This window comes from Nocardioides sp. NPDC054178 (genome assembly GCF_055585005.1).
In genome coordinates this window covers 333,254-388,506 of sequence record NZ_JBVJKY010000002.1, presented here as the reverse complement: position 1 = coordinate 388,506, position 55,253 = coordinate 333,254, and the positions used below count along the sequence as shown (strand labels likewise).

Genomic DNA, 55,253 nt, shown 5'->3' with positions numbered 1-55,253 from the left:
ATGGATGTTCTCCAGGAGCAGCGCCTTCATGGCTCAAGGGTAGGCCGTCGGCGGATCTGCCCGGAATCGCCGCCGCAGTCCGGACAGCCCGGGCCGGCCGGGTCTGAAACATCCGTTGCAGCCTTGAAACAGACGTGCAATCCACGCGACGGAGCCCCGAAACCGATGACAGCCATCCTGATGGTTCCCCCACGAGCCGGTGCCGGCGCCGGCAGCCCCAAGGAGGCGGCATGTCCCTCATCGACACGTTCCGGACCGGCAGGAAGGGAACGCATCCGGTCGATGACGTACCGCCGCTGGCGTAGCTGGTGCCGCTCGGCCTCCAGCACGTGCTGGCGATGTACGCCGGTGCGGTGGCCGTGCCGCTGATCGTCGGTGGTGCGATGGTCGGTGCCGGCCAGCTCGAGCGGGGCGACATCGTCCACCTGATCATGGCCGACCTCCTCGTCGCCGGCATCGCGACGATCCTGCAGGCCGTCGGGGTGGGCCCCTTCGGCGTACGCCTGCCGTTGATGCAGGGCGTGACCTTCGCCGCGGTGGGGCCGATGATCTCGATCGGGACCGCGCACGGGATCACCGCGATCTACGGCTCGGTGATCGCCTCCGGCGTCTTCATGATCCTGGCCGCACCGTTCTTCGGGCGCCTGATCCGGTTCTTCCCGCCGCTGGTCACCGGCACGATCATCCTCATCATCGGGGTCTCGCTGATGCGGGTCGCGGCCGGCTGGTTCGGCGGTGGCACCGCGCTCGGGCCCGACTTCGGCGCGCCCAGGGCGGTCGCGATGGCGTTCGGGACGCTGCTGATCGTGGTGCTGCTGGAGCGGTTCGCGCCGCCGGCGATCCGACGGATCTCGGTGCTGTGCGCGCTGTTCCTCGGCACCCTGGTCGCCATCCCGCTCGGGATGACCGACTGGTCCGGCGTCGCCTCGGCCGACTGGGTCGGGGTGGTCACGCCGTTCCAGTTCGGGATGCCCACCTTCGAGATCTCCGCGGTGATCGCGATGATCATCGTCGCCATCGTGGTGATGACCGAGACCACCGGGGACATGATCGCGGTCGGCGAGATCGTGGACCGGCCGGTGACCCCGCGTGGCCTCGCCGACGGGCTCCGGGCCGACGGCGCCGGCACGCTCCTGGGCGGCATCATGAACACCTTCCCCTACACCGCCTTCGCGCAGAACGTCGGCCTCGTCGCGATGACCGGCGTGCGCTCTCGTCACGTCGCCACCTGTGCCGGAGTGATCCTCGTCGGCCTGGGCCTGGTGCCGAAGCTCGCCGCGGTCGTCGAGGGCGTACCTCAGCCGGTGCTCGGCGGCGCCGGGATCGCGCTGTTCGGCATGGTCGCGGCCACCGGCATCCGCACCCTGTCGAAGGCGCGGCTCGACAACGCGAACATCCTCGTGGTCGCGATCTCCCTCGGGGTCGCGATGCTCACCGAGGCGAAGATCTCCTACACGGCCGACGGCACCAACGTCGTCCTCGACCTCTACGCCCGCTTCCCCGACTGGTTCCAGACGATCTTCCACTCGGGCATCTCCGCCGGTGCGATCACCGCGATCGCGCTGAACCTGCTCCTCAACGGGCGGCGGGCGCCGCGGTCGACGGAGCAGGCTGCGGAGGAGCCTCAGGACCAGTAGACGACGACCCTGTCGCCGATGCCGACCTGGTCGTAGAGCGAGGTGATGGCGCCGTAGTCGCGCACGTTCACACAGCCGTGGGAGGCGCCGTTGTAGCCGTTGGCGGCGAAGTCGGGGGAGTAGTGCACCGCCTGGCCGCCGGAGAAGAACATCGCGAACGGCATCGGGGTCTTGTAGATCGAGGAGACGTGGTCGCGGCTCTTGGCGAAGACCGAGAACTGGCCCTCGCGGGTGGGCAGCTCCTGCGAGCCGAACCGCACCTCGACGCTCATCTGCACGGCGCCGCCGATGACCCAGCGCAGCACCGAGGTGGACTTGTCGATGCACAGCACCCGGCCGCTCAGGCAGCGCGGGTCGAGCTTGCCCGCCGCGACCGGGGGCGGGGCGTCGGTCAGCTCGGCCTCGGTCGGCTCGCGGGTCATCGCACGGAGCCGGTCGAGCGTGGTCTGGTCCACGAAGCCGGTGACCGCGATGCCGCGCTTGGCCTGGAAACCGGAGACGGCCTCGGTGGTGACGTTGCCGTAGAACCCGGTCACACCCGCGTCGAACCAGCCGATCTGCTTCAGGCGCGCCTGCAGGTCGCGTACGTCGTCACCGCTGTCACCCTTGCCGAAGAGCCGCGGGCCCGAGGTCGGGGACGGCTTCGGCTCGGGCTTCGGCTTCGCGCTGGGTGTCGGCGTCGGCGTGGCGCTCGGCGATGCCGAGGGGCTGGTGGAGGAGCCCGCGGCCGGTGACGCGGTCGCTTCGGGCGCAGGCGCGGCGGCCGGCTCCACGGCGCAGGCCGCGAACGTCGTTGCCAGGAGGGCGGCGAGCGCCCCGGCGATCAATCCCCGCATGACCATCTTCATCGCCTCGCTTCGGACCAGGTGCCCTCAAGGTGCTGTTACTTCACGTAACGCGGGCTTGACGACATAGTGATGTCCGAACCGGGCCCTCCGGTTGCAATTCTGCGGGAAGTGTCCCGGATGGTGGGACGATCTCTCAACGAAGGGGGCGCCGGACGCCGCTGAACCAGCGGCGCACGGTCCGCTTCAGCCGGTGACGCGAGGTGTTGCACTCCACCAGCGGCAAGGTGAGACCGACCCGGTCGGCGTCGGCCAGCTCGCGCAGCAGGATCTCCGCGGCCACCCGGGTGTCGTCGCCCGCGTCGTGGGCCTTCAGCTGCTCGACCGCGTAGTAGGCCGCGATGGTGGCCAGCGACTTGTCCGGCACCTCCAGCGCGAGCGCCTTCGCGAACCGCATCGTGCACAGCCACTCCAGCACATCGAGGCGTACGCCGGCACGGTCGGACTCCACGGCCACGAACGTCCAGTCGAACGGGGCGTTGTGGGCCACGAAGACCCGGCCGGCGAGCCGCTGGGCGATCGTGGCGGCGACCTCTCGGAAGGGCGGCGCGCCGGCGAGGTCGGCGCTGGTCAGGCCGTGGACCTCGACCGGCCCCGGGTCGACGCCGGCACCGGGATTGACCAGCGTCTCCCACTCCGACTCGGGGGTGCCGTCGACGGCGATCTGGCGGATCGCTACCTGGATCACGCGGTCGCGGTAGGGGTCGAGCCCGGTCGTCTCGACGTCGAGGACCGCGTAGCCCTCTCGGTGGCGCCGGGCTTCGCTTCGGCCGCGTGATTCGGTGGTGGTCACAAGGCTGACGGTATCGGTGAGCACCGACAGTCCGGGCCCGCGTCCCTGCGGGCGGAGCTAGCCCGACGCCACGCCCAGGGCCACGATGCCGACGATGACGAGCACCACGACGGCCATCAAGAGGACGAAGCCGAGGACTCCCGGCTTGCGCTGCTTCTCGTGCCCGATCGCGCCCTTGCTGAATCCGGTCAGCGGCGAGGCGTAGAAGACCGGGACGGTATGGCCCTCGGCGACGTCGAAGCTCAGCGAGGCCTTGCCGAACCGCCAGGTCCACTGGGTGTACATGTCGACGTTCCAGCGCCCCGGTGGCACCGGGAAGACGGTCCGGCCGTACTGCGTCGGCATCTGGTGGCCGTTGAGCAGCACCGTCGGCACGATCAGGTTCGAGGTCATGTGGCTGCCCTGGATGGTCAGGTCGATCCACCCCACGGGCGGCTGTCCGGGCACTGGCTGGCCCGACTGCTCCGGCATCGTCATGGGCGAATCATGCCCGACCGGTCAGCGCCGCCGTCGCTCAGACGTCGACGCTCCCGCCGTCGCGCCAGTAGTAGCCGCCCTCGCGCATCATGAACCCCTCCTCGAAGAGGTAGCGGCGCAGCGCGGCGACGTCCTCGTGGAACCGCCCCAGGATCTCGTTGACCTCACGTTCGGGGTAGACCTTCCCGAGCTCGAAGGACTGCGCGAGCTGGTTGAGCACGACCAGCTTCTTGACGTGCTTCGAGGGGATCGTCAGCAGTCGCCCGTCCTTGCCGAAGAACCGTCTCAGGGTCTCGGCGTCGTCGGGTCGGGGCTGCCAGGTCGCGCGGGTCACCTCTTCATCGTGGCCGATCCGGTGGGCTGATGCGACCGGTTTGCGGGCCCTCCCCGGCGCCGCGCCCGGGTGACGAGATCGCGAGCGGCGGAGGACCACCCGGCGTACTCGAACTCGAAGCCGGACTCCAGCAGCCGTCCCGGGACGACGCGACGGCTCTTGAGGAGCAGCTCGGTGTCCGTACGCAGCACCCAGGCCCCGATCTCCGCCATCCAGCGGGTGGCGGGCAGCCCGACCGGCATGCCGGCCTCCGTGCGCAGCGTACGCATCAGGTCGCGCTGGGGCAGCGGCGCCGGTGCGGCCAGATTCACCGGTCCGGCGATGTCGGCGCGCTCGATGAGCAGGTCGCAGGCGCGTACGAAGTCGGCCTCGTGGATCCAGGAGACGAACTGGTCGCCGCCGGCGACGGGGCCACCGAGGCCGAGGCGCGCCATGGTCAGGAGTACGTCGAGGACACCGCCCTTGCCCGGGCTCATCACCATCGCCGAGCGGAGTGCCACCCTGCGGGTGTGCGGTGTCGCCGCTGCCGCCTGCTCGGCCTCCCAGCGCTTGGCGATCCTCGTGGAGAACTCCCAGTAGGCGGGGGTGTCCGGCTCGCTGCCGCCGATGATGCCGGTCGCCTCGTCGTTGGGAGCGTCGAAGCGGTGGGCGTAGATCGTCGCGGTGCTCATCTGCAGCCACGTGCGTGGAGGAGCCGAGGCCGTCGCGATCGCCTCGCCGACGACCCTGGTCGACTCGACGCGCGAGTCCATCATCTGCTTCAGGTTGGCCTCGGTGTAGCGGCAGCTGACCGACCGGCCCGCGAGGTTCACCACCACATCCGCGCCGTCGATCTCCTCGGCCCACGGACCGAGCGTCGTGCCGTCCCAGTGGCGATGGCGTACGCCTTCCTCCAGCTCTTCAGGGTGGCGGGAGAGCACCACGACCTCGTGTCCGCGCGTGCTCCAGGCACGCCGCAGGATGCCTCCGACCTGGCCGGTCCCGCCGGGGATGACGATCTTCATGGGTGTGACCATACGGTGTATTTGAGCGATCGCTCAAGAGGTGCGCTACCGTGAGTTTGAGCAATTGCTCAAGTGGGTTCGAGGAGGCGTCGTGGCAGATCGGGTGTGGTCCGTCGTCTGGGCGTTCTGCCGTTGGTGGTCCTTCGGGGTGGTGCTCGGAGTCATCGTCGGAGGATGTGTGGGGAGCGCAGCGATCCCGGTCTTCGGGGTGCTCGCCGGAGCCTGGTACGGCTGCATCGTCGGTGCCGTCGTCGGGCTGGTAGAGGCGCCACTGGTCGCACCCGCGGTGCTGTTCCCTTCGTCGAGGGTCATCGACCGCATGTGGCCCGGCCTGGTGGGCTTTGCGGTGACCGCTGCGCTGGGCTACGTGATCTTGGGCCGAGCGGCCGAGGCCGACTTGGAGGACATCGCGCCGCTGCTGGGCATCGCGGGGGCGTCCGGAACGGTGGCGTCCTGGTTCGGAGTGGCAGTGACACGGCGTGTACGGATCCCGCTGCCGATCGTGGCGCTCTCGGCTCCTGCGCTAGGCCTGATCTGCGCTGTTGGTGGCGTCTTGTCCTGCCTCTTGCACGAGGGGGCGTCGGAGCCGGACCTCATCGCCATGTCCGTGCTGTCGGGACTCGCCTGTGGGGGCATACTCGGCGCAGTGCTGATCGCCTTCAACCAACTGATTGCCGAGGAGCCCCCAGCGAGATGAACCCCACCAAGGCCAAGCTGATGCTGGCGGTGACCGACCTGCTCAAGCAGGAGGGGATCGCCGGCATCTCGGCGCGGGCGGTCGCCGACCGGGCGGGGGTCAACCAGGCGCTGGTCTTCTACCACTTCGGAACCGTCATGGATCTCGTCGACCAGGCGTGCCGGGCGGCGACGGACGAGGCGGCGGCGTCCTACCGGGACGAGCTCGCGGAGGTGACCTCGCTGAGCGAGCTGCTGGCGCTCGGGCGGGGGCTTCACGAGCGGGAGCGAGCCGCGGGCAACATCACGGTGATGGCTCAGCTCCTGGCCGGCGCGCAGCGGGACACGACGCTGGCCGAGACAGGGCGCTACGCGATGGGCCGGTGGAACGAGGAGATCGAGGCCGCGGTCGCGCGTGCTCTGCAGGGGAGCCCCGTCGAGGGCGTGGTGGACGCACCGGGTCTGTCGCGCGCGATCAGCTCGGCGTTCATCGGCCTCCTCATGTACGACGGTGTCGACCGCCCCGGCGCGGAGTCGGCCTTCGCCTCCCTCGAGCAGCTCGGCACGCTCGTCGAGGTCATCGAGGATCTCGGACCCGCGGCCCGGCTCGTCCTTCGCTCCCGGCTCAAAGGCCTCGGCTAGCGCCGACCCCTCTCAGCCCGCCAGGGCAGCCCGCGCCATCACCAGCCGGTCGGCGCAGCGTACGGGCATCGTCTTGCGGTAGTACGGAAACGTCATCACCGCGATGAACAGCGCCCACGCGCGAGTGCGCAGCCAGGTGTCGTCGTCGATGCCGAGGGCGCTGCGGAACTCCTCGCGGCCGCGGCCGTCCAGGAGCTCCCAGGCACAGACCAGGTCGACGGTCGGGTCGCCGACGGAGAGGGCGCCGAAGTCGAGCACGGCGGTGAGACGGCCGTCGCGGGCGAGGAGGTTCTCGGCGAGCAGGTCACCGTGGAGCCAGCGCGGCTCGGGCTCGACCACCGGCAGCGCCATCGCCTCCTTCCACACGCCTGCGACCGCGTCCAGGTCCAGATCGAGGTCGGTGAGCTCACGGCACTGCTGCAGCCAGGACTGGAAGTCGGCGTCGAAGCCGGCGATCGACGTGCCGCGGTACCACCGCAGCTCGGGGTCGTCGAGCGCCTCCGGAGGCACCGCGGTCCGGCCTAGCCCGGTCACGACCTCGACCAGGTCGGCGGGGGTCACGTCCCCGGCTCCGGGGCGCGGCTTCTCGCCGTCGAGCCAGCGCACCACGCTCCAGCGCTCGGGATAGCCGAAGCCCGGCTCGCCGACTGTCAGCACCTCGGGCGCCGCCACCGAGAGGTTGGCCGCGAGCTCGGGAAGCCAGCGTGCCTCCTGCGTGATCTCGGCGGACCCGTTCGGCTGGCGGGGGAGACGTACGAGCCACTCCTGGCCCAGCCGGAAGAGCCGGTTGGTCGACCCGGTCGAGTCCAGCGGGCGGAGAGGAAGCTCTGCGTACGCGGCGACGTCGCGCCTCAGCAGGGACCGAACCAGGTCCTCGTCGATCATCAGCTCGTCATCGTGCATCGCGGCGTTCATCGTGGCCGAGCCAACCATGTCCGCCCCTGGAGGCGCGCATGGTTTTCCACGAAGATCCGGGCGTCGGTCTCGTCCTTCCACGGCCACAGCTCGGCCTCGAACTCCCAGGTCTCCACCCGCCCATCTTCTCCCGAACCGCCTCCGGAAAGCAGTACGTCGCCGGCTCGGTCGGCGACTAGGGTGCGGGCCATGGCTGCCCCTCGCTCCCTCGCCCAGAGACTCGCTGACACCCGCGCCCGTCTGGAGAACGACGTCGACCTGTGGATCGCCTCCGCGCACGACGACCAGCCGTGGCTGGTGCCGATCTCGTTCGTGTGGTGGGCGGGCGAGATCTGGATCGCGAGCATGGGCGGTGCGCGCACCCAGCGCAACCTGTCCGCCTCCCCGGTCGTACGCCTCGCACTCGGTGAGCTGCGCGACGTCGTGATCGTCGACGGTCGCGCCGAGGTCGAGCCGATGGAGCGTACGCCCAGGGAGGTGCTCGACATCTATGCGGCCAAGCAGGGCGGGGACCCGAGCAGCTGGGCCGACAGCCTGATCCGCATCCGGCCGGCCAAGGTCCAGGCCTGGCGCGAGGAGAACGAGCTCGAGGGACGCCACCTGATGCGCAACGGCCGCTGGCTGGACGAGGGCGGGTCCGATGGCAGCTGAGATCCCGCTGACCGCCGACACCTTCCGGGCGCTGGCCCGGTCCTCGCCATGGCGCTTCTCCGCTCTGCACCTCACCTGGCGGACGCGGGACGAGGGCGACGTCGAATGCTGGTTGCGCAGACCTGGCTGGCTCCGCGTGCGCGATGCCGCCGGGGATCGCGTGATCAGGGGCGACGCTCCGGTGTTCGATCCGGCGCCGGTCCTGCGCGCCGACGGTCTCGTGGAGAGCCGGCCGCGGGCCCACACCCACGACATCGACGACCCGATGTGGAACAACTACCTGTTCGTCTCGATGCTGGATCCCGAGGAGCTCTCCGCCGACGTCGTGCTGAGCGACCTGCGGTCGGAGCCGCGGGCGGGGCGGGAGACCTGGTGGGCGAGGGCCGTGCCCGAGGACGGGTACGAGCCGCGGTGCGGTTGTTGTCCGCTGCTGTGGTCCCGGGTCACCGACTGGTTCGAGTACGGAGACGGTGCCCCGGGGTGGGAGCCGCCGGCGGGCACGGACTACCCCGAGGCGTACGACATCGCGCTGGACGTGGCGACCGGGATCGTCGTGCGGCTGAGCCCGGTCGGCGGCTCGCGGCCCGAGCACGGGTTCGAGACCACGATCCACGAGGCAGAACTGTCGGTGGTCTCTGTTTAGGTGGTGGTGAGGACGACATCCGATCCAGGCGGAGGAGATGTCATGACCATCAGCACGACCATCGACGAGGAGATCGAGCGGCTCGAGGAGGAGCTCGGCGAGCGGCCTGCCTGCGAGTGCAGCTGCGGCAGCCCGGACAGCGACGCGGAGCCTTGTGGCGAGGTGGCGGCGTACGCCGTGACCGTGCTCTGTCCCGATGACCGGTGCACCCACACCTATCTGTTGTGTCGGGAGTGCCGCGATCAATGGGTCCAGAACTGTCCGCCACCTCACCAGCTGCGCGTCGTTGCGCTCGGGTGGTGATCACCCCACCGGCACCACCCACACGTCGGCGACCGACGGGTCGTAGTCGGCGCCGGTGTCCCGGAACCGGAGCCGCACCGAGCCGTCCGCGGTCTGCGCCGAGGGCTCCACCAGGAACTGGTGGGTCATCGTGCCCTGCCCGCCGCCGGTGCGGGTCAGATCGACGCTGTGCGCGACCTGACCGTCGAGCTCGACGTCGTAGGTCTTGCGTCGTGCGCCGTCGAACGTCTCCACGATGCGGACCACGAATGCTCCATCCGTCGGCACCGCGGCGTCGAACTCGAACCAGCCGCCGGGGTAGGAGGAGTGCGTGTAGCGGCGGGTCAGGCCGGCCTCCTGGTTGGTCCCCGACCGCTCGGAGGCGGTCAGCCCGTGCGCCGTCTCCGACGTCGCCTCACCGAGGTCGACATGATCGGTCGACTCCGACGGTGGCGTCGCGAGTCCGACGGTCACGGTCGCCGCCGCCTGCTCCGCCGGGGTGGCTCCGGTCGCGACCGTCAGGGACACCGGGCCACCGACGACCGTCTGCGGCACCACGACCGCGATGTCGACGTCGGCGTCCTGGCCGGCCGGGATCTGGTAGCCCACCGGCTCCGCCGACCAGCCGGCGGGACCGGTCAGCGACAGCTCGCCGCGCTGGGTGACGTCGCTGCGGTTGTGCAGCGTGGCGGTGATCGTCGCGGTCCCTCCGCCGTCGACCGACGCCGGGGCGCTGGACGTCGTGGTGATCTGCACGCCGGGCCCGACGATCAGGGTGCCTCCCACCGGAAGCCTGGCGGTGCCGCCCGAGCGGCTGTAGGACAGCTCGCCGCTCAGCTCCGCGGGACCCACGGTGGCGTCCTCCGGCACCGTGACCTCGTAGGCGTGCTCGACCTGGCCGCCGGCGGGCACGGTGCCGGCGGGCGCACCGACCGGCTCCGCGGTCCATCCGTCCGGCACCTCGAGCGACGAGGTCACCTCCTTCAGCGACTGCCTGCCGGAGTTGTCGACCCGCACCGAGACCTGGACGACATCGCCGGGCAGGACCTCCTCGCCGGGGACCTTCAGGACGGCGACGGCGCCGACCAGCCGGGCCGAGGCCCGCGAGAGGCTCTTCTCGATCGCCGTCAGCCGATCGCGCAGAGCTGCCGCGGTCGCGTCGCTGAGCATGCCGTTCTCGGCGTACATCTGGACGGCGCGGTCCAGGTTCGCGGCCGCGGCGAGAGCACGATGGACCGCCTCGGCGACCCGCTCCTCCTCGGTGCCACGAGCGGCGAGGTCCCACGCTCCGGTGATCTCGCCGCGCAGCAGCGCGGTCCGCTTCAGCAGGTCGCGCTCGGCGGCACGACCCGCGGGGCCGTCGAGGTCCAGGGCGGAGACCTGCGCGGCCGTCGCGGCCGCGCCCGCCCGAGCGGCACCGAGGTCCCCGAGCACGGGAGCGACCGCGAAGTCGTAGTCGCCGGATCCGACCTCGAGAACGACCACGCCCTCGTCCTCGCGGACGAAATCGACGTCCGCCGAGTCCTCGATCGGTGAGCCACCCTCGGTGACCGCCCAGCGGTTGGCGGCCGGGATCCGCACCTCGGCGGTCGTGTTCGCCGGGACGGTCACCGCGAGGGTCATCGGCCCGTCGTCGGTCGCCCAGGCGCTCTTCACCGTGCCGTACGGGGTCTGCAGGCTGTAGTCGACGTGGTCGACACCGTCTCCGGGCTCGGGCGCGATCCTCACCTTCCGATAGCCGGGCTCGGCGGCCGAGACGCCGGCCATGGTGCGATACATCCACTCGCCGACGGCGCCGTAGGCGTAGTGGTTGAAGGAGTTCATGCCCACGTCGTTGAAGGTGCCGTCCGGGTTGATCGAGTTCCAGCGCTCCCAGATCGTGGTGGCGCCCTTACCGATCTCGTAGCCCCACGAGGGGTAGTCCTCGTGCTGCAGGAGCCGGTAGGCGATGTCCGTGCGCCCGGCCTTGGTCAGCGCGGGCAGCAGCCCGTCGACACCCAGGAACCCGGTCGAGAGGTGGTAGTCACGCCGTTCGAGCGTCTGCACGAACTGGTCGTAGACCGCGTCGCGACGGTCCTCGGGCTCGAGGTCGTTGGTCAGGGTGAGGATGTACGCGGTCTGGCTGTCGCCCTTGACGGAGCCGTCGGCGGCGATGAACGCCTGCTGGTACGCCGCCCGGATCGCCTCGAAGCGGGCCTGGTAGGCCGCGGCGTCGGCGTCCTTGCCGATGGCCTTCGCCATCTGCGCGAACTCCCGGGTGCTCTTCGCGACGAAGGCCGTGTCCAAGACGTCCGCGGGCGTCGGGTCGTCGAGGTTGAGCCAGTCCAGATAGCCCCCGGCGGAGCGGATGTGCCCGGTCGAGTCGGCGTCGAGGAAGTCGACGTAGCGCTTCATCATGTCGTAGTTCTCCGTGATGACGCCGGTGTCGCCGTAGGCCTGCCACAGCGTCCACGGCACGTGCACGCCCGCGTCCATCCAGCCGGCCGACTCGTACCCGCCGTCGAAGCGGCCCGGGACGACCGGGGCGACGCCGGGCAGCGATCCGTTGGGTCGCTGGGTGTCGCGCAGGTCCTGCAGCCACTTGGTCAGGAACGACTCGGAGTCCATGTTGTAGACCGCCGTCCTGGAGAAGACGTTGATGTCGCCGGTCCAGCCCATCCGCTCGTCGCGGGCCGGGGTGTCGGTCGGGATGGAGAGGAAGTTGCCGCGCATCCCCCACACGATGTTGCTCTGCAGCTGGTCGACCAGCGGCGAGCTCGTGTCCAGGGTGCTGGTCAGGTCGCCGTCGGTGCCCACCACGACACCCACGATGTCGTCGGCATCGGGCGCCTTCTCCAGCCCGGAGATCTCGACGTAGCGGAACCCGTGGAAGGTGAAGGACGGCTCGTACGTCTCCGGCTCGTCCGACCCGATGGTGTAGGTGTCGGTGGCCTTCGCGCTGCGGAGGTTGGCGGTGTAGAGGGTGCCGTCCGGGTTGAGCACCTCGCCGTGGCGGATCGTGACCGTCTGGCCCTTCTCGCCCTGCACGGTGAGGCGGACGTGGCCGACCATGTTCTGGCCGAGGTCGTAGAGGTAGACGCCGTCGGTCGGTGAGTCGATCCGCTTCGCGGTCTCGAGCTCCTCGGTGACGCGTACGTCGACGGCTGTCTGGGGCTCGAGCACGTCGGTCGACTCGTCCCTGACGGCGACGGCGGACCAGTCCCGGTCGTCGTAGCCGGCCTCGTCCCAGCCGTCGACCTCGGCCGCGCGAGCGGCGTCGTACCACTCGCCGTCGAGGAGGTCGGCCTCGCGGGTGGGCCCGCCGGTCGTGCGCCAGCTGTCGTCGGTGCGCACGACCTCGCTGGTTCCGTCGGAGTAGTCGACGACGAGCTCGGCGATCACGGAGTTGGCGGTGCCGTAGACGTCGGTGCCGAACATCGCGACCTTGCCGGAGTACCAGCCGGGCGCGACCTCGGCCCCGAACACGTTCGATCCCGAGCGGACCAGCTCGGTCACGTCATAGGTCTGGTAGTCGATGCGCTTGTCGTACGCCGTCCAGCCGGGCGCCAGCTCGGCGTCGCCGACCCGCTTGCCGTTGAGGCGCAGCTCGTAGACGCCGCGCGCCGAGGCGTAGACCCGGGCGCGGGAGACCTTCTTCGATCCCAGATCGACCTCCTTGCGCAGCAGCGGCACCGCGTCGTCGCCGCGCAGCCACGCCTCGCCGCCGGCGCTGTCGACCTTGAGCCCGTCGGCGGTGACGGTGCCGGCGGTGAAGGTGCGGTCGCCGGCCGGGAAGTCGGTGTCCACGAGGGCGGTGCCACCGGCGCTCGTCACGGTCACGTCGTGGACCAGTCCGTGCTCGGCGCCGTTGGTGCGGAACCCCATGACCCCGGGCCCGGCGAAGGTGGCGTCGGTACGCCGGTCGAGCTGCTGGCCGTCGATCGTGGTCGTGATGGTGTCGTCGGCGACGGTGATCGCGTAGTCGTGCTCCGCGGCGAAGTCGAAGCCGCTCGGCACCGGCTTCGCGGCGAGCACGGAGTAGCCGCCGTTGCGCTTCACGTGCGGACGAAGCGCGTCGTCGGACTCGCTGAACTGCCACATGTAGGCGTTCTCGGTGTCCTCGCCGCGGAAGTAGACGCCGAGAGCTCCGCCGATGTCGGAGGCGGTGAACTCGATCGTGTAGTCGGTCCACTCCGCGCCCAGCTCAGCAGTCTCCGCGCCGATCCAGTCCGCGGTCCACGCCTGCTCACCGAGGCCGGTGGCGAACGTCGCCGGCTCGCTCCACGCCGAGGCGACGCCCTCGTCGTCCCAGACCCGCACCGACCACACGTAGTCCGTGCGCGGCTTCAGCGCGGGCCCGGCGTACCGGATGTCGACCGACTGCCGGGACTTCACCTTCCGGCTGTCCCACACGTCGGGCGAGGTGAGCCGTCGCTCCGAGGACGCGACCCGGATCTGGTACGCCTTCTGGGTCACGCCGCGGCGCTCGGAGTCGAGCTGCCACCCCAGCGTGGGGGCGGTGGTCGCGATGCCGAGCGGATCGACGAGCGCGTTCGTCCGCAGCTCGCTGACGACGGGGACGGCGCCCGTCGCCACGTCTTCGGTCGTTGGGACGGCACTGGCGGCGAGTGGGGGCAGTGCAGGGGAGAGGACGACGGCGAGGGTGGCCGTGACCAGCCCGGCGATGTGTCGGCGCACGCGGACTCCTGAGATCGAGGAATTGAAACGCTTCACCGAGTATGGCGTGCGTCACATTCCGCGTGCATCGACTTGGCCGCATCCGGCCAGGCCTACCGATTCGACCCAGGGTCAGGAGGTGAGGTCGTCGAGCGAGTCGGCATCGACGATCCGGTACGCATAGCCCTGCTCGGCCAGGAAACGCTGGCGGTTCTGGGCGAAGTCGGCGTCGACGGTGTCGCGGGAGACGATCGTGTAGAAGTGCGCGGTCTTGTTGCCGTCGCCGGGACGCAGCAGGCGCCCGAGGCGCTGGGCCTCCTCCTGACGGGAGCCGTAGGCCCCGGAGACCTGGATCGCGACCTCGGCGGAGGGCAGGTCGATGGAGAAGTTGGCGACCTTGGAGACGACGAGCAGGTCGATCTCGCCGGAGCGGAAGGCGTCGAAGAGCCGCTGGCGCTCCTTGACCGACGTCTTGCCCTCGATCACCGGGGCGTCGAGCGAGGCCGCGATCTCGTCGAGCTGCTCGAGATACTGCCCGATCACCAGCGTCGGCTTGCCGGCGTGGGAGGCGACGATCTCCTTGACCACGTCGATCTTGTGATGGGTGCACGAGGCGATCCGGTAGCGCTCGTCGGGCTCGGCGGTGGCGTAGACGAGCCGCTCGTCGGCGGGCAGGGTCACTCGCACCTCGACGCAGTCCGCCGGGGCGATCCAGCCCTGCGCCTCGATGTCCTTCCAGGGTGCGTCGTAGCGCTTGGGGCCGATCAGGGAGAACACGTCGCCCTCACGACCGTCCTCACGCACCAGCGTGGCGGTCAGGCCGAGCCGGCGGCGGGCCTGCAGGTCGGCGGTCATCCGGAAGATCGGGGCGGGGAGGAGATGCACCTCGTCGTAGACGACCAGTCCCCAGTCGCGGGCATCGAGCAGCTCGAGGTGGGGATAGGCGCCCTTCCGGCGCATGGTCAGCACCTGGTAGGTGGCGATCGTGACCGGCCGGATCTCCTTGACCGACCCCGAGTATTCGCCGATCTCGTCCGCGGTCAGCGAGGTGCGGCGTACGAGCTCGTCCTTCCACTGCCGCGCGGAGACGGTGTTGGTGACGAGGATCAGGGTGGTCGCCTGAGCGTGCGCCATCGCGGCGGCGCCGACCAGCGTCTTGCCGGCTCCGCAGGGGAGCACGACGACGCCGGAGCCGCCGTGCCAGAACGACTCGGCGGCCTCCGACTGGTAGGGGCGCAGCGTCCAGTCGGAGGTGTCCAGCGACATCGGGTGCGCCTCGCCGTCGACGTAGCCCGCGTAGTCCTCGGCCGGCCAGCCGAGCTTGAGCAGCGCCTGCTTGAGGTTGCCGCGCTCGGAGGGGTGGACGACGACGGTGTCCGCGTCGAGCCGTTCGCCGAGCATCCCGGCGACCTTCTTCGCCCGGATGACCTCCTCCAGCACCGCCCGGTCGGAGGAGACCAGCACCAGCCCGTTGGCCGGGTTCTTCTCGAGGCGGAGCCGGCCGTAGCGGGCCATCGTCTCGGCGACGTCGACCAGCAGCGAGTGTGGAACCGGATAGCGGGAGAACTCCAGCAGCGTGTCCACCACCTGCTCGGCGTCGTGCCCGGCCGCGCGTGCGTTCCACAGGCCCAGCGGCGTCAGCCGATAGGTGTGGATGTGCTCCGGTGACCGCTCCAGCTCGGCGAACGGCGCGATCGCCTTGCGGCACTCACCTGCCCGGGCATGGTCGACCTCGAGCAGCAGCGTCTTGTCCGACTGGACGATCAGGGGGCCGTCGTTCACCGGACCAGCCTACGGGCCGGCCCGCGGACCGCGGTCGGGCTCAGGCGACGCGGTCCCCGGCGCGCCACTCCCGCGGCGTGACGCCGTAGGCCCGGCGGAAGGCACGGGTGAAGGTGAGCGGGTCGTTGAACCCGCAGACGTACGCGACGGCGCCGATGCCGCCGGGAGGCCGGCGCTCGGCGGAGAGCATCTCGGCGGCGGCGGCGAGGCGTACGGAGCGGAGGTAGGCGGCCGGGGAGCTGCCGGACTCCTCGAAGACCTGGTAGAGCCGCCGCCGGGAGACACCGTGGCGGTGGGCGACCTCGTCCATGGTCAGGGTGCGGTCTCCGGCGTGGTCGCGCAGGTGCTGGCGCACGGTGTGGCGCAGCCCGGCGGTGGTGTGCGGGGTGACCGGGGCGCTGGTGAACGCGGAGTGGATCATCACCGCCGCCAGGTCGCGGACCACGGTCGCCACCTCGGCAGGACTCTCCGCCTCCGGGAGCGCGGCCGCGTAGGAGAAGAGGGCACGCGCCGCCGGTGCCTCCTGGACCCGGGGGAGCGCGACCCGGTCCGCGGCCTCGCCGAGCATCCCGCTCGGCAGCCGCATCGAGGAGCGGGAGACCTGGACGAGAAGCTGCTGCTGGTGCGGGGCGGAGTAGTCCACGAGGTAGGGGGCGTCGACCCGGTAGACCGACACCGACCCGGGGCGCACCGCAACGGTCCGGGACCCGGAGGAGACCGTGCCGGTGCTCGAGCGTTGCAGCGAGAGGTGCAGGTCGTCTCCGCCGGCGCCACGGGCGAGCCGGGCGGTGCGCGTGGAGCTGTGGCCCGAGGAGGTCGCGAGCGCCACCGCGATGCCGTCGTCGAGCTGGGTGTGCTCCATCCGGCCGGTGAACCCGGGCTCGACGTCGTTGCAGGCGAGGGGCACGAAGCAGGTGCTCACCACCGACTGCCAGGCGTCGGCACTGTCGACCTCGACCACGGCGCTCATCTCATCCCTCCTCCCGGGCCTGACAAGAGCCTACGGAACGTGATGCCGGTCACGCTCGTATCCGCCCGGCGCCGTGCACAAATCGTCGGTTCAGACGGCGGCGACCCGCCGTAGCGTCGTCGCGGCGGCGGCCACCAGAGGCCGTCGTCGCCAGATGCAGACGAGGGAGTGGGATGGGTTTCTTCGACCAGGACCAGTGGACCGGCAGGGCGTACGTCGGGGGCTGGGTGAGACTCAGCGGGACGCTGGAGGTGTCCGCGCCGGCGACCGGCGAGGTGATCGCCGAGGTCGCGTCCGGCGAGGCCACCGATGTGGACCAGGCGGTGAGCCTGGGGGTCGAGGCGCAGCGGGAGTGGGCGGCACGACCGGCCGAGGTGCGCGCCGAGGTGATGCGCCGGGCCGCCGCGATCCTGGCCGAGCACCAGGACGGGCTGGTCGACTGGCTCGTGCGCGAGGCCGGATCCGGTCAGGGCAAGGCGGCCTTCGAGGCCGGGCTGGTCGCCGCCGAGCTGCACCATGCCGCCGCGACCGCGCTGATGCCCTACGGCCAGCTGCTCCAGTCCTCGCACCCGCGGCTGAGCGTCGCCCGGCGTCGCCCGGTGGGCGTCGTCGGTGTCATCTCGCCGTTCAACTTCCCGGCGATCCTGGCCGCCCGCTCCGTCTTCCCGGCGCTCGCGCTGGGCAACGCCGTCGTCCTCAAGCCCGACCCGCGCACCAGCATCGGCGGCGGGCTGTTCCTCGCCGCGCTGCTGGAGGAGGCCGGGCTCCCGGCCGGGTTGCTGGCCGTCGTCCCGGGACGGGTCGCGGCCGGTTCGGCCCTTGTCGAGCATCCGGAGGTGCCGGTCATCTCCTTCACCGGCTCGACCGAGGCCGGCCGGGTCATCGGCGAGCGCGCCGGACGCCTGCTCAAGCGTGCCCATCTCGAGCTCGGCGGCAACAACGCCATGATCGTCCTGCCCGGCGTCGACGTGGCCGCCGCGGCCTCGGCCGGAGCCTGGGGCTCCTTCCTGCACCAGGGCCAGATCTGCATGACCACCGGCCGCCACCTGGTGCACGCCGACATCTACGACGAGTACGTCGCGACCCTGGCCGCCAAGGCCGCCGGGATCCCGGTGGGCGACCCGACCAGCGGCGTACCTCTGGGGCCGGTCATCGACGCGGGTCAGCGCGACAAGGTGCACGCCCTGGTCACGGGGTCGATCCAGGCCGGCGCGAAACTGGAGACGGGTGGGACGTACGAGGGCCTCTTCTACCAGCCGACGGTGCTGTCCGCGGTGACCCCGGAGCATCCCGCGTTCGCCGAGGAGATCTTCGGGCCGGTCGCACCGGTGACCCGGTTCGAGACCGTCGACGAGGCGATCGAGCTGGTCCGCCGCAGCGACTACGGCCTCTCGGTCGGCGTCCTCACCACGGATCCGTTCGCGGGCTACGAGCTCGCCGACCGGATCCCCAGCGGGATCGTGCACGTCAACGACCAGACCGTCGACGACGAGGCCCAGGCGCCGTTCGGTGGTGTCGGCGACTCCGGCACCGGCGCCCGGTTCGGCGGCCACGAGGCCAACATCGACGCCTTCACCGAGACCCAGTGGGTCACGGTGCAGTCGCAGATCCAGGCGTACCCCTTCTGAACCCTCTCGGGTCCCCCACTGATCCACCCGATCCACCTGAGACAAGGACGACGCACAATGAGAACGAAGCGGATGTACGCGGCGCTGGCCGCGGGAGCGCTGCTGCTCGCCGGCTGCGGGAGCGAGAGCGGAGACGGAGGCGGTGCCGGCGCCGAAGCCGACGTCGAGGCCGCGCAGGCCTACCTGGAGCCGTGGAACGGCGAGGGTGAGAAGGGTCAGCTGATCGACGAGCCGCTCTCCAAGCCGATCGCCCAGGGCACCGAGGTCGTCTACCTCGACGTCGGCACCCCGGTCAGCGCGGTGATGTGGGGCAACCTGCAGGCACCGGCGAAGCTGCTCGGGCTGAAGCTGGAGCGGGTCGAGGTCGGCCGGGACGCGCAGAGCATCAACGCCGCGATGAACACCGTCGTCGAGAAGGCGCCCGACGGGGTCATCAACATCACCCTGGACCCGGTCTTCTTCGAGACGCAGATCAAGACGCTGACGGAGAAGGGGATCCCGATCGCCTCCGGGTCGGTGATGAACACCGTCGAGCACGGCCTGCCCGAGGCGTTCAACGGCCCGGACTGGATGAAGGCCAACGGCGCCGCGCTGGCGGCGGCCGCCGTGGTTCGCTCGGAGGGCGCGAGCGAGTACGTCTTCTACAACGTGCCCGAGTTCCCGTTCTCGCCGCTGGAGCTGGAGGGGGCGAAGGCGAAGATGAAGGAGCTCTGCCCCGACTGCACGCTGCGCACCGTCGACATCCCGATCGCCGAGCTGGGCTCCACCGCGGCCGACCGGGTGGTCAGCGACCTGCAGGCCAACCCGGACACGGAGTACTTCATCGCCGCGGTCGACGAGGTCCAGATCGGTCTGCCTCAGAAGCTGAAGCTGGCCGGTATCGAGACCCAGGGCATCGGGATGTGGACCTCGCCGCCCAACTACGAGCAGATCGGCTCCGGCGACCAGGACGCGACGCTCTCGGTCGACCTCAACCTGATGATGTGGACGGTCCTGGACCAGCTGCTGCGGGAGATGAACGGCGATGCGTACGAGTGGCCGGCGACCGAGGTGCGTGCCTCGACCCTGACCCGGGTCACGGACGCCGCGAACCTCCCGGAGGACGCCACGGTCGGCTACCAGGCGATCGAGGATCTCGAGGCGCTCTTCGCCGAGACCTGGCTGGTCGACTGAGCGATGTCGGCCGAGATATCGAGAGGTGACCCGCTGCTGCGGGTCACCTCCCTGGTGAAGGACTTCCCGGGCCTGCGGGCGCTCGACGACGTCTCGCTCGAGGTGCACGGCGGCGAGGTGGTGGCCGTGCTCGGCCACAACGGCTCCGGGAAGTCGACCCTGGTCAAGGTCCTCGCGGGCAGGTACGCCGCCGACGGCGGCACCCTCGAGCTGCCCGCTTCGGAGGGCGAGGAGGCAGCCGAGCTGCACTTCATCCATCAGGATCTCGCGCTGGTCGGTGCGCTGACCGCGATCGAGAACCTGAACCTGATCGGCTCGGCCCGACTGCGCCCCCATGACAGTCGGGCCGAGCGCCGCCGTGCCGTCGAGCTCGTCTCCCGGTTCGGGGAGGCGTTCGACGTCACCGTCCCGGTCGCGTCCCTGACGCCCGGTCAGCGTGCGATCGTCGCGATCGCACGCGCCCTGGACGGGTGGACGCACCCGCGCAACGTGCTCGTCCTCGACGAGCCCACCGAGTCGCTGCACGGCGCCGAGGTGGAGGTCCTCTTCTCGGCGGTCCGCCGTCTCGCGGCCGACGGCGCGGGCGTCATGTTCATCTCCCACCGCCTCGACGAGGTCCTCGCGCTCGCCGATCGGGTCGTGGTGCTGCGCGACGGACGAGTCGTCGCCGCGGAGCCGGTCGAGGGCCTCGACCACGACCGGCTCGTCGAGCTCATCACCGGCGCCACCCCGGCGCAGATCGAGAGCCACCGGCCCCAGGACGTACGCAGCACCGACCCGGTCCTGAGCGTCCGTGGCCTGCGCGGTGGTGCCATCGAGCACCTCGACCTCGACCTGCACCCGGGCGAGGTCGTCGGCGTCGCCGGCGTGCTCGGCTCGGGCCGGGAGGCGGTGCCGTCGCTGCTCTTCGGCGCGGTGCCGTCCCAGATGGGGAGCCTCACCGTCGACGGCGCTGTCGTGCTGGCGCCGACCCCGGCGACCAGCATCCGGCGCAGGGTCGCCTTCGTCCCGGGCGATCGCGCCCGGCACGGCTCCACCGCCCAGATGAGCGCCCGGGAGAACCTCACCCTGCCGCAGCTGCGCACCGTCCAAGGTGCCGGCGGCGCGATCAGCACCCGTCGGGAGCGTGCGGAGGCGGAGCGCCGGCTGGCGGCGTACGACGTCCGTCCGCACCGCACCGAGCAGCGGTTCGGGCTGTTCAGCGGGGGCAACCAGCAGAAGATCGTGCTGGCCAGGTGGCTGCGCGACGACCCGCTGGTGCTGCTGCTCGACGAGCCGACCCAGGGTGTCGACATCGGCGCCAAGACCACCATCTACGAGGCGGTTGGACAGGCCGCGGCCAACGGGACCGCGGTGCTGGTGAGCTCCTCGGACACCAAGGAGCTGCTCCGGATCTGCGACCGCGTGCTCGTCCTGCGAGACGGCCGCCTCGTCGCCGAGCTCGCCGGCGCGACGCTCACCGAGCACCGCCTGCTCGTCGAGGGCTACGGCCTGACGCCCGACCACCCCGAGAGCCAGAACCAAGGACCATCGTGAACCTGCGTGCACTCTCCTTCCGCAACATCAGCGCCGTCTACATCTTCGTGGTGATGTTCGTCGTCTTCTCGATCTGGATCCCGGACCGGTTCCTCCAGGTCGGGGTGTGGCGCTCGATCCTCGACGCCGAGGCGCTCACCGGGCTGGCCGCGCTCGCCGCGCTGATCCCGCTGGTCACCGGCTCGCTCAACCTGGCGATCGGGGCGCAGGTCGGCTTCACCGCGATCCTGTCGGCCTGGCTGCTGGCGAAGGCGGGTCTGCCGATCGTGGTCCAGCTCCCGCTGGTGCTGGTCGTCGGCGCGCTGATCGGCTGGGTCACCGCGGTCGTCATCACCAGGCTGCGGGTCGAGCCGATCGTGGCGACCCTGGCGATGAGCTCGATCCTGCTCGCCGGGATGGCCTGGGTCTCCGGCAGCCAGCAGATCCTCGACCTCGGTCCCTCCTACCGGACGCTGGCCACGACGCAGTGGGCGGGCGTGACGGTGCCGGTCTACGTCCTGTTCGCGGTGGCCCTGGTGAGCTGGTACGTCCTCGAGCGCACCCCCGTCGGCCGTCGGATGTACGCCTCCGGCTTCAACCCCGACTCCGCCCGGCTCGCCGGCGTCGGCGTGACCCGGATCCAGACCGGCGCGCTGATGGCTGGCGGCGCGATCGCCGCGCTGGCCGGAGCCCTCCTCACCAGCCGCCTCAACGCCGGGGACCCTACGGTCGGCCCGAGCTTCCTGCTCCCGGCGCTGACCGCGGTGTTCCTGGGCTCGACCCAGTTCCGGGGCGGACGGTTCAACGTGTGGGGCACGCTGGTGGCGATGTACGTCCTCGCCGTCGGCATCAAGGGTCTTCAGCTGGGCGGCTCGCCGCGCTGGGTCAACGACCTCTTCTACGGCGTCGCGCTCATCCTCGCCGTCGCGCTCTCGCAGTGGGAGACGCGCGGCCGCGTGCTCTGGCGCGGCCGGCGGAAGGCGGTGGAGGCAGCGGAGGAGGAGAAGGTCACGACCCCGGCCGGACGCTCCTGATCCGGGACAGCGCGAAGGAACGTACGTCGTCCTCGACCCGGGCCGCCAGGGAGCCGCCGTCGATGCCCACGGGCTCGACGCGGGCCTCGTCGGCGACCCCGCGGCCGTCGACGTAGGAGATCACGACCTGCTCCCCGGCGTCGATGGCCTCGTGGAGGATCGCCATGGTCGAGGCCGGCTCGGGCGGCGAGGGGCGTGAGGCGGCGGTCTCGTCGCCGGCCTTGATGCGCGCCGCCACCGCGGTCGCCCGCGCGGTGAGGTGGGCCTCCTGCGCACCCGCGGGGCGCGGCGCGTTGCGGGCCTTGGCGCGCTTGGCGTCGGGACGCGCCACGTGGACCGACCCGTCGGGTGCCTCGACGACCGGCGCCAGACCCAGCTCGCGCAGCCGGGGGAGGAGCGAGTCGAGCGCGACGGTGCTGACGACGACCGTCGGTGCCAGCCGCCGCAGCCCCAGCGACTCGGCCGCGGGATGGGCCAGCAGCTCGGCCAGCGCGGCCTCGTCGTCGCTGCGCAGGTAGGCCGCGGCGAACCCGACCCGGACCGTGCCGAACGTACGCGCCGTGTCGTCGACCAGGTAGGTCAGCGCCTGCGGGACGGGGGTGCGGGAGGCGGCGGTGAGGAACGCGTGGATCTCGGTGGCGGTCCAGCCGCGGTCCATCGCCCGGCGCACGGACTCCTTGGTGAACCGGTAGACCGTCGCCCCGCCGTGCGACTCCACGGTGGCCACCACGGCCAGCGTGCGAGCCAGCGCGGGCTCCAGCGGCCCCGGTGCGACCGCGGTCAGATCGCCCTGGAGCAGCACGTGGTCGACCGGCTCCGGCAGCAGCCCGGCCAGGGTCGGGACCGGGTCCTCGCCCGCCACCAGAAGCCGACCGTACGCAGCCAGCCCGCCGAACGCGGTGAGCCCGAGGGCCTCGGCCTCGGTGAGCGTCCAGTCCACCAGCGACTCGCGGGACTCGGTGCGGGTGCGCGGCCGGCGCGGCCGCTCCCAGGTGAGCCTGGCGACCACCGCCGCCGGCCCGGTGCCGGCGGCGAGCACCTCGCCGTCCGGGAGCCCGGCCAGCAGGCGCAGCGTCAGCCGCCGTGTCTCCACGGCCGAGGCGCCGGCCAGGTCGGGCGCCAGCGCGTTCCACGTCTTCCCGGCCGGGTCCCGCTGGCCGACGAGCCCGGGAAGGCGCGGCGAGGCCAGCCAGGCGCCGGCGACGTGGCTCCAACGGGCCGCGAGCGGCTGCTGGAGCCACTGGTCGAAGAGCTCGGTCGGCATCCAGGACGGGTCGCCCTCCTCGTCGGTGCCCAGCGCGAGTAGCCCCGAGGACCAGGCGACCTCGATCAGCAGGGCCGCTCCGGGTTCGGTGAGATGGAGCCGCTCGGCGCTCGCCCTCAGGTCGCGCACCGTCAGCCCCGCCCCGCCGCGCAGCGACCGGGGTGGCGTGGCGCTCCAGGCGTCGAGGAGCAGCTCGAGGTTGCGTACGAGCTCGAAGGCGGCGCCCGCGGCCGCCCGGTCGACCAGCGTGGACGCCCGCGAGGAGGTCGGCAGGGGCGGCGGGACGTCCACGGGGTCGGGCGTCGTTCGTCCGCCCCGCAGCGCGAGCCCGACCTCGCCGGGCAGGGTCAGCATGCCGTCGCCCGAGGACACCAGCAGCCCGTGGGCGATCAGCTCCTCGGCCGGTCCGGACGCCTCGGCCACCGAGACGCCCGGGCGCGCGCGGGAGGAGGAGGCCTGCCCGCCGCCGGCGTCGACGGCCGCCAGCATCGCGCGCGCCTCGGCCGACACAGCCGGCAGGCTGCGTACGCCTTCTTCCTGGTCAGCGGCGAACGGCTGCAGTCCCGAGGTGCCCGGCGACCCCTGCAGCAGGGCCGCGACACCGGTCACCGCGCGCAGGCCGTCGAGGGAGTGCCACACCAGGCAGGTGTCCTCCAGATGAGAAAGTGCCCGTGTCGCGGCGTCCACTTCAGCGTTCAGCATGGAAGATAAGTGGGCTTTGGTGGTTTGATTCGCGAGGACAACGGCATCAAGCACGATCAGCTCGAGATGGTTAAGGTCATCCATCGCGGAGTGCAAGGATGTGCGAGTGGCTGCTCGGGCGGCGAGTTGGCCGGAGTCATGAGGGGACGGCGTGGCGAGATCAGGACGAGCAAGAAGCAGGCGTGAGATGCGCTCTGTGGGCCAAGAGCGCAACTGGTCTGCGAGAGAGCGGAAGCCTGTGTCCATCGGCATCACGCTATCCCGGCAGGCCTAGGGGGCGAGATGTCCAGGAAAGTAGTGATCGCGCACGGGGCCGCGACTGATGTCGGCCAGGTGCGGAAGGTCAACGAGGACTCCCATGTGGCCGAGCCACCGGTCTTCGTCGTCGCGGACGGTATGGGCGGCCACGACGGTGGTGACATCGCCAGCGAGATGGTGATCCAGGAGTTCGCCAAGCTCGGCGGCACCCATTACGTCTCCGAGTCCGGCAGCCAGGCGATGGTCGAGGCCCTCCAGTCGGCCCAGGACCGGATCGTGGCCTTCGCGCTCGAGCAGCGCTCGCGCGGGGCCTCGGACTACCAGTCCGGCACCACTTGCGCGGCGGCGCTGATCGCCGACGGGGGGAGCAGCCCGTTGTGGATCCTGCTCAACGTCGGCGACTCGCGCATCTACCGATACTTCGACGGCACGCTGAGCCAGCTCAGCCGCGACCACAGCCTGGTCCAGGAGCTCGTCGACTCGGGGCAGATCACGCGCGAGCAGGCCGAGCACCACCCGGAGCGCAACGTGGTGACCCGGGCGCTGGGCGGGATGGCTCCGGCGGTCCCCGACATCTTCCAGGTGACCCTGCCCGTGGGCGCGCGGCTGATGCTGTGCTCGGACGGCGTGAGCGGAATGATCTCGGATTCCGAGATCGCCGACATCCTCGCGGCGGAGGACACCGACGCCCGCGACACGGCCGAGAAGCTCGTCGCTGCCGCGGTCGAGGCAGGCGGCCGGGACAACGCCACCGCGATCGTGGTCGATGTGATGGGATTGACCGAGGAGAACCCGTATGACTCGGAGCAACAAAGGGTGAGTATGGAGCAGAAGCTAGGAGTGCTGCCATGAGCGAGCAAGGAACCATCGCAAGCACGTCCTACACGCCGGGCACATGGTTCGGCATCATCGGTGAGAGCGCCACGGTGCTGCTCCCGCCCTCGGAGAAGAGCCGCGCGGGCGCGCTGTGGGCGCTCGTCGACGACGGTGCCGGGTTCGACGAGGTGCTCGACGCACTCGTCGCGACCGGCTTGAGCTCGTTGCCGGGCTTCGTCCTCATCTCCGGGGACGTCACGCCTGACGGCGGCAGCGTACGCACGGTCGTGCGCGGCCCGTCGGTGGTCTCGTTCGAGGCCGGCGAGGGCGCCGTCGAGGTCGACGGCTCGTCGTCGAAGACGTGGGTCGAGCGCACCCTCGAGGGTGTCACCAGGATGTCCGTCTCGCTCGGCGAGGAGGGCGCGACCGGTGAGCCGATGACGGCGCTCGGTGGCCTGCTGCGGGTCTCGGGCCTCGAGGTCCCGCCGCCGGCGCCGGAGTCCACCCAGGACGACTCGCCGGAGAGCCGCGCGGGTTTCGTACCTGCCCCGGTGGCGGTCGAGGAGGGCTCCGACGACAGCGTCGACGAGCCGGCCGCGGTCGATCCGCTCACCGACCCTCTTCCCGAGGAGAGCTACGCCGATTCCGCCGACGACCTGGACTCCGCCGAGGAGCAGGGACTCGACGAGGACGAGCCGGTCGCGGCTCCGCCCTCGCTCTCGGTCGTTCCGCCGATCCCGGTCTCGGGTGACCTCCCCGGTCTCGCGGACGACTCGCAGCCCGACTCCGACACGGAGGCCGACGTCCCGGAGGCCGACTTCGACGCGGACGCCGAGGCGGACGAGCCGATCTCGGTCAACCGCGGGGACGACTCCGGCGAGGCGTCGGCGCCGCGTCACGACGACCTGACCGAGCCGACCGAGGCGTTCGAGATGCCGGCCGCCTCCCAGGACGCCGACGACCAGGACTTCCCCGAGCCCGCCTCCGGCGGCTACGAGGACGACTACGCCAGCGACGAGCACGCCGCTGCTGTGGCGTCCTCCTTCGGTCCCTCCGCGGTCTCCCCGGAGCCCGTGACCGACACGGACGACGCTTTCGACGCCGAGACCGAGGTTCTCCCGGCCGTCGACGAGCAGTCCTACGACGAGCCGGAGTCCTACGAGCCGGAGTCCTACGACGAGCCCGAGTCCGCCCAGGCGCCCGGCTTCGGTCCGCCCTCGGTGCCGCCTCCGCCGCCGCTGACGACGCCTCCGCCGCCTCCGGTGGACGCGCCGCCCGCTCGCTTCGAGGATGCGCCGTCCGAGGGTCTGATCGACGCCGCACCGAGCGACGCACCGATCGAGGCACCGCCCTTCGACGGCCCGCCGCCCGGGGCGCCGCTGACCGACATCCCACCGGCACCCCCGGCCCCGCCAGCGTTCCCGGCTCCGCCCGCGCCGCCGGCTCCGCCCGTGGCGCCGATTCCCGAGACCCACGACGAGCCGGTCTGGGAGGAGCCCAACCCCGATGAGGACGACCACGACGGTCTGACCCGGGTCGGCGTCGGCGAGGACCTCAACGCCGGTCTCGCCGGGATCCCCGGCCAGCCCGAGGCGCCGAAGGTGACCGCCTACCCGGTCGCACGCCTGGAGTTCTCCAGCGGCGACCGCGTCGAGGTCGACCGGGTGGTCCTGGTGGGCCGCGCCCCCGAGGCGAGCCGGTTCACACCCACCGAGCAGCCGATGCTGGTGACCGTGCCGAGTCCCCACCAGGAGATCTCCTCGACCCACTGCGAGATCCGTCCCGGTGCCGGTGTCGACCACGGCGCCGCGGTGGTCACCGACCTCGGCTCGACCAACGGCACCGTGCTGGTCCAGCCCGGGCTCGGCCCGGAGGATCTGCGCCCCGGCGTACCCGTCCAGCTCATGCCGGGCGCCGTCATCGACCTCGGTGACAGTCTGACGATCCGGGTGACCAACCCGTGATCGAACGGCTTTCGCTCGTGCCGCCGCTCTCCCACGTGGAGGCGGCGGCATGAGCGTGGCCGGTCTGCCGGGCTCAGCCGTCGAGGCAGCGATCGCGGAGCCGGACCGCCGGTTCTACGCGTTCGCCATCGACCGGGTGATCGCCTGGGCGATCTTCGCCGCGGCGGGGTTCGCCGCCTGGCTGATCTTCTTTCGCAACGACAACCCGCTTCCCGGTGTCGGCCTGATCGCCGGCGTGGTGCTGGCGGTCTGGCTGGTCGGCACCGTACTCACCGGCTCCGGGGGCAAGACCCCCGGGAAGATGGCGCTCGGGCTCCGCGTGGTCAGCGACGACTCCGGAGCCGCAGGCCGGCCCATCGGTGTCGGCAAGGCGTTCGTACGCCAGGCCCTGCTCGGTATCTGCACCATCCCGACGCTCGGCATCGGCACCGCCACCTTCGCCTGGGTCGCGGCGATGGACGGCCGTGGCCGGCGCCAGGGGTGGCATGACCGCCGTGCGGGCTCGGTCGTGGTCGACGTACGTCCTCCGGCGGTCGTCGAGGCCGAGGAGGAGGCCCCCGCGCCGCGCCGCATCGTCAACCTGACCACCATGCGCCTGAAGCAGGCCGAGGCGACCCCGGAGCGGGCCGAGCGGCCGCAGACCCCCGCCGCGCCGACCCAGAGCCCCGCTCAGGCAGCGGCCGAGGCGCAGGCGGCCCAGACCCAGGTCCCGGCGCCGATCGCCCGCCAGGCGCCTCCGGTCGCCATGCCGCCCGCTCCGCCCGCACCCACCGCCCCGCCCGCGCCTCCGGCTCCGGCTCCGCGCGCAGCGCAACCGGCGGCGCAGCCTGCCCCTCCGCCGCCACCCGCACCGGTGGCGCAGCCCGCGGCGACGGCTCGCTGGCGGGTCACCTTCGACACCGGCCAGAGCTTCGTGGTCGAGGGTCTCGCCATCGTCGGTCGCGGTCCCGAGCCGCGCCCCGGCGAGGAGGTCGCCCACCGGGTGGCCCTCTCCTCGAGCGACATGTCCCTGTCCAAGACCCACGCCCAGTTCCAGGTCGCGGCCGACGGCACCCTCGTGGTCATGGACCGCGGCTCCACCAACGGCACCACCCTGATCCGCAAGGGTGCCGCGCGCGCCCTCGGCGCCCGCCGCCCCGCGGCTCTCGTCGACGGCGACAAGGTCAAGTTCGGCGACCGCACCATGGACGTGGTGCGCGAAGCCTGATCGCCGAAGCATCGGCCCGGTCGGTCGAAAGGTCGGTCCCGTCGGGCGAGGCGTCAGCCCCGTCGGACGAGGCGTCAGCCCCGTCGGGCGAAGGGTCGGCCTGGTCGGTCGAGAGGTCGGTCCGGTCGGTCGAGACGTCAGTCCCGTCGGTCGAGACGTCAGCCCTGTCGGTCGAGACGTCACATCGTTGACGTCTCGGCCGACGTACGTGACGTCTCGGCCGACGTACCTGACGCCTCGGCGGGTGGGTCAGTCGACGGAGTCGAAGGTCTCCGGGCGGTGCTCGACGCCGAAGCGGTCGGTGGGCCAGAAGACGACGGCGACGCGGCCGACGACGTCGGAGATGGGTACGAAGGCGTTCGAGCAGGCCTCGTCGCCCGACTCCTGGCGCTCGGGGCTGCACAGGTGGAAGGACGAGTCGGCGGAGTTGGCGCGGTTGTCGCCCATCACGAAGAGCCGGCCCTCGGGGACGACGGCCTTCCAGCCTCGGCAGCCGCCCTGGACGTACGACCCGTTGTCCTGCGCCATCGGCCCGGCGCAGGTTTCGGAGGGAGCGATGTAGGAGGCCTCGTCCAAGGGCGTGCCGTTGACGACGATGCGACCCGACTCGCAGCACTCCACGGTGTCGCCCGGGACTCCGATGACCCGCTTCACCAGGTGGTCGCCGGTGGGGTAGAGCCCGATCTTGGCGAGCACGGCCCGGAAGCCGGTCGGCGCAGGTGCGATCTGGTTGGCGGAGAGCCAGCCGCCGGGGTCGGTGAAGACGACGACGTCGCCGCGCTCGGGCGTGCCGCCCATCCAGTAGGAGGGCTTCTCCACCAGCACCCGGTCGTTGACCTCCAGACCGGGCTGCATCGACTCCGAGGGGATGTAGAACGCCTGGGCCAGGAACGTCTTGATGATGACGGCGAGCAGGATCGCCGTTGCCGCGATGACCAGGATCTCGACCAGCGACCCCAGAAGTCCCTTCTGACGCCGGCCCGAACCTGCCGATGCCCCCAGCTCTGCCCCCATGCTGAGACCCTATCCAGACGACCGTCCGGGCCCGGGCGCTATCCAGAATTCACCGGCGCGCGTCGTCGCTCCTGCCCTAGGGTTCGTCACTCATCCGGACCCGAGAGGGCGTCATGAGCAGCACACTGGAATCCCCGACCCATGAACGGGCCGAGAAGCGCGCGTGGGCGATCTGGACCGTCCTGGCCCTGGCCGTGATCGTCGCGGTCCTGGCGGCAGTCCTCGGCTCTCTGGGCATCTCGCGGGCGACCAGCCAGGCAGGACCCGACGAGCGGACCGTGGCGCTTGCCGAGGCTCTCCCCGTCACCTACGCGGTCGCGGTCGACCTGTCCTTCGAGCGCGACGCGATGATGGCCGGCGCGCCTCCCGTCGTCCTCCGGCCGGTCCAGCAGAGCACCGACGAGTCGGTGCAGGCGTGGCGCGCTCGGGCGGAGGAGATCGACAGCGGTGCCGACGAGGAGCTCGACGCGACGCTCACCCGGATCGCCGAAGGGCTCGACGGCATCGACGAGCTGCGTACGCAGCTGCCGGACGATCGCGCCGCGGGGACCAAGGGATACGCGGCCCTGACCAACGACCTGTTCGACATCGCGGACGAGCTGCCGGACACGGGCAGTGGCCGGGCCGCCTCGTCGATCGAGGCGCTCGGCCACATGCCCGAGATATGGGAGGCGCTGGGCGAGGAGCGCGTGATCATGACGGCCGTACTCTCCAGGTCACCGTTGCCCGGCAAGAAGCAGATCGGCGACGACGAGATCGCCGCGCTCACCGAGGCTGAGGCCCGACTCCGGCGCTCGCTCGTCGCCTTCTACGAGGGATCCTCGAAGGACCAGCGCCGCGCGCTCGACGAGCTGACCGACGGCACGGCAGCGGAAGGCGCCACCGGCGTGCCGGCCCTCCAGGGCGTCAGCGAGATCATCGCCGGTGACGGCACTGCGCTGACCCTGGGGGCGTACGCCGCATCCAGCACCGACTTCAGGCGCGGCCTGCAGGAGGTGCTCATCGCCTCCGCCCAGGAGATCGCCGAGGAGGTGCGGGCCGACCGCGACGAGGCGACACGCACCGCGCTCGTCGCGGTCGTGCTCACGGTCGCGGTCGTGAGCGCCCTCGTCGTGGTCGAGATCGTGCTCGTGGTCCTGCTGGTGGTCCTGGTCTCCCGGCGCCGATCCGCGAACACGCGTGGAGCACGTGGATAGGGTCGGAGCGTGTCCGACCTCGACCAACGGCTCAACGCTCTCGAAGCGGATCTCAGGACTCGGGGCAGCGTGCTGGTCGCCTTCTCGGGCGGCGCCGACAGCGCCTTCCTCCTGGCGGCCGCGACCAGAGCCCTGAGCAGCGACCACGTCGCCGCGGCGACGGGCTATTCGCACAGTCTCCCGATCGCCGAGAGGGACCCGGCCGCCGAGTTCGCACGGAGCCTCGGCGTACGCCTCGTCACCCCGCAGACCCACGAGATCGAGCGGGAGGGCTACCGGGCCAACGGCACCGACCGGTGCTTCTTCTGCAAGGCGGAGCTGCTCGACACCCTCGTGCCGCTGGCCCGTGAGCTCGGCCTTGCCCAGGTGGCCACCGGCACCAACGCCGACGACGCGATCGAGGGGCTCACCGGCCTGCGGCCCGGGATCCGTGCGGCCGCCGAGCGCGGCGCGATCACCCCGCTCAGGGATGCCGGGCTGACCAAGGCGCAGATCCGCGAGGCCTCGCGCCGCTGGGGGCTGCCGACCTGGGACAAGCCGGCCGCGGCCTGCCTCTCCAGCCGGATCGCCTACGGCCTCGAGGTCACCCCGAGGCGCCTCGCGCGCGTGGAGAGGGCAGAGCAGGGCGTACGCAGCGTCCTGGCCGCCCGCGGCCACGACGCCGCCCGCGTGGATCTGCGCGTGCGCGACCATGGGGAGAAGGCCACCGTGGAGCTGTCCGCTAACCTCCTGCCTCTCGACCCCCACCATGCCGACGAGGTGCTCAGGACCGTGACAGACGCAGGATTCCCGGCCGCGGAGATCGACCCGCGGGGCTTCCGCTCCGGATCGATGAACCAGAAGGCGGCCACGTGAGCGAGCGTCGGCCTGCGCGAAGCGCGGAGGTGACGGCGTGAGGGAGTTCTGGGACACGATCACCGCGACCCAGCCCGTCCCCGAAGCGCCCTGGCTGATCGGCGCCGGGGTCGTCGCCCTGGTGCTGGTCGTGTGGCGTGGGACCTGGCGCACCGTACGTCTCGGTGTCACCGTCGTCCACGAGGCCGGGCACGCGGTCGTGGCGGTGCTGGTGGGACGGCGCCTGGCCGGGATCAAGCTCCACTCCGACACCTCGGGCGTCACCCTCTCGCGCGGCAAGCCGTCGGGGCCGGGGATGGTAGCGATGCTCGCCGCCGGCTACCTCGCCCCGGCGCTCCTCGGCCTGCTCAGCGCGACCATGCTCGCCGCCGGCCACGCGCTGGGGCTGCTGTGGCTGCTGGTGGCGGCGATGCTGGTGCTGCTGCTGTGGGTACGCAACGGCTACGGCCTCGTCGTCCTGCTGGCGCTCGGCGCCGCCCTGGGTGCGATCAGCTGGTACGCCGACGGCCGCATCCAGACCATCGTCGCGACGCTGGTCACCTGGCTGCTCCTGCTCGCCTCACCGAGGCCGCTCCTGGAGCTCCTCGGCCGCGGCGAGCGAGGTCGCCGCGGCTCCGACCCCGACCAGCTCGCCGGCCTGACCGGCATCCCGTCGGTGCTCTGGATCCTCGTCCTGCTGGCCGTCAACGTCGCCGGCCTCGTGGTCGGGGTGCAGACCCTGATCCCCGACCTGAGCTGGATCTAGCGGGTCAGAGCTCGAACTCGTCGGCGATCTGGCGCAGCGCGGGGGAGACCTTCTTGGCCAGCTCGCGCGTGGGCGGGCGGCCCTGGGCGTAGCCGTCGCGGATGTCGTCGAGGAGCTTGATCACGTTCTCGACGATCAGCTCCATCTCCTCGGGCTTGCGGCGCTTGGCGGCACGCTGGCGCCCGGAGACGGACGGGGAGCGCTCGAGGACGGTCACCGAGAGCGCCTGCTCGCCGCGGCGCCCCTGGGCGATGCCGAACTCCACCCGGGTGCCGGCCTTCAAGGTCTTGGCAGCGCCCTCGGGGAGCGCGTCGGCGTGGACGTACACGTCCGGACCGTCGTCCTGCGACAGAAACCCGAAGCCCTTGGTGGCGTCGAACCACTTGACCTTGCCAGTAGGCACGGCAGCTTGCCCCTTCCTCGCGCATCAGCGCTTCAAACGTACGTCGCCCGGCGACTGTGACGGCCGACGCGGGAGAGCCTAGTCCTCAGCGCCCAGGGACGCGTGAGGTATTCCCCTCTGCGGCCATCGACGAGGTCCACGGACGGGTCGCCGGCTCGTCCCCTGCGCGGGCGAGGCCTATACTCCGCCTACCCCTCCATAGATTTGCAAATGATTTCGTACACCATTGGTAATCGAGACCAGTTATGACGTAAGTTTACGTCGCCAAAGACTGCAGACAGGCACGCCCGGGTGCCAGCAGACTTCGCGGCGGGGGACTGGGGTGTGCGCCACAGAGGGTGCATACCTCTCGGGAATGATGTGACATGGCCACGAGAGGGAGTAATGGCCGAGCCATACGCAAGCACAACCCACCGTCCGGAACGTAAGCCCTGGCAGGGAATTCGAGCGCGCCTGATCTTCGTGCTGCTCGTCCCGACCATCGCGGCGATGGTGTTCGGCGGGTTGAGCATTTCGCGCGCCCTCTCAGCCCAGGCGGAAGCACGCCAGGCCGAGACTGTCGCCCAGGCACTGCCTGACACCTACCAACTCGCGATCAACATCCTGTTCGAGCGGGACGGAGCGCTCGCGGGCGTTCCCGAGGTCGTCATGCGACCGCTGCAGCAGAAGACCGACGAGTCCATCGAGGCCTGGAGCGCCAAGGCGAAGGAGATCGACGCCGGCGACGACAAGGACCTCGAGAACAGCATCGTCGAGATCCAGCAGGCGCTGAACGGCATCGACGACCTGCGTGCGCAGATCCAGGAGAAGGACACCCAGGTCGAGGCCCAGCTGGCCTACACGACCGTGATGAACAACCTCTTCGGGATCTCGGCGCAGATGCCGACCCTGGAGAACGACGAGGTCTTCTCCAAGATCGCCGCGATCAGCAACGTGCGTCCGGCTTCGGAAGCCATGGGCGTCGAGCGCATGATCATGATGAAGGCTCTGAGCGCGAAGGCGGTCAAGGAGGGCCAGGGCGAGGTCAACCCCGACGTCCTCAGCGACGAGGAGTTCGCAGAGCTCGCCCGCGCCGAGGCCAAGTGGCGCCTGTCCACGGCCGACTACTACGCGAAGACGTCCGACGACATCCGCCAGCAGCTCGACGAGCTGACCAACGACACCACCGACGAGGGCTCGATCGGAGCCCCCGCCCACCGGGTCGTCAACCAGGTGATCTCCAGCGGCAGCACGGACCGGGTCAAGATGACCCCGGACCAGTACACCCAGGCCAGCACAGAGTTCATCCGCGGTCTGCAGAAGATGATCGTCCAGACCGCGCAGGAGATCAGCGACGACGTCGAGCAGATCAAGAGCGACGCGAACCGGGACGCCATCGTCATCGGGCTTCTCGTTCTCGGCGTCCTGATCTTCGCCCTCGCGGTCGGTCTGGTCGCGGCCCGTTCGATCCTGTCGCCGCTGAGCCAGCTGCGCCGCCTGGCCTACAACCTGGCCAACCACGACCTGCCTGAGCGAGTCGCCTACATGAACCAGGCTGAAGGCCCGGTGGATATCCATGTGGAGCCCCTCGACATCGCGCGCCGCGACGAGATCGGTGACGTCGCGGACGCGTTCGACGCGGTCCACGTCGAGGCGATCCGGCTGGCGGGCGAGCAGGCCGAGCTGCGGACGAACGTCGACAAGATGTTCATGAACCTCTCCCGCCGTTCGCAGAGCCTCGTCGAGCGTCAGCTCCAGCTCATCGACCAGCTCGAGGCCAACGAGCAGGACCCCGACGACCTCGCGAACCTGTTCCGCCTGGACCACCTCGCCACCCGAATGCGCCGCAACGACGAGTCCCTCCTGGTCCTCGCCGGTGGCGAGATCGGCCACGCGGCTCGTGGTCCGGTGCCGGTCCTCGACGTGCTCCGTGCCGCGGCCTCCGAGATCGAGCAGTTCGCCCGGGTCGACATCGACTCCGACGAGAACGCCGAGTTCGAGGGCGCGATCGCGGGTGACCTCGTGCACCTGCTCGCGGAGCTGATCGAGAACGCCACCAACTTCTCCCCGCCCGACACCGCCGTCACGATCCGCACCTTCCGCGCCGGCCCCGCCGCGCCGCTGCTGGTCGAGATCGAGGACCTCGGTATCGGCATGACGCCGGAGGAGCTCGACGCGGCCAACATGAAGCTGCGCCGTGCGACCGGCCTCGACGCCGACGTCGCCCGGATGATGGGTCTGGTCGTGGTCGCGCGCCTGGCGGCGCGTCACGGTCTCTACATCGAGCTCGTACCCAACCGCCCCCGTGGTGTGGTCGCGCGCGTCGAGATGCCGGTCACCACGATCGTCGGCGCTCACGCGGAGGCTCCCTCCGGCCAGCAGCAGGGCTTCGACGCCTACGCCTTCCAGCAGGGCGGCTACGGCCAGCAGACCGGCGCCTACCCGGGCACCGGCGAGCTCCCGTACGAGATGCAGTACGGGATGCCCGCCTACGACGCCCAGCCGTACGCCGGTGGCAACCCCTACGACGTACCCGTCGGTGCCCTCCCGGCCCCCGAGGCGCCCACGGCCTCCGCCGCGGCGCCCCCGGCGCTGCCGAGCCGCACCCCGGGTGCCTCCAACCACCCCAACCTCTCCGGTGGCGGTGCGTCGGCCTTCTCGCAGCAGGGTGCCAACGGCCACTCCGGCCAGCACAACGGCTTCGGTCAGAGCGGGCCGCAGACCGGCCAGCAGCCGGCCTTCGGCGGTGTCCCGCCGATGCCGGGCGACCCGGGCTTCGAGGGTCCGGGCGCGCGCACGGGCAGCTTCCCGGCGCAGCCGCAGCAGTTCAGCGGTGGCCAGCCTCAGTACGGGGGTGACCCGTTCGGTGGCGACGCGTTCGGCGCCAACCAGCCGCCGGCGCCGCCGCAGAGCCCCAGCGGCCAGCAGCAGAGCTTCCTGTCCAACATGCTGCCGGTGCGCAAGGCCGAGGACCTGGCCGCGCGCTTCCCCGACGGTCGCTTCGACCCGAGCACCGAGACCGGCGAGCTGCCGCGTCGCGACCCGGGCGCCCAGGGTGGCAGCCCGTTCGGCACCGACACCGGCGCGTTCCGCACCTTCGAGCGCCCCAACGAGCGCACCACGCCGCGTACGCCGCCGCCGGGCTTCGGTCCCGACGACGACCCGTTCGGTCCTGCCGGTGACGCGATCGCCCCGAGCCCGATGGGCCCGATGGCTCCGGAGCCGACCAACTCGCCGAACCCGCTCGACTCGACCACCGAGGTTCCGATCCTCGACGACGAGGGCAGCTCGATCTTCGACGACCTCCAGTCGGAGTGGTTCACCCGACGCCGCCCGCTCGGTGCGCGCCGGGCGATGGAGTCCAAGGGCGACCCGCTCAGCGACCCGATCGCTCCTGCCGCCAAGGCCGGTCCGGGGCCCAGGATCAACGAGTCCCGTCCGGCGGCCGCCCCCGCGGGCGAGCCGGTCGAGGAGCCGGTCGCTCAGGACGACGAGCCGACCACGCCGATGAGCTGGTCCTCGCCGGGCGACGAGGGCTGGCGCCGGGCCCAGGAGCTGGAGCACCTGCAGGAGCAGGAGCCGGCGACGATCACCCAGGGTGGCCTCCCGGTCCGCGTCCCGGGTCAGAATCTGATCCCAGGTGCTGCGCCTTCGGTCACACCACCGTCATCAGGTCCGCGTAACATGGACGCGCGCCGCACCCGTGGCATGTCCAGCTTCCAGAAGGGCGTCAGCCGCGCCCGCAACAACCCCGCTGAGGCGGAAAGCAACCCCGAAGGTGAGGAGCAGCAGTGACAACGGCCCCCGCAGGACTGGACTGGCTTGTCGACAGCCTGACCCAGCGCACCCCTGACATCGCTCACGCGATCCTGGTGTCGGCTGATGGCATGCCGATGGCCAGCTCCGTCGACTTCCCCCCCGGACCGGGCCGACCAGCTCTCGGCGATCGCCTCCGGTCTCACCAGTCTTACCCAGGGAGCAGCGCGCTGCTTCGCGGCGGGTAATGTCCAGCAGATGGTCATCGAGATGGACGGTGGCTATCTGGTCCTCATGGCGGTTGGTGAGGGTTCCAGCCTTGCTGCCCTCGCCGCCCCCGACTGCGATCTGGGACAGGTTGGCTACCAGATGCAGCTGTTGATCTCGCGTGTTGCCACCGCCCTCACCCCCGATACCAGAACCGGCGCCTGATCAGTGCCCCGACCCTAGGACCGAGATCGTGAGCAACCACGCATCCGAACCGCCGCCGCTGGTCAGGCCGTACGCCCTGACCCGTGGCCGCACGCAACCCAAGCGCGTCTTCCCGATGGAAGCACTGGTGATCACTGACCGTTACGTGATCGACGGCTACGTCCGGTCGCCCGAGGAGCGGACGATCGCGGAGCTCTGCCGCGAGAGCCGTTCCGTCGCTGAGGTCGCGGCGCTCATCCGGGTGCCCCTGGGTGTCGCCCGAGTCCTGATCGGTGACCTTGCGGAGCGCGGCGTGGTGCAGGTGCACGCCAGCAAGGTCCCGGACGCCCCGGACACCGCTCTCCTCGAGCGCGTGCTGTCCGGCCTGAGGAAGCTTTGACAGGAGTAATGCAGTGACCACCGACTCCAAGCAGGCGACGATGTCTGCGAAGATCGTCATCGCCGGCGGGTTCGGCGTTGGTAAGACGACCTTCGTGGGATCCGTCTCGGAGATCGTCCCCCTGACGACCGAGGCCGTGATGACGCAGGCGACCGCCGGCGTCGACGACCTCTCCGCCGTGCCCAACAAGAAGACGACCACGGTCGCGATGGACTTCGGTCGAGTCTCCCTCGACTCCGACCTGATCCTCTACCTGTTCGGCACCCCCGGTCAGAACCGTTTCTGGTTCATGTGGGACGACCTGACCCAGGGCGCCATCGGCGCCGTGGTGCTCATCGACACCCGTCGCCTCGCCGACTCCTTCGGCGCGATCGACTACTTCGAGTCCCGCAACGTGCCGTTCGTCGTGGCCCACAACGTCTTCGGCGCCAACCAGGCCTACAAGCCGGAGCAGATCCGCGAGGCCCTGGCTCTGCGCCCCGACATCCCGATCGTCACCTGTGACGCTCGCGACCGTCAGTCGACCAAGGCGACGCTGATCTCGCTCGTCGAGTACGTTCTCTCCATGGTCTCCACGCGCGCTCTTCAGTAGCCACAAGCGTCACCGACACCCGCCGCAGCCATGCTTCGGCGGGTGTCGGCGTTCGACGGGATCTCAAAGGGTGCCGTGACTGTGCAGTAGCGGCGTACGTCTGGGAGGATCACGCGTTGTGCGGAAGTTCAGGTTGTGGTGGCGCAAGGTGACCCCGAAGTGGCACCTGAGGCGCCTGTGGGTGAAGATGTGGTCCGTGATCACGACCCCGTACGCCGATGCGACGGCCGTCGCTGCCGTCGACGAGGCCCGCGCCGCGCTCCTGTCCGACGTGCCAGCCGGTGACGTCGGAGAACATCTCGGCCATGTGGTCGAGAAGGGTGCTGGCCCGGGCGTCGTGACCCACCTGTTCGCCTGCGCCCGCAAGGGTTACGTCGGGTGGCACTGGTCGGTCACGCTCGTCACCGTGCCCTCGCTCGACGGTCCGGGATTCGGCGTCGATGCGCCGGTGACCGTCAACGAGGTCGTCCTCGTTCCCGGCGACGCCGCGATCGTCGCGCCCGCCTGGGTGCCCTACCGCGAACGGATCAAGCCGGGCGACCTCTCGCCCGGTGATCTGCTTCCGGTCGAGGACGATGACGCACGGCTGGTCCCGACGTACGCCTTCGGCGACGACCCGCTCGACGCCGACGAGAAGGCCCAGGTGCGTGAGGTCGCCAAGGACCTCGGCCTCGGCCGCGTCCGGACCCTGTCCACCTCCGGCTTCGACGCCGCCGCCGAGCGGTGGTACGCCGGTGACGGCGGTCCCGACGCGCCGCTCGCCCAGGCCGCCCCCGACCAGTGCCACAGCTGTGGCTTCCTCGTCCGGCTGACCGGCCACCTGGCCTCGAGCTTCGGTGTCTGCGCCAACGGTGACGCCAACGACGACGGCAAGGTCGTCAGCCTCAACCACGGGTGCGGTGCGCACTCGGAGGTGCGGCTGGCGAAGAAGCACGAGCCGCAGCCGCTGCCGGACCCGGTCTTCGACACGATCAGCGACGACGCCGAGCCGTTCTAGCCGTCAGGCGAGGCCCTCGGCGCGCAGCCGGCGGGCCTTGCGGCGCCGGGTCAGCTCGATCCCGATCGCGCCGATCCCGAAGGCGGCCAGGCAGGTCCAGATCCACCAGGTCCAGCCACGGTCGTTGAGCAGGCCCCAGAACGGGAGCAGAGCCACAAACCCGACCAGCCAGCCGAGGGTGGCGAGCTCGAAGGCGCGGATGCCGTCCTGGTCGACGAGCTCGATCTTCGGCTCCGGCACGGTCTGGGCCGGCTCCTCGGCCGCCGGCTCGTCGTAGCCGTAGTCCTGGGCGTAGCCGCCGTCCTCGGGGTAGTAGTCGCCCTCGTACGCGTCGTACTGCTGCTCCGGGTAGGTGCCGGAATAGTCGTCGTCGCGGTACTGGTCGCTCATGGGACCTCATCCTAGGGGTCAGGGCCAGCCGGTAGGGTGGGGGAGGAACGCTGACGACTTGGAGGTCCCTGATGGCTTCGCTCCGCTGCCCGTGCGGCACCAACTTCCGCACGGAGACCGACGACGAGCTGGTCGAGCAGGTGCAGCAGCACCTCGCCGAGGCTCACCCCGGCCGCACCTACAGCCGGGACGACATCCTCATGCTCGCTGCCATGTCCTGACCCTGTGACGGCGCCCTCGACAGGGCGCCGTCGCTTCCGGGAATAGTTAGCGCCGGTAAGCAGTTATGCTTACCGACATGCCTACCGCACAGCCCGCCTCCGCCCGTGACGCGGCCTCCGACATCCCCGAGGTCGCCTCGGTGCTGCGCACCTCCGTCATGCGGATGCGCCGCCGCCTGGCCAACGAGCGCCACCCCGACAACGACCTCTCGCTGGGGTCGATGGCGGTGCTCGGGGCGTTGTACGCATGCGACGAGATGACCCTCGGCGCCCTCGCCGGGCGCGAGCGCGTCCAGCCGCCGAGCATGACCAGGATGGTCAACTTCCTCGAGGAGGGCGGCTACGTCGTCCGCCGCCAGGGTGAGACCGACCGCCGTCAGGTGCTGGTCTCGATCACCGACAAGGGCCGCCGGACCGTACGCAAGGACCGGCTCAGCCGGGACGCCTGGCTCGCCCAGCAGCTCGTCGACCTCGATGCCGAGGAGCTCGCCGCCCTCCGCACAGCCGCTTCGATCATGGAGAGAATAGCCACCAGTTGAGTCCCACGTTCCGTTCCCTGCGCAGCCACAACTACCGCCTCTACCTAGCCGGCAGTGTCGTCTCCAACGTCGGCACCTGGATGCAACGCATCGCCCAGGACTGGTTGGTCCTGAGCCTGGGCGGCGGGGGAGCGGCACTCGGTATCACCACCGGACTGCAGTTCCTGCCCATCCTCCTGCTCAGCCCCTACGCCGGGGTCATCGCCGACCGCTTCCCGAAGCGGCGTCTGCTGCAGGCGGCCCAGGGCTGGATGGCCCTGATGTCGCTGCTGCTCGGTGTGCTGGCGGTGAGCGGCCACGCCGAGGTGTGGATGGTCTACGTGATCGCGTTCCTCTTCGGCACCGGTGCCGCCTTCGACGGCCCCGGTCGGCAGTCGTTCGTCTCGGAGATGGTCCACCCCGACGACCTCACCAACGCCGTCGGTCTCAACTCGGCCTCGTTCAACCTCGCCCGGCTGATCGGGCCGGCGCTGGCCGGGCTCCTCATCGGCTGGCTGGGCAGCGGCCCCGAGGCGACCGGCTGGGTGATCCTCGTCAACGCGGTCTCCTACCTCGCCGTGATCGGCCAGCTGCAGCGGATGAACACCGCCGAGCTGCACTCTCCCGACCCGGTGGCGCGGCGCAGCGGGATGCTGCGTGAGGGCCTCGCCTACATCCGTACGCAGCCCAAGATGCTGATGGTCCTGGTCATCATCTTCTTCGTCGGCACCTTCGGGGCGAACTTCCCGATCACCTCGGCGCTGATGGCGACCGAGGAGTTCGGCAAGGGCGCCAGCGAGTACGGCCTGCTCGGCACCGTCCTGGCGATCGGCTCGCTCTCCGGCGCACTGCTCGGCGCCCGCCGCACCCGGATCCCGCTCAAGCTGATCGTGCTCGCGGCGACCGGGTTCGGCCTCACCGTCATCGTGTCCGGGATGATGCCGACGTACGCCCTCTTCGCCCTGATCTCCCCGGTGCTCGGCTTCTTCACGATCACGACCCTCAACGCCTGTAACGCCACGATGCAGACCGAGGCGGCCCCGGAGTTCCGCGGCCGCGTGATGGCGATCTACATGACCGTCCTGATGGGCGGCACCCCGCTGGGCGCCCCGCTCATCGGCTTCCTCGGCGAGCACTTCGGCGCCCGCGCGACGCTGTACGCCAGTGGCGCCCTGGTGTTGGTGGGTACGCTTGCGGGGGTGCTGCTCCTCGCCGCACTCAGAGGTGGTATCCGGGCCGTTTTGACCCCCTCTCAAGCCGCCGGGTAGCCTCTGAAGCGTGTCTGGGACAACCAGGCCGTCGCGCGTGCCCGGAACAAGTTCGAGAAATGGGTCTCGGAACCGGGTTCGGCGCCCTCAGTACGGGGATTCGGTTCGAAAGATCCGCGAACGTGTGCGTTGAGGTAAGGGCGACACGCCCGACCTCGGGGGCGAGGCGGGACCAGTTGGTATCGCACCACCTGGACGCACAACATTGGATCCTTCGCGGCAGAGCGCCGTGTAGTGAGAGCAGAAAAGAAGGGGAACCACCGAGGTGCCCACCATCAACCAGCTGGTCCGCAAGGGCCGCGAGGACAAGGCGACGAAGTCGAAGACGCCTGCCCTCAAGGGATCGCCGCAGCGCCGTGGCGTCTGCACGCGCGTCTACACCACCACCCCGAAGAAGCCGAACTCCGCCCTCCGGAAGGTCGCCCGTGTGCGCCTCTCCTCCGGCGTCGAGGTCACCGCTTACATCCCGGGTGTGGGTCACAACCTTCAGGAGCACTCCATCGTGCTCGTCCGCGGCGGTCGTGTGAAGGACCTCCCCGGCGTTCGTTACAAGATCATTCGCGGCACGCTCGACACCCAGGGTGTCAAGAACCGCAAGCAGGCCCGCTCGCGCTACGGCGCGAAGAAGGAGAAGTGAGATGCCTCGTAAGGGTCCCGCTCCCAAGCGTCCGCTCGTCGTCGACCCCGTCTACGGTTCCCAGCTGGTCACCCAGCTGGTGAGCAAGGTCCTGCAGGACGGCAAGAAGCAGGTTGCGCAGCGCATCGTCTACACCGCTCTCGAGGGTTGCCGCGAGAAGACCGGCACCGACCCCGTGGTCACGCTCAAGCGTGCGATGGACAACGTGAAGCCGGCCATCGAGGTCAAGTCCCGCCGCGTCGGTGGCGCGACCTACCAGGTCCCGATCGAGGTCAAGGGCACGCGTGGCACCACGCTCGCGCTGCGCTGGCTCGTCGGTTACGCCCAGGACCGTCGTGAGAAGACGATGGCCGAGCGCCTGATGAACGAGATCCTCGACGCGAGCAACGGCCTCGGCGCCGCTGTGAAGAAGCGCGAGGACACCCACAAGATGGCCGAGTCCAACAAGGCCTTCGCGCACTACCGCTGGTGACGTACGGCGGGGTGCCTGCAACACACCGTGGGCACCCCGCCCATCCAGACCGAAGACAATCTCTTTAAGGAACGCTGAAGACAGTGGCCGTCGACATCACCACGGACCTCAATGTGGTCCGCAACATCGGCATCATGGCGCACATCGATGCCGGTAAGACCACCACCACCGAGCGCATCCTGTTCTACACCGGTATCTCGTACAAGATCGGTGAGGTCCACGAGGGCGCAGCCACGATGGACTGGATGGAGCAGGAGCAGGAGCGCGGCATCACGATCACGTCCGCCGCGACGACCTGCTGGTGGAAGGACCACCAGATCAACATCATCGACACCCCCGGGCACGTCGACTTCACCGTCGAGGTGGAGCGCTCGCTGCGCGTCCTGGACGGTGCTGTCGCCGTCTTCGACGGTGTCGCCGGTGTCGAGCCGCAGTCGCAGACCGTGTGGCGTCAGGCGAACAAGTACGCCGTCCCGCGGATGTGCTTCGTCAACAAGCTCGACCGCACGGGTGCCGACTTCTACATGGTCGTCGACTCGATCGTCGACAAGCTGCACGCCACCCCGCTGGTGCTGCAGCTGCCGATCGGTGCCGAGTCCGACTTCATCGGCGTCGTCGACCTGATCGAGATGAACGCCAAGGTCTGGCGCGGCGAGACCGCCCAGGGCGAGGACTATGTCGTCGAGGAGATCCCCGCCGACATGGCCGACAAGGTCGCCGAGTGGCGCGAGAAGCTCGTCGAGACCCTCGCTGAGGCCGACGACGAGATCATGGAGGTCTACCTCGAGGAGGGCGACGTCTTCGACGTCCCCACCCTGAAGGCCGCCATCCGTCGCGCGACCCTCGCCGACAAGCTCAACCCGATCCTCACCGGCACCGCGTTCAAGAACAAGGGCGTCCAGCCCCTGCTCGACGCGATCATCGACTACCTGCCCTCGCCCCTCGATGTCGAGTCGATCATCGGCCACGACGTCAAGGACGAGGAGGTCGAGGTCACCCGCAAGCCTTCCGAGGACGAGCCGTTCTCGGGCCTGGTCTTCAAGATCGCCTCCGACCCGCACCTGGGCAAGCTGTTCTACCTGCGCGTCTACTCCGGCAAGGTCGAGGCGGGTGCGACCGTGGTCAACCCGATCAACGGCCGCAAGGAGCGCATCGGCAAGATCTACCAGATGCACGCGAACAAGCGTGAGGAGATCAACTCGGTGGGTGCCGGCCAGATCGTGGCCGTGATGGGTCTGAAGGACACCAAGACCGGTCACACCCTCTGCGACCCGGCCAAGCCGGTCGTCCTCGAGTCGATGAGCTTCCCGGCCCCCGTGATCGAGGTCGCCATCGAGCCGAAGACCAAGGGTGACCAGCAGAAGCTCGGCACGGCGATTCAGCGCCTCACCGAGGAGGACCCGACCTTCACGGTCAAGACCGACGAGCAGACCGGCCAGACCATCATCGCCGGTATGGGCGAGCTCCACCTCGAGGTCTTCGTCGACCGGATGAAGCGCGAGTTCAAGGTCGAGGCGACCGTCGGCAAGCCGCAGGTCGCCTACCGCGAGACGCTTCGCAAGAAGGTCGAGAACCACAGCTACACCCACAAGAAGCAGACCGGTGGTTCGGGTCAGTTCGCGAAGGTCGTCATCTCCGTCGAGCCCAACATCGACGAGGAGACCGGCCAGGGCGCGGGCTACGAGTTCGCCAACAACGTCACCGGTGGTCGCGTGCCGAAGGAGTACATCCCCTCGGTCGACCAGGGTGCTCAGGACGCCATGGAGTTCGGTATTCTCGCCGGCTTCCCCATGGTCGATGTGAAGGTCTCGCTCGAGGACGGCGCCTACCACGACGTCGACTCCTCCGAGCTCGCCTTCAAGATCGCCGGCAACCAGGCCTTCAAGGAGGCCGCGCGCATGGCGAAGGCCGTCCTGCTGGAGCCGATGTTCGCCGTCGAGGTCACGACCCCCGAGTCGTTCCTCGGCACCGTTATCGGTGACATCAACTCCCGTCGCGGCCAGGTGTCTTCGCAGGAGGAGCGTCACGGCGACATGGTCGTCCAGGCTCTCGTCCCGCTGTCCGAGATGTTCGGGTACGTCGGTGACCTCCGGTCCAAGACCAGCGGTCAGGCGTCGTACTCGATGGAGTTCGACTCGTACGCCGAGGTTCCCACGAACGTCGCCGACGAGATCATCAAGAAGGCCCGTGGCGAGTGACCTTCGGGTCACCCGTCCAGGGACTTCGGCAGCAACACCACTCAGTACGAGTCAGTAAGAAAATCACACCAGGAGGAGCCCACAGTGGCTAAGGCGAAGTTCGAGCGGAACAAGCCGCACGTCAACATCGGCACCATCGGTCACATCGACCACGGTAAGACGACCCTTACCGCGGCGATCTCGAAGGTGCTGCACGCGAAGTACCCGGACCTGAACCCGGAGTTCGCGTTCGAGGACATCGACAAGGCCCCCGAGGAGCGCCAGCGCGGGATCACGATCTCGATCGCGCACATCGAGTACCAGACCGAGTCGCGTCACTACGCTCACGTCGACTGCCCGGGTCACGCGGACTACATCAAGAACATGATCACCGGTGCCGCGCAGATGGACGGCGCGATCCTCGTGGTCGCCGCCACCGACGGCCCGATGCCGCAGACCAAGGAGCACGTGCTCCTGGCCCGCCAGGTCGGCGTGCCGTCGATCGTCGTCGCGCTCAACAAGTGCGACATGGTCGACGACGAGGAGCTCATCGAGCTCGTCGAGATGGAGGTGCGCGAGCTCCTCAGCGAGTACGAGTTCCCGGGTGACGACCTCCCGGTCGTGCGCGTTGCCGCTTACCCCGCCCTGCAGGGCGAGCAGAAGTGGATGGACTCGGTCGCCGAGCTCATGCAGGCCGTCGACGACTACATCCCGACCCCGGCTCGCGAGACCGACAAGCCGTTCCTGATGCCCGTCGAGGACGTCTTCACGATCACCGGTCGTGGCACCGTCATCACCGGTCGTATCGAGCGCGGCATCGTCAAGGTCGGTGAGGAGGTCGAGATCGTCGGCATCCGCGAGACCTCGCAGAAGTCGACCGTCACCGGCGTCGAGATGTTCCGCAAGCTGCTCGACGAGGGCCAGGCCGGTGAGAACGTCGGTCTGCTGCTCCGTGGCACCAAGCGCGAGGACGTCGAGCGCGGCATGGTTGTCATCAAGCCGGGCACCACGACCCCGCACACCAACTTCGAGGGCTCTGTCTACATCCTCTCGAAGGAGGAGGGTGGCCGTCACACCCCGTTCTTCAACAACTACCGTCCGCAGTTCTACTTCCGGACCACGGACGTGACCGGCGTTGTGACCCTCCCCGAGGGCACCGAGATGGTCATGCCGGGTGACAACACCGAGATGTCGGTCGAGCTCATCCAGCCCATCGCGATGGACGAGGGTCTGAAGTTCGCTATCCGTGAGGGCGGTCGCACCGTCGGCGCGGGTCGGGTTACGAAGATCATCAAGTGATCGTCTCGGCGATCGTCTGATCCAAAGTGGAAGGTCCCCGGAGCCGCTAGGCGAAGGGGGCCTTTCGCTTTGGTCATACGCTCGAGCAAGCGCTGACTCGGCGCAAACGGACCGGAGCGAAGCGAGGACCGGATTGCGCCGCGTCGGCGCGCCACGAGACCAAGGCAAGAAGAAATGACAGAGCCAAACCACCCAGTCCGCACCCCAAGACCCCACCAGAAGCTGCTAGACGACGGCCGCACCGTACGCGAGGTCCTCACCTACACCCGCCGCGGCAGCCGCCTGGACGCCAAGCAGCAAAAAGCCTGGGACGCGTACGCCGAGGAGTGGGTGATCCCCGACGAGGCCGTCGACGAGCCAGGGTTCTCCCTGGAGACCTGGTTCGGTCGCCAGGCACCCCTGATCGTCGACATCGGTGGCGGCGTAGGCGAGGCGACCGCGGTGCTGGCTGCCAACCGCCCCGAGGCCAACATCCTCGCCCTGGAGGTCTGGCGCCCCGGGGTGGCCGAGAGCCTCGGCCGGGTGGGCGCCGCAGGCGCGACGAACGTGCGCTTCAGCAGCGTCGATGCGCTCTGGACCCTCGAGAACCTTGTCGAGCCGGGGTCGGTCAGCGAGGTCTGGACGTTCTTCCCCGACCCGTGGCACAAGACCCGCCACCACAAGCGACGCCTGGTGACACCCGCCAACGCGCGGATGGTCGCGGAGCGGCTCGCGCCCGGCGGGATCTGGCGGTTGGCGACCGACTGGGTCGAGTACGCCGAGCAGATGGTCGAGGTCCTCGACGCCGAGCCGCTGCTGAGCGGTGGCGTCGTCGAGCGTTGGGACGAGCGCCCGGTGACCAAGTTCGAGCGCAAGGGGCTGGCCAAGGACCGGGTCATCACCGACCTGCTCTACCGACGTTGACCCGAACTACCCGTGTCGTGACTGATCTGTAGCCGGGGAACCGCCAAGATCAGCGGCATGAAGTTGTACGCCGACAGGCCCCCGCGTCTCGCCGCCCAGCTGCTCGCCGACCTGCTGACGGTGGCGTGGGTCCTCGGATGGGTCCTCGTCGGCAGGTTCGTCCACGAGATGGTCTCGGCGCTCGCCGTCCCCGGCGAGAAGATGGACGACGCTGGCACCTCGCTCTCGGCCAAGCTGCTCGAGGCGGCCGGGAAGGTCGATGACCTGCCGCTGGTCAAGGACGGCATCGCGGCTCCGTTCGAGGGCGCCTCGAAGGCTGCCGACCAGCTCCGCGCGGCGGGGGAGGCCCAGGTCGAGGCCGTCTCCACCATCGCGATCTGGCTGGCCGTCGGGGTCGTGGTCGTCCCGGTGCTGATGTGGCTGATGGTCTACGTGCCTCTGCGGTGGCGCTTCATCCGCAACGCGACCTCGACCCAGCGGTTCCTGCAGGCCGGCAGCGGCACCGACCTGCTGGCATTGCGAGCGATCTCCACCCAGCCGCTGCACAAACTGGCCAAGATCAGCGACAACCCCGCGCAGGCCTGGCGCGACGGTGATGCCGAGGTGGTGGGGAAGCTCGCTGCGTTGGAGCTGCGGTCGGTCGGGTTGAAGGGGTAGTCCGGGAGCGAACTGTCCATATACCCGCGAGTAATGGGCAGTTCGCTACCGGACTACCCCGACGGGGCGCTAGCTGCGAGCCGTCAGCCGCGCCCGGAGCTCCTCGTCGCGAGTCAGTCTCGCTGCATCACGATCCCTCCGGGTCGCTAGCACCGCGGCCAGGTAGGCCTCGGGCGGGGTGCCCGGAGGCGGGCCGGGCGCGACGTACTTCTGTACGTGGGTCGCCAGGCGCTCGGCGAGAGCGTGGCGGCGGACCGGGTCGGTGTAGGTGCCGACCTCGCCCGACAGGAAACGCCGCACCGCCAGCGACAGGCCGACAGGGATCGTGGCGACGTCCGCGCGGGAGGCCCAGACGGCGAGCTCGGGAGGCATCCGGATCGGCGCCGGGGGACGCAGCGGCACCCGCACGCGGATGACGTACGTCCCGGCCGCGATGTCGCCCAGCCGCTTGCCGCGCGGATGGATCATCGCGGTGAGGAACGCGACGGTGCCGCTGGTGGCGTAGATCTCGACGACACCGATCAGGGCGCGCACGAACGCATGATGGAAGCTGATCGCCCCGCCGTCGTCGCGCACGGTACGCAGACCGAGCGCGAGCTTGCCGAGCGATCGGCCGCGGGTGAGCGTCTCGATGGCGGTGGGGAAGACCAGCAGGACCGAGGCGGTGGCCGCGATGTAGGCGGCCCAGGCCAGGGCCTCATCGGTCGCGGGTGCGGCGGTCATGAAGACGAACAGCGTCACGATCAGCAGCGCCGTCACCACGATCATGTCGATGAGGCCCGACAGCAGCCGCATCGCCAGCCCGGCGGCCGGAAGATCGAGGGCGACCGCGTCTCCGGTGACCAGGTCGTCCTCGGTCAGCAGCGCGCGCTCCGGCGGAGGCTGTTGCTGGGGGCGTCGCTCGGGCGATTGCGGCGCGGAGGTCATGGCGGTCAGCGTACGCTGCGGGCGTGGATCTCGATGCGTATCTGGCCGCTACCGCCGCCGACCGGACCAGGCTCGAGCAGCTGCTGGCCGAGCGCCGGCTCAGCGGTGCCCAGGCCGACGAGCTGGTCGAGCTCTATCAGCGGGTGAGCACCCAGCTCTCGGTCGTACGCAGCAACGCCCCCGACCCCACGGTCGTCCAGCACCTCTCGGTGCTGCTGGCCGCGGCCCGCAACCGCACCACCGGCACCCGGACGAGCACCTGGACCGGCTTCCTGCGGTTCTTCACGCATCGGTTCCCGGCGGCTCTCTACCGGCTGCGCTGGTGGTGGCTGGGGATGATGGCGGCCAACGTGGTGGTCACCGCGGTGATGATCTGGTGGCTGCTGCGCCACCCGGAGGTCGAGCAGTCGCTGCTCGGCCCTGAGCAGGTCAGGCAGCTGGTCGAGCACGACATCGAGGGCTACTACAGCGAGCACGCGGCCTCCAGCTTCGCCACCCAGGTCTGGGTCAACAACGTCTGGGTCTCGTTCATCTGCATCGCCCTGGGTGTGCTCGGCCTTCCGGTGATCTACTCGATGTTCGGCAACATCTCCAACCTGGCGATCCTGGGCACACTGATGCACCGCCACGACCGCGGCGGCCTCTTCTGGGGGCTGATCCTTCCCCACGGGCTGCTCGAGCTGACCGCCGTCTTCGTCGCGGGAGCCGTGGGCCTGAGGATCTTCTGGTCCTGGATCGACCCCGGCTCGCTGACCCGCGGGCAGTCGATGGCCCGCGAGGGCCGCACCGCCGCCGGCATCGCCCTCGGCCTCATCGTCGTGCTCCTCATCTCCGGCATCATCGAAGCCTTCGTCACCCCCTCGCCCCTCCCCACCTGGGCCCGCGTCGGCATCGGCGTCCTCGCCGAGCTCGCCTTCTTCGCGTACGTCTTCATCGTCGGCCGCGCCGCCGCCTCCCACGGTGAGACCGGAGACATCGACGACCGCCTGCTCGAGGACCGCGTCGCCACCCAGTCCTGAATGTTCCCAGTCGGGAACATTTCGGCGTACGCTGGGGGCATGGCAACCATGTCCCCGGGCGAGATCGGCGAGCTGGTGCGCAGCGTGCGCAAGACGCTCGGTCTGACACAGGCCGAGCTTGCGGAGCTCGCCGGTGTCGGCCGCCGCTTCGTCATCGACCTCGAGGCCGGGCACGGGCGAGCCGAGCTCCGCAAGGTTGCCGACGTCATGCGGGCAGTCGGGCTCGAGGTCTCCGACGAGCCCGACCCCATCGAGATGGTGCGTACGCCGAGCGGGTTGGTGTCCTTCAGGACCGTGATGAGTCGGATCGGCCGGCCGCTGGTCGTGCCGAACCGGTTGTGGCGCCTCGAACCCGAGCGTGCCACGGCGACGGTGACCCTGCCGCACAGCGTCCACTGGTCGGGTGGTGGCGGCACGTTCGACCTGGCCGACTGGAACGACCGCGCACTCGCGTACCGCACGCTGATGCTCGAGGCGACCCCGACGGTCCTCGTCGAGTATGTCGATGGCGGCCAGCTCGTCGACATGTGGGACGACATGTTCGTCCCGCCGGAGATCCGTCAGGCGTGGCAGAGCGCAGTAGCTGACTTCCGGGAAGCTGCCTAGTGATGAGCAAGAAGGGCTTCATCACACCTTTCCAGGAGGAAGTTGCTCGAGCGTTCTTCGATCTCCCTGAGTCCGAAGGCTTCCTACTAGCGGGTGGCGCTGCGCTCATTGCGCTGGGCGCGGTGGAACGGGTGACCGACGACCTCGATTTCTTCGCCGCTCGCGGAGCGGGAAGCGTCCCGTCAGCAAAGGCCGCTTTCGTCGCACGGTGTAGAGAAAGCGACTGGGAGACGATCATCATCTGGGAGAACGATGAATTCGTTCGCCTCTCGGTCATCGGAGCCGACGCCAAGATGGAGGTCGACCTCGGCATCGACGCGAGCCTCCTGCTGCCGCCGACAGTCACGTTCCTGGGGCCGACGATCAGCTTGGAGGAGAATGCTGGCCGCAAGACCTTGGCTCTTTTCGGACGGGCAGCGCCGCGGGACTTCGTCGACGTGTTCAACCTCGCGCGACGGTTCGGGAAACCGAAACTGCTTGAGCTGGCGGCCGAACGGGACCTAGGGTTCGACCGCGGTGTGTTCGGCCAGATGGCGCGCATGGTGAGCCAGATCAACGCGCGACAGTTCCCGCTCGACGATGATTCCGTGCCCGACCTGGTGGCGTTCTTCACCGAATGGTCCGAAGAGCTTCGACAGGAGTGACCCATTGGCGCTGTGGCGTAGATCGAGAGCCGACAGACCCAAGGCGTACGCGGTCGAGTACCCGCCAGGTGCGACCGAGGACGAGCAGCGTGACCAGGTTCGGGCGCTGCTGCAACTGCTTCGCCCCTACGGATCTGAGTTTCAGACCGACCTGCCTGCCTTCGTTGAGGCGCCACCTGCGGTCATCGATGCGCGAGCGATTCTGCGATCGGTCAAGGGGACGAAGGTCGAGTCGGACGTCTACGCGCTGACGGGTCTTGTGGACTCGGTCGACGACCGCCTCTGGGAGAGCTTCGTACAGGTCGCGCCGTACGCTTACTCCGCCGAGTTCTGGCACAAAGGTGGATACCTCGTGTCTGTCGCCGATGAATGCCTCAGCGTGGTCGTCTACCTCGTGCCCGGCTCGGATCTTCAGGCCCTGGTCGCTGAGCGGTTCGACCTTCGCCTGCTCGACTGATCAGAGCTGACCGGTGGCCTTGAGCTGCAGGTAGTGGTCGGCGAGAGCGGGCGGGAGGGACTCGGCGTCGGCGTCGACGATGTCGACGCCGAGGGTGCGGAGCATGGCGGCGGTGTGGTCGCGGCGGCGGAGGGTCTGCTCGGCGGCGGCCGCGGCGTAGACGTCCTCGAGGGTGTCGCGTGAGGCGGCGGTGGCCTCGAGCTCGGGGTCGCGGACCGAGGCGATGACGACGCGGTGGTGCTGGGTCAGGACCGGGAGGACGGGGAGGAGCGACTCCTCGATCGCGTGCGGGTCGAGCGGCGTCAGCAGCACGACGAGCGCTCGGTGGCGACCGAGGCCCGCGACCGCGCCGGCGAGGTGGGACCAGTCGGCCTCGGCGATGACCGGCTCGAGGTCGGCCATCGCCTCCTGCAGCCGCTGGGTGACGTCGCGCTGGCCGGCGAGCCGGACGCGGGAGCGTACGCGCAGGTCGCCGGCGATGAAGTCGATCCGGTCGCCGGCCCGGGAGGCGATGGCGGCCAGCAGGAGCCCGGCATCCATCGCGGAGTCGAGCCGCGGCACTCCGCCGCCGGCTCCCTCGATCCGGCCGGCCGAGGTGCGGGAGGTGTCCAGCACCAGCACGACGCGGCGGTCCCGTTCCGGCTGCCAGGTGCGGACCACGACGGTGCGGGAGCGGGCGGTGGTGCGCCAGTCGATGGAACGTACGTCGTCGCCGCGGACGTACTCCCGCAGCGAGTCGAACTCCGTCCCCTGACCGCGCACCCGGACCGCGGCCCGGCCGTCGAGCTCACGCAGCCGCTGGAGCCGCGAAGGCAGGTGCTTGCGTGACTCGAAGGCGGGCAGCACCCGCACCGAGCCCGCCACCGGGATCGTGCGCTGCCGGGCGCCGAGGCCGAGGGGGCCATAGGCTCGCACGGTCACCCCGAGCGCCCGCAGATCGCCGCGGCGGCGCGGCCGAAGCGGCGTACGCAGCCTGGTGCTGTCCCCGCGACCGAGCCGGATCCGGTGCCGGTTGTCGGTGGCGCCGGCGGTGGGCTGCCAGGCATCACGCACCAGCGCCCGGAAACGGGTGGGGGAGTGGAGCATCAGGTCGGAGGTAGTCGACTCGCCCAGCCTGATCCCGCCCAGCGGGACCCTGCTGATCTCCAGCGTGGCCGGCTTGGGCGCCAGGAGCACGTCGAGGAGCGCCAGCGCAACCACGAGCAGGATCCACACCGCCGCCGTGCTTCCGGCGGGACGAAGGACGACCGGGATGATGCCGGCCAGCATGAGCAGCGGGACGCGCCAGGTGATCGCCATCAGCAGGACCTCGCACCGAGGTGATCGCTGACGCCTCGGCCTGCAGAGCCGACGCCTCGGGTGGGGGTGGTCATCGGGGGACGGGGACGGCGCCGATGGCGGAGGAGAGGACCTGGGAGACCTGGACACCCTCGAGCTCGGCCTCGGGGCGCAGGGCCAGGCGGTGGGCGAGGGTGGCGTGGGCGAGGGACTTCACGTCGTCGGGGGTGACGAAGTCGCGGCCGGCGAGCCAGGCCCAGGCGCGGGCGGAGCGGAGCAGCGCGGTGGCGCCACGCGGGGAGACCCCGGCCGAGAGCGAGGGGGACTCGCGGGTCGCCCGGGCGATGTCGACGATGTAGCCGGTGACCTCGGGAGACACCTGGACGGAGCCGACGTGCCGGCGCGCGGCCTCGATGTCGGCGCCCGAGGCGACCGCGGTGACCCCGGCGCCGGCGACGTCGCGCGGGTCGAAGCCGGAGGCGTGCCGGTCGAGGATCTGCACCTCGTCGGAGCGCGAGGGCACCGGCAGGACGACCTTCAGCAGGAACCGGTCCAGCTGGGCCTCGGGGAGCGGGTAGACGCCCTCGTACTCGATCGGGTTCTGGGTCGCGGCCACCAGGAACGGGCGTGGCAGCGCGCGGGTGACCCCGTCGACCGAGACCTGGCCCTCCTCCATCGCCTCGAGCAGCGCCGACTGTGTCTTCGGCGGGGTGCGGTTGATCTCGTCGGCGAGGAGCAGGTTGGTGAAGACCGGCCCCTCCCGGAAGGTGAGCTCGCCGTGGGACGACTCGACCACCATCGACCCAGTGATGTCGCCGGGCATCAGGTCGGGGGTGAACTGCACCCGGCGGGTCTCGACCGACAAGGCGGCCGACAGCGACCGTACGAGCAGGGTCTTGGCGGTGCCGGGCACGCCCTCCATGAGCACGTGGCCGCCGCACACCAGCGCGACCAGCAGCCCGGAGACCGCGGCGTCCTGTCCGACGACCGCCTTGGCGACCTCGGCCCGGACCGCGGTGAGCCGCTCGCGTGCGCCGTCGGGCGACACGGAGGGGATGGTCTCGGATTGGGTCATGGGTGTCGTACCTCTTCCTCAAGGGCCGCCAGCGCGTTGGCCAGCGTGATCAGGTCTTGGTCGTTCTCGATCGGGGCGTCGGTGAGCAGCGCGGAGACCTCGAGATCGGCGCGTCCGGTGTGCTGCACGACGGCGCGTACGACGGCTTCCGGGGTGGCCTCGCGCCCCAGCCGCAGCCGCCGGGCGAGGCGGGTGCCGGCGGCCTGCCGCAGCATCGTCGCGGCGTGCGTGCGGTCGCCGGATCGTCGGTAGAGCCGGCCCAGGCTGCGCGTCGTCTCCCCGGCGCGGACATGGACCGGCAGCGGCTCGACCGCCAGCGGACCCAGCCGCCGCCCGCGGGCGATGGCGAAGGCGACGACCGTGAGCAGCAGGAGCCACAGCGCCGGCTTGATCCAGCGCGGCAACAACGAGCTGGGGGAGTGGGCCTCGTCGGGTGCGAGGTCCTCGAGTGAGGGGACGTACCAGACCAGGTGGTCGTTCTCGCCCAGCAGCCGCAGCGCCACCGCGGCGTTGTCCGCCCGCAGGATCTGGTCGTTGGTCAGCACCTGCGGCGCGCCCCAGACGGTGAGGCCCTCGGCGGGCGCGAGGACCGCGCCGCCCTCGTGCGGGAAGCAGGAGCCGGCGTCGTACGCCGAGACCGCATCGGCCTGGATGCTGAGCCCTTCCCAGCGCGGGTCGTCGCAGCCCGCCTCGACCGCCTCGGACGTCTGGGCGACCGCGTAGGGGATGCCGAGCATCGCCGAGACGTAGGGAGCGGGCTCGGCCAGGATCAGGTCGCCGGCGTCGTCGGTGCGCTCGCGCAGCCCGGAGGCGGTGTCCTCACCGAGCGCGTCGGTGCCGGTCACGAAGACGGTTGTGTCCCGCCCGATCTCGGTGCTCTCCAGCCGCTTCGACGAGCGGACGATCTCCACCTCGACCCCGTGGTCTTCGAGCACCTGGACCAGCGCCCGGGTGCCGTCGGGATCGGGACTCTCGGGGTCGTAGGCGGCAAAGGACTCCCCGCCCTTCGGCGTCGCGACGTACGCCAGCACGACCGCGATCACGAAGGCCAGCGCGACGATCAGGATCGGTCTGCGTCGGCGGAACCAGCCCGGCTCTTCGGCAGTCCGGTCCGCCGGGGCCGGCGCCTGCGTACTCATCGCGCCACCGCCAGCTCCTGCTCGAGCGCGAGCACGCCCTCGGCCTGCTCACGGGTGGCGGGGTGATGGCCGTAGAGCACCTCGTTGAAGAGCTCCGCGGCGCGCCCGGCCCGGCCTTCGAGCGGCATCTCCCGCTCCAGGCTCGCGGCGACCTCGGCGGCGGTGAGCCCCGGGTCCTCGGCGAGCCGGCCGCGCTCGACCTGTCGCCTGGCCAGCGCTCGGAACCCGTCGATCACTGCGGCACCATGGTCCTCCGACGCGTACGCAGCCTCGGCCCGCGCCCGGAGCGCAGCCGCCGAGAGCGACGCGTCGGTGAGGACGTCGCCGTTGCGGTCGCGGGCGACCCGGGGGCTGCGCCGGGCACGGGAGACCAGCAGGCCGAGCCCGACCAGGAGCGCAGCGAAGACGACCATCGCGGCGACGGTCTGCGCCCAGGGCACCTCACCGACCGACGGCAGGCCGTCGGACAGGGTGCGCTCGATCCAGCGCAGGATCCGCTCGATGAGGTCGAGGTCGTGGTACTCCGGCCCGGCCAGCTCGCGCCGGAGCCAGGAGTGACCCTCCTCGGACGTCGGGGTCAGAGGAGGAGTCTGTTGGAGGAGGATCATCTGCTCAGCAGCCCGGCCTGCTCCATGAGGTCGACCTCGTAGGACTCCTTGCGGATGCGCTGGTCGAGATACTGCAGGTTGGTCACCGCGCCGCTGAACGGGGTCACGATCGCAGCGGAGACCACGGTCGAGACGGCGCTGCCGGCGATGGTCGCGAGGAAGTAGAGGTCGGGCTGCACGATGCCGACGACGCTGGCGAGCATGCTGATCGGGAAGGCGACGATCTGGGAGGCGAAGCCGGCGATGATGGCGGCCAGCAGCCAGATCCCGAAGAGCCGCCAGAACTGTCTCGCCGACAGCTGCCAGGCCCGCCCGATGGCGCCGAAGACGCCGGCGTGCTCCAGCATCAGTGCCGGCACCGCGAGCAGGTAGAGCCGTACCGTCAGGAAGATCGTGGCCACGATCAGCAGCAGGAACATCAGCAGACCGACCAGGATCGCCGGGACGGGGCTGTCGACGACGATCGCGAGCACCACGACGGGCGTCACCGCGACCGCCAGGACCAGTGTGAAGGTCACCCCGCTCAGCAGGGCCAGCCCGATCAGCCGCCAGCGGTTGCCGTGGGTGGCCGCCCACGCCTGCGCCAGGGTCAGCTTGCGGCCGATCGCGGCCGCATGGGCGACGTGGGAGATCATCCCGGCCACCAGGATCCCGCCGATCGCCTGCAGGACCGTGCCGAGGAAGAGGGAGCCGAAGGCCACGAGCATGCCGATGACCTCGGAGCTGCCGGGCTGGTAGTCGGG

56 protein-coding genes (2 of these 56 running past the window's edge) are annotated in these 55,253 nt (G+C 70.3%); 35 read left to right on the top strand and 21 right to left on the bottom strand.

Annotation, left to right across the window (positions count from 1 at the left end):
* Positions 1–30, bottom strand: the beginning of a protein-coding gene (gene serA / locus ACZ6WN_RS08530) for a phosphoglycerate dehydrogenase (protein ID WP_465864048.1). 1,167 nt of this gene lie to the left of the window's left edge; 30 of the gene's 1,197 nt are visible here — the first part of the coding sequence; the start codon lies at positions 28–30; its stop codon lies beyond the left edge, outside the window.
* Between the two features lie 278 nt (positions 31–308).
* Between serA and ACZ6WN_RS08525 the strand changes: the two genes are divergently transcribed.
* Positions 309–1,637: a nucleobase:cation symporter-2 family protein gene (locus ACZ6WN_RS08525; protein WP_465864046.1), complete on the top strand. Its 1,329-nt coding sequence runs from the start codon at positions 309–311 to the stop codon at positions 1,635–1,637.
* Here the strand turns inward: ACZ6WN_RS08525 and ACZ6WN_RS08520 are convergent.
* From ACZ6WN_RS08520 to ACZ6WN_RS08500, 5 genes are all read right to left on the bottom strand, one after another.
* Positions 1,625–2,473: a L,D-transpeptidase family protein gene (locus ACZ6WN_RS08520; protein WP_465864044.1), complete on the bottom strand. Its 849-nt coding sequence runs from the start codon at positions 2,471–2,473 to the stop codon at positions 1,625–1,627. The two genes, ACZ6WN_RS08525 and ACZ6WN_RS08520, sit on opposite strands and share 13 nt — an antisense overlap.
* 145 nt (positions 2,474–2,618) lie before the next feature.
* The gene (locus tag ACZ6WN_RS08515; protein ID WP_465864043.1) at positions 2,619–3,275 is read right to left on the bottom strand and encodes an exonuclease domain-containing protein; all 657 of its coding nucleotides are present in this window, start codon (positions 3,273–3,275) and stop codon (positions 2,619–2,621) included.
* Positions 3,276–3,332: 57 nt separating this feature from the next.
* Positions 3,333–3,752, bottom strand: coding sequence for a hypothetical protein (locus ACZ6WN_RS08510; RefSeq protein WP_465864041.1), 420 nt, complete (start codon positions 3,750–3,752; stop codon positions 3,333–3,335).
* Positions 3,753–3,789: 37 nt separating this feature from the next.
* Positions 3,790–4,086 carry a DUF2087 domain-containing protein gene (locus ACZ6WN_RS08505; protein ID WP_465864039.1) on the bottom strand — a complete coding sequence of 99 codons (297 nt, stop codon included), beginning with the start codon at positions 4,084–4,086 and terminating at the stop codon, positions 3,790–3,792.
* The gene (locus ACZ6WN_RS08500) at positions 4,083–5,090 is read right to left on the bottom strand and encodes a TIGR01777 family oxidoreductase (RefSeq protein WP_465864037.1); all 1,008 of its coding nucleotides are present in this window, start codon (positions 5,088–5,090) and stop codon (positions 4,083–4,085) included. Before ACZ6WN_RS08500 ends, ACZ6WN_RS08505 begins: the two co-directional genes overlap by 4 nt.
* Positions 5,091–5,181: 91 nt before the next feature.
* Here ACZ6WN_RS08500 and ACZ6WN_RS08495 point away from each other — a divergent pair, with 91 nt between their 5' ends.
* Entirely contained in the window at positions 5,182–5,787 is a 606-nt protein-coding gene (locus ACZ6WN_RS08495) for a hypothetical protein (protein ID WP_465864035.1), read from the top strand.
* On the top strand, positions 5,784–6,407 hold the full coding sequence (locus tag ACZ6WN_RS08490; protein WP_465864033.1) for a TetR/AcrR family transcriptional regulator: 624 nt from the start codon (positions 5,784–5,786) through the stop codon (positions 6,405–6,407). The genes ACZ6WN_RS08495 and ACZ6WN_RS08490 overlap by 4 nt, the downstream gene beginning before the upstream one ends.
* A 12-nt stretch (positions 6,408–6,419) precedes the next feature.
* Here ACZ6WN_RS08490 and ACZ6WN_RS08485 read toward each other — a convergent pair whose 3' ends face one another.
* A complete protein-coding gene (locus ACZ6WN_RS08485) occupies positions 6,420–7,340 on the bottom strand; it encodes an aminoglycoside phosphotransferase family protein (protein ID WP_465864031.1) in 921 nt (306 codons plus the stop codon).
* On the bottom strand, positions 7,319–7,513 hold the full coding sequence (locus ACZ6WN_RS08480) for a hypothetical protein (RefSeq protein ID WP_465864029.1): 195 nt from the start codon (positions 7,511–7,513) through the stop codon (positions 7,319–7,321). Before ACZ6WN_RS08480 ends, ACZ6WN_RS08485 begins: the two co-directional genes overlap by 22 nt.
* Here ACZ6WN_RS08480 and ACZ6WN_RS08475 point away from each other — a divergent pair.
* The 3 genes from ACZ6WN_RS08475 to ACZ6WN_RS08465 are packed head-to-tail and all read left to right on the top strand — an operon-like array spanning position 7,512 to position 8,919.
* On the top strand, positions 7,512–7,973 hold the full coding sequence (locus ACZ6WN_RS08475) for a pyridoxamine 5'-phosphate oxidase family protein (RefSeq protein ID WP_465864028.1): 462 nt from the start codon (positions 7,512–7,514) through the stop codon (positions 7,971–7,973). The genes ACZ6WN_RS08480 and ACZ6WN_RS08475 overlap by 2 nt on opposite strands.
* Positions 7,963–8,616: a hypothetical protein gene (locus tag ACZ6WN_RS08470; RefSeq protein ID WP_465864026.1), complete on the top strand. Its 654-nt coding sequence runs from the start codon at positions 7,963–7,965 to the stop codon at positions 8,614–8,616. The genes ACZ6WN_RS08475 and ACZ6WN_RS08470 overlap by 11 nt, the downstream gene beginning before the upstream one ends.
* Before the next feature lie 42 nt (positions 8,617–8,658).
* A complete protein-coding gene (locus ACZ6WN_RS08465) occupies positions 8,659–8,919 on the top strand; it encodes a hypothetical protein (protein WP_465864024.1) in 261 nt (86 codons plus the stop codon).
* Here the strand turns inward: ACZ6WN_RS08465 and ACZ6WN_RS08460 are convergent, their stop codons facing one another.
* From ACZ6WN_RS08460 to ACZ6WN_RS08450, 3 genes are all read right to left on the bottom strand, one after another.
* Positions 8,920–13,575 (bottom strand): family 78 glycoside hydrolase catalytic domain, encoded by a 4,656-nt coding sequence (locus ACZ6WN_RS08460; protein WP_465864022.1) that lies wholly within the window; start codon positions 13,573–13,575, stop codon positions 8,920–8,922.
* A gap of 111 nt (positions 13,576–13,686) precedes the next feature.
* Positions 13,687–15,336 carry a DNA repair helicase XPB gene (locus tag ACZ6WN_RS08455; protein ID WP_465864020.1) on the bottom strand — a complete coding sequence of 550 codons (1,650 nt, stop codon included), beginning with the start codon at positions 15,334–15,336 and terminating at the stop codon, positions 13,687–13,689.
* A gap of 40 nt (positions 15,337–15,376) precedes the next feature.
* Complete coding sequence (locus tag ACZ6WN_RS08450) at positions 15,377–16,306, bottom strand: helix-turn-helix transcriptional regulator (protein WP_465864018.1); 930 nt, start codon at positions 16,304–16,306, stop codon at positions 15,377–15,379.
* 173 nt (positions 16,307–16,479) lie between these two features.
* On the opposite strand from ACZ6WN_RS08450, the gene ACZ6WN_RS08445 reads away from it, so the two are divergent.
* From ACZ6WN_RS08445 to ACZ6WN_RS08430, 4 genes are read left to right on the top strand one after another with little or no spacing between them, the layout of a single operon-like run.
* Positions 16,480–17,934 (top strand): aldehyde dehydrogenase family protein, encoded by a 1,455-nt coding sequence (locus ACZ6WN_RS08445; RefSeq protein WP_465864016.1) that lies wholly within the window; start codon positions 16,480–16,482, stop codon positions 17,932–17,934.
* Between the two features lie 57 nt (positions 17,935–17,991).
* The gene (locus ACZ6WN_RS08440; RefSeq protein ID WP_465864014.1) at positions 17,992–19,107 is read left to right on the top strand and encodes a sugar ABC transporter substrate-binding protein; all 1,116 of its coding nucleotides are present in this window, start codon (positions 17,992–17,994) and stop codon (positions 19,105–19,107) included.
* 3 nt (positions 19,108–19,110) lie between these two features.
* Positions 19,111–20,643: a sugar ABC transporter ATP-binding protein gene (locus tag ACZ6WN_RS08435; protein ID WP_465864012.1), complete on the top strand. Its 1,533-nt coding sequence runs from the start codon at positions 19,111–19,113 to the stop codon at positions 20,641–20,643.
* Complete coding sequence (locus ACZ6WN_RS08430; RefSeq protein WP_465864010.1) at positions 20,640–21,656, top strand: ABC transporter permease; 1,017 nt, start codon at positions 20,640–20,642, stop codon at positions 21,654–21,656. The genes ACZ6WN_RS08435 and ACZ6WN_RS08430 overlap by 4 nt, the downstream gene beginning before the upstream one ends.
* Here the strand turns inward: ACZ6WN_RS08430 and ACZ6WN_RS08425 are convergent.
* Positions 21,631–23,622: a helicase-associated domain-containing protein gene (locus ACZ6WN_RS08425; protein WP_465864008.1), complete on the bottom strand. Its 1,992-nt coding sequence runs from the start codon at positions 23,620–23,622 to the stop codon at positions 21,631–21,633. The two genes, ACZ6WN_RS08430 and ACZ6WN_RS08425, sit on opposite strands and share 26 nt — an antisense overlap.
* Before the next feature lie 282 nt (positions 23,623–23,904).
* Here ACZ6WN_RS08425 and ACZ6WN_RS08420 point away from each other — a divergent pair, with 282 nt between their 5' ends.
* Genes ACZ6WN_RS08420 through ACZ6WN_RS08410 form a run of 3 tightly spaced genes read left to right on the top strand, consistent with a single transcriptional unit; the run spans position 23,905 to position 27,867 of the window.
* The gene (locus tag ACZ6WN_RS08420; protein ID WP_357335481.1) at positions 23,905–24,732 is read left to right on the top strand and encodes a PP2C family protein-serine/threonine phosphatase; all 828 of its coding nucleotides are present in this window, start codon (positions 23,905–23,907) and stop codon (positions 24,730–24,732) included.
* Positions 24,729–26,660, top strand: a complete 1,932-nt coding sequence (locus ACZ6WN_RS08415) for an FHA domain-containing protein (RefSeq protein WP_465864006.1) — start codon at positions 24,729–24,731, stop codon at positions 26,658–26,660. Before ACZ6WN_RS08420 ends, ACZ6WN_RS08415 begins: the two co-directional genes overlap by 4 nt.
* 49 nt (positions 26,661–26,709) lie before the next feature.
* Complete coding sequence (locus tag ACZ6WN_RS08410; RefSeq protein ID WP_465864004.1) at positions 26,710–27,867, top strand: RDD family protein; 1,158 nt, start codon at positions 26,710–26,712, stop codon at positions 27,865–27,867.
* A gap of 249 nt (positions 27,868–28,116) precedes the next feature.
* On the opposite strand, the gene lepB is transcribed toward ACZ6WN_RS08410, so the two are convergent.
* A complete protein-coding gene (lepB, locus tag ACZ6WN_RS08405; RefSeq protein WP_465864002.1) occupies positions 28,117–28,881 on the bottom strand; it encodes a signal peptidase I in 765 nt (254 codons plus the stop codon).
* A 113-nt stretch (positions 28,882–28,994) separates the two neighbouring features.
* On the opposite strand from lepB, the gene ACZ6WN_RS08400 reads away from it, so the two are divergent.
* From ACZ6WN_RS08400 to ACZ6WN_RS08390, 3 genes are read left to right on the top strand one after another with little or no spacing between them, the layout of a single operon-like run.
* On the top strand, positions 28,995–30,077 hold the full coding sequence (locus ACZ6WN_RS08400) for a nitrate- and nitrite sensing domain-containing protein (RefSeq protein WP_465864000.1): 1,083 nt from the start codon (positions 28,995–28,997) through the stop codon (positions 30,075–30,077).
* 9 nt (positions 30,078–30,086) lie between these two features.
* Positions 30,087–30,932 carry an ATP-dependent sacrificial sulfur transferase LarE gene (gene larE / locus ACZ6WN_RS08395; RefSeq protein ID WP_465863998.1) on the top strand — a complete coding sequence of 282 codons (846 nt, stop codon included), beginning with the start codon at positions 30,087–30,089 and terminating at the stop codon, positions 30,930–30,932.
* A 37-nt stretch (positions 30,933–30,969) separates the two neighbouring features.
* Positions 30,970–31,677: a M50 family metallopeptidase gene (locus ACZ6WN_RS08390; protein ID WP_465863996.1), complete on the top strand. Its 708-nt coding sequence runs from the start codon at positions 30,970–30,972 to the stop codon at positions 31,675–31,677.
* Between the two features lie 4 nt (positions 31,678–31,681).
* Here the strand turns inward: ACZ6WN_RS08390 and ACZ6WN_RS08385 are convergent, their stop codons facing one another.
* Entirely contained in the window at positions 31,682–32,080 is a 399-nt protein-coding gene (locus ACZ6WN_RS08385; RefSeq protein ID WP_008360941.1) for a cold-shock protein, read from the bottom strand.
* A 462-nt stretch (positions 32,081–32,542) separates the two neighbouring features.
* Between ACZ6WN_RS08385 and ACZ6WN_RS08380 the strand changes: the two genes are divergently transcribed.
* From ACZ6WN_RS08380 to ACZ6WN_RS08355, 6 genes are all read left to right on the top strand, one after another.
* A complete protein-coding gene (locus tag ACZ6WN_RS08380) occupies positions 32,543–35,854 on the top strand; it encodes a sensor histidine kinase (protein ID WP_465863993.1) in 3,312 nt (1,103 codons plus the stop codon).
* On the top strand, positions 35,851–36,063 hold the full coding sequence (locus ACZ6WN_RS08375) for a roadblock/LC7 domain-containing protein (protein WP_465863991.1): 213 nt from the start codon (positions 35,851–35,853) through the stop codon (positions 36,061–36,063). The genes ACZ6WN_RS08380 and ACZ6WN_RS08375 overlap by 4 nt, the downstream gene beginning before the upstream one ends.
* Positions 36,005–36,247, top strand: a complete 243-nt coding sequence (locus ACZ6WN_RS08370) for a roadblock/LC7 domain-containing protein (RefSeq protein ID WP_465864962.1) — start codon at positions 36,005–36,007, stop codon at positions 36,245–36,247. Before ACZ6WN_RS08375 ends, ACZ6WN_RS08370 begins: the two co-directional genes overlap by 59 nt.
* Before the next feature lie 28 nt (positions 36,248–36,275).
* Complete coding sequence (locus tag ACZ6WN_RS08365; RefSeq protein WP_008360948.1) at positions 36,276–36,626, top strand: DUF742 domain-containing protein; 351 nt, start codon at positions 36,276–36,278, stop codon at positions 36,624–36,626.
* Between the two features lie 13 nt (positions 36,627–36,639).
* Positions 36,640–37,218 carry a GTP-binding protein gene (locus ACZ6WN_RS08360; protein WP_008360949.1) on the top strand — a complete coding sequence of 193 codons (579 nt, stop codon included), beginning with the start codon at positions 36,640–36,642 and terminating at the stop codon, positions 37,216–37,218.
* Positions 37,219–37,405: 187 nt separating this feature from the next.
* Positions 37,406–38,215, top strand: coding sequence for a DUF3027 domain-containing protein (locus tag ACZ6WN_RS08355; RefSeq protein WP_465864961.1), 810 nt, complete (start codon positions 37,406–37,408; stop codon positions 38,213–38,215).
* 3 nt (positions 38,216–38,218) lie between these two features.
* On the opposite strand, the gene ACZ6WN_RS08350 is transcribed toward ACZ6WN_RS08355, so the two are convergent.
* Positions 38,219–38,605, bottom strand: coding sequence for a DUF2530 domain-containing protein (locus ACZ6WN_RS08350; RefSeq protein ID WP_465863988.1), 387 nt, complete (start codon positions 38,603–38,605; stop codon positions 38,219–38,221).
* A gap of 71 nt (positions 38,606–38,676) precedes the next feature.
* On the opposite strand from ACZ6WN_RS08350, the gene ACZ6WN_RS08345 reads away from it, so the two are divergent.
* The 9 genes from ACZ6WN_RS08345 to ACZ6WN_RS08305 all read left to right on the top strand — a co-directional run bounded on the left by ACZ6WN_RS08345 (position 38,677) and on the right by ACZ6WN_RS08305 (position 46,757).
* Positions 38,677–38,826 carry a DUF1059 domain-containing protein gene (locus ACZ6WN_RS08345; protein WP_357335466.1) on the top strand — a complete coding sequence of 50 codons (150 nt, stop codon included), beginning with the start codon at positions 38,677–38,679 and terminating at the stop codon, positions 38,824–38,826.
* A 77-nt stretch (positions 38,827–38,903) separates the two neighbouring features.
* Positions 38,904–39,365 (top strand): MarR family winged helix-turn-helix transcriptional regulator, encoded by a 462-nt coding sequence (locus tag ACZ6WN_RS08340; protein WP_465863986.1) that lies wholly within the window; start codon positions 38,904–38,906, stop codon positions 39,363–39,365.
* Positions 39,362–40,612, top strand: a complete 1,251-nt coding sequence (locus ACZ6WN_RS08335) for an MFS transporter (RefSeq protein ID WP_465863984.1) — start codon at positions 39,362–39,364, stop codon at positions 40,610–40,612. Before ACZ6WN_RS08340 ends, ACZ6WN_RS08335 begins: the two co-directional genes overlap by 4 nt.
* Positions 40,613–40,877: 265 nt before the next feature.
* A complete protein-coding gene (rpsL, locus tag ACZ6WN_RS08330) occupies positions 40,878–41,249 on the top strand; it encodes a 30S ribosomal protein S12 (RefSeq protein ID WP_091052356.1) in 372 nt (123 codons plus the stop codon).
* Position 41,250: 1 nt separating this feature from the next.
* Positions 41,251–41,721: a 30S ribosomal protein S7 gene (gene rpsG / locus ACZ6WN_RS08325; protein ID WP_141806234.1), complete on the top strand. Its 471-nt coding sequence runs from the start codon at positions 41,251–41,253 to the stop codon at positions 41,719–41,721.
* A gap of 83 nt (positions 41,722–41,804) precedes the next feature.
* Positions 41,805–43,919, top strand: a complete 2,115-nt coding sequence (gene fusA, locus ACZ6WN_RS08320; RefSeq protein WP_465863981.1) for an elongation factor G — start codon at positions 41,805–41,807, stop codon at positions 43,917–43,919.
* A gap of 84 nt (positions 43,920–44,003) precedes the next feature.
* Positions 44,004–45,197: an elongation factor Tu gene (gene tuf / locus ACZ6WN_RS08315; RefSeq protein WP_141806232.1), complete on the top strand. Its 1,194-nt coding sequence runs from the start codon at positions 44,004–44,006 to the stop codon at positions 45,195–45,197.
* Positions 45,198–45,371: 174 nt separating this feature from the next.
* Complete coding sequence (gene trmB, locus ACZ6WN_RS08310; RefSeq protein ID WP_465863978.1) at positions 45,372–46,100, top strand: tRNA (guanosine(46)-N7)-methyltransferase TrmB; 729 nt, start codon at positions 45,372–45,374, stop codon at positions 46,098–46,100.
* 57 nt (positions 46,101–46,157) lie between these two features.
* Complete coding sequence (locus tag ACZ6WN_RS08305) at positions 46,158–46,757, top strand: hypothetical protein (RefSeq protein ID WP_465863976.1); 600 nt, start codon at positions 46,158–46,160, stop codon at positions 46,755–46,757.
* Between the two features lie 69 nt (positions 46,758–46,826).
* On the opposite strand, the gene ACZ6WN_RS08300 is transcribed toward ACZ6WN_RS08305, so the two are convergent.
* Complete coding sequence (locus ACZ6WN_RS08300) at positions 46,827–47,684, bottom strand: RDD family protein (RefSeq protein WP_465863975.1); 858 nt, start codon at positions 47,682–47,684, stop codon at positions 46,827–46,829.
* Positions 47,685–47,707: 23 nt separating this feature from the next.
* On the opposite strand from ACZ6WN_RS08300, the gene ACZ6WN_RS08295 reads away from it, so the two are divergent.
* From ACZ6WN_RS08295 to ACZ6WN_RS08280, 4 genes are read left to right on the top strand one after another with little or no spacing between them, the layout of a single operon-like run.
* Entirely contained in the window at positions 47,708–48,703 is a 996-nt protein-coding gene (locus ACZ6WN_RS08295; RefSeq protein WP_465863974.1) for a stage II sporulation protein M, read from the top strand.
* 39 nt (positions 48,704–48,742) lie between these two features.
* Positions 48,743–49,309, top strand: coding sequence for a helix-turn-helix transcriptional regulator (locus ACZ6WN_RS08290; protein WP_465863973.1), 567 nt, complete (start codon positions 48,743–48,745; stop codon positions 49,307–49,309).
* A 2-nt stretch (positions 49,310–49,311) separates the two neighbouring features.
* Complete coding sequence (locus ACZ6WN_RS08285; RefSeq protein ID WP_465863971.1) at positions 49,312–49,953, top strand: nucleotidyl transferase AbiEii/AbiGii toxin family protein; 642 nt, start codon at positions 49,312–49,314, stop codon at positions 49,951–49,953.
* 4 nt (positions 49,954–49,957) lie between these two features.
* A complete protein-coding gene (locus tag ACZ6WN_RS08280) occupies positions 49,958–50,410 on the top strand; it encodes a hypothetical protein (protein WP_465863969.1) in 453 nt (150 codons plus the stop codon).
* Here ACZ6WN_RS08280 and ACZ6WN_RS08275 read toward each other — a convergent pair whose 3' ends face one another.
* The 5 genes from ACZ6WN_RS08275 to ACZ6WN_RS08255 form a co-directional block, all read right to left on the bottom strand.
* Positions 50,411–51,709, bottom strand: coding sequence for a DUF58 domain-containing protein (locus ACZ6WN_RS08275; protein WP_465863967.1), 1,299 nt, complete (start codon positions 51,707–51,709; stop codon positions 50,411–50,413).
* Positions 51,710–51,779: 70 nt separating this feature from the next.
* The gene (locus tag ACZ6WN_RS08270) at positions 51,780–52,763 is read right to left on the bottom strand and encodes an AAA family ATPase (RefSeq protein ID WP_465863965.1); all 984 of its coding nucleotides are present in this window, start codon (positions 52,761–52,763) and stop codon (positions 51,780–51,782) included.
* Complete coding sequence (locus tag ACZ6WN_RS08265) at positions 52,760–53,902, bottom strand: DUF4350 domain-containing protein (protein ID WP_465863963.1); 1,143 nt, start codon at positions 53,900–53,902, stop codon at positions 52,760–52,762. The genes ACZ6WN_RS08270 and ACZ6WN_RS08265 overlap by 4 nt, the downstream gene beginning before the upstream one ends.
* A complete protein-coding gene (locus ACZ6WN_RS08260; RefSeq protein ID WP_465863961.1) occupies positions 53,899–54,510 on the bottom strand; it encodes a DUF4129 domain-containing protein in 612 nt (203 codons plus the stop codon). The genes ACZ6WN_RS08265 and ACZ6WN_RS08260 overlap by 4 nt, the downstream gene beginning before the upstream one ends.
* Positions 54,507–55,253, bottom strand: the 3' portion of a protein-coding gene (locus ACZ6WN_RS08255; protein ID WP_465863959.1) for a hypothetical protein. 363 nt of this gene lie beyond the right edge of the window; 747 of the gene's 1,110 nt are visible here — the last part of the coding sequence; the start codon falls outside the window, past its right edge — the gene reads right to left on this strand; its stop codon occupies positions 54,507–54,509. Before ACZ6WN_RS08255 ends, ACZ6WN_RS08260 begins: the two co-directional genes overlap by 4 nt.

What these genes read in the sequence shown, in the direction of transcription:
- ACZ6WN_RS08270 (WP_465863965.1), bottom strand. Translation starts at nt 52,763, where the DNA reads ATGACCCAATCCGAGACCATCCCCTCCGTGTCGCCCGACGGCGCACGC.
- ACZ6WN_RS08470 (WP_465864026.1), top strand. Translation starts at nt 7,963, where the DNA reads ATGGCAGCTGAGATCCCGCTGACCGCCGACACCTTCCGGGCGCTGGCC.
- ACZ6WN_RS08445 (WP_465864016.1), top strand. Translation starts at nt 16,480, where the DNA reads ATGGGTTTCTTCGACCAGGACCAGTGGACCGGCAGGGCGTACGTCGGG.
- ACZ6WN_RS08350 (WP_465863988.1), bottom strand. Translation starts at nt 38,605, where the DNA reads ATGAGCGACCAGTACCGCGACGACGACTATTCCGGCACCTACCCGGAG.
- ACZ6WN_RS08490 (WP_465864033.1), top strand. Translation starts at nt 5,784, where the DNA reads ATGAACCCCACCAAGGCCAAGCTGATGCTGGCGGTGACCGACCTGCTC.
- ACZ6WN_RS08410 (WP_465864004.1), top strand. Translation starts at nt 26,710, where the DNA reads ATGAGCGTGGCCGGTCTGCCGGGCTCAGCCGTCGAGGCAGCGATCGCG.
- ACZ6WN_RS08435 (WP_465864012.1), top strand. Translation starts at nt 19,111, where the DNA reads ATGTCGGCCGAGATATCGAGAGGTGACCCGCTGCTGCGGGTCACCTCC.
- ACZ6WN_RS08290 (WP_465863973.1), top strand. Translation starts at nt 48,743, where the DNA reads ATGGCAACCATGTCCCCGGGCGAGATCGGCGAGCTGGTGCGCAGCGTG.
- ACZ6WN_RS08440 (WP_465864014.1), top strand. Translation starts at nt 17,992, where the DNA reads ATGAGAACGAAGCGGATGTACGCGGCGCTGGCCGCGGGAGCGCTGCTG.
- ACZ6WN_RS08450 (WP_465864018.1), bottom strand. Translation starts at nt 16,306, where the DNA reads ATGAGCGCCGTGGTCGAGGTCGACAGTGCCGACGCCTGGCAGTCGGTG.
- trmB (WP_465863978.1), top strand. Translation starts at nt 45,372, where the DNA reads ATGACAGAGCCAAACCACCCAGTCCGCACCCCAAGACCCCACCAGAAG.
- rpsG (WP_141806234.1), top strand. Translation starts at nt 41,251, where the DNA reads ATGCCTCGTAAGGGTCCCGCTCCCAAGCGTCCGCTCGTCGTCGACCCC.
- ACZ6WN_RS08520 (WP_465864044.1), bottom strand. Translation starts at nt 2,473, where the DNA reads ATGCGGGGATTGATCGCCGGGGCGCTCGCCGCCCTCCTGGCAACGACG.
- ACZ6WN_RS08345 (WP_357335466.1), top strand. Translation starts at nt 38,677, where the DNA reads ATGGCTTCGCTCCGCTGCCCGTGCGGCACCAACTTCCGCACGGAGACC.
- ACZ6WN_RS08465 (WP_465864024.1), top strand. Translation starts at nt 8,659, where the DNA reads ATGACCATCAGCACGACCATCGACGAGGAGATCGAGCGGCTCGAGGAG.
- ACZ6WN_RS08425 (WP_465864008.1), bottom strand. Translation starts at nt 23,622, where the DNA reads ATGCTGAACGCTGAAGTGGACGCCGCGACACGGGCACTTTCTCATCTG.
- lepB (WP_465864002.1), bottom strand. Translation starts at nt 28,881, where the DNA reads ATGGGGGCAGAGCTGGGGGCATCGGCAGGTTCGGGCCGGCGTCAGAAG.
- ACZ6WN_RS08285 (WP_465863971.1), top strand. Translation starts at nt 49,312, where the DNA reads ATGAGCAAGAAGGGCTTCATCACACCTTTCCAGGAGGAAGTTGCTCGA.
- ACZ6WN_RS08480 (WP_465864029.1), bottom strand. Translation starts at nt 7,513, where the DNA reads ATGGCCCGCACCCTAGTCGCCGACCGAGCCGGCGACGTACTGCTTTCC.
- ACZ6WN_RS08260 (WP_465863961.1), bottom strand. Translation starts at nt 54,510, where the DNA reads ATGATCCTCCTCCAACAGACTCCTCCTCTGACCCCGACGTCCGAGGAG.
- ACZ6WN_RS08420 (WP_357335481.1), top strand. Translation starts at nt 23,905, where the DNA reads ATGTCCAGGAAAGTAGTGATCGCGCACGGGGCCGCGACTGATGTCGGC.
- ACZ6WN_RS08305 (WP_465863976.1), top strand. Translation starts at nt 46,158, where the DNA reads ATGAAGTTGTACGCCGACAGGCCCCCGCGTCTCGCCGCCCAGCTGCTC.
- ACZ6WN_RS08485 (WP_465864031.1), bottom strand. Translation starts at nt 7,340, where the DNA reads ATGGTTGGCTCGGCCACGATGAACGCCGCGATGCACGATGACGAGCTG.
- ACZ6WN_RS08340 (WP_465863986.1), top strand. Translation starts at nt 38,904, where the DNA reads ATGCCTACCGCACAGCCCGCCTCCGCCCGTGACGCGGCCTCCGACATC.
- ACZ6WN_RS08355 (WP_465864961.1), top strand. Translation starts at nt 37,406, where the DNA reads ATGTGGTCCGTGATCACGACCCCGTACGCCGATGCGACGGCCGTCGCT.
- ACZ6WN_RS08300 (WP_465863975.1), bottom strand. Translation starts at nt 47,684, where the DNA reads ATGACCTCCGCGCCGCAATCGCCCGAGCGACGCCCCCAGCAACAGCCT.
- ACZ6WN_RS08400 (WP_465864000.1), top strand. Translation starts at nt 28,995, where the DNA reads ATGAGCAGCACACTGGAATCCCCGACCCATGAACGGGCCGAGAAGCGC.
- ACZ6WN_RS08275 (WP_465863967.1), bottom strand. Translation starts at nt 51,709, where the DNA reads ATGGCGATCACCTGGCGCGTCCCGCTGCTCATGCTGGCCGGCATCATC.
- ACZ6WN_RS08415 (WP_465864006.1), top strand. Translation starts at nt 24,729, where the DNA reads ATGAGCGAGCAAGGAACCATCGCAAGCACGTCCTACACGCCGGGCACA.
- ACZ6WN_RS08475 (WP_465864028.1), top strand. Translation starts at nt 7,512, where the DNA reads ATGGCTGCCCCTCGCTCCCTCGCCCAGAGACTCGCTGACACCCGCGCC.
- ACZ6WN_RS08500 (WP_465864037.1), bottom strand. Translation starts at nt 5,090, where the DNA reads ATGAAGATCGTCATCCCCGGCGGGACCGGCCAGGTCGGAGGCATCCTG.
- ACZ6WN_RS08510 (WP_465864041.1), bottom strand. Translation starts at nt 3,752, where the DNA reads ATGACGATGCCGGAGCAGTCGGGCCAGCCAGTGCCCGGACAGCCGCCC.
- ACZ6WN_RS08265 (WP_465863963.1), bottom strand. Translation starts at nt 53,902, where the DNA reads ATGAGTACGCAGGCGCCGGCCCCGGCGGACCGGACTGCCGAAGAGCCG.